At 67.3% G+C, this 57671-nt stretch carries 51 protein-coding genes and 1 pseudogene (2 of these 52 cut by a window edge); 17 read left to right on the top strand and 35 right to left on the bottom strand.

What is annotated here, in order from left to right; genetic code table 11:
* The 3 genes from ppk2 to NQ036_RS01650 all read left to right on the top strand — a co-directional run.
* A protein-coding gene (ppk2, locus tag NQ036_RS01640; protein ID WP_257046498.1) for a polyphosphate kinase 2 crosses the window boundary here: on the top strand, positions 1 to 357 show its 3' portion. Its footprint begins 585 nt before the window's first position; the window shows 357 of its 942 coding nt (coding positions 586-942); its start codon lies off the left edge, out of view; its stop codon occupies positions 355 to 357.
* Positions 358 to 415: 58 nt separating this feature from the next.
* Positions 416 to 1498 carry a YhjD/YihY/BrkB family envelope integrity protein gene (locus NQ036_RS01645; protein WP_257046499.1) on the top strand — a complete coding sequence of 361 codons (1083 nt, stop codon included), beginning with the start codon at positions 416 to 418 and terminating at the stop codon, positions 1496 to 1498.
* Positions 1499 to 1582: 84 nt separating this feature from the next.
* Positions 1583 to 3019 (top strand): glyceraldehyde-3-phosphate dehydrogenase, encoded by a 1437-nt coding sequence (locus NQ036_RS01650; RefSeq protein ID WP_257056875.1) that lies wholly within the window; start codon positions 1583 to 1585, stop codon positions 3017 to 3019.
* A 66-nt stretch (positions 3020 to 3085) separates the two neighbouring features.
* Here the strand turns inward: NQ036_RS01650 and NQ036_RS01655 are convergent, their stop codons facing one another.
* From NQ036_RS01655 to dusB, 7 genes and pseudogenes are all read right to left on the bottom strand, one after another.
* Positions 3086 to 3214: a hypothetical protein gene (locus NQ036_RS01655; protein WP_257056876.1), complete on the bottom strand. Its 129-nt coding sequence runs from the start codon at positions 3212 to 3214 to the stop codon at positions 3086 to 3088.
* Between the two features lie 54 nt (positions 3215 to 3268).
* A pseudogene (locus NQ036_RS01660) lies at positions 3269 to 4074 on the bottom strand (NAD(P)-dependent oxidoreductase); the annotation flags it as partial.
* On the bottom strand, positions 3974 to 5746 hold the full coding sequence (locus NQ036_RS01665; protein WP_257046502.1) for an MDR family MFS transporter: 1773 nt from the start codon (positions 5744 to 5746) through the stop codon (positions 3974 to 3976). The gene NQ036_RS01665 and the pseudogene NQ036_RS01660, both read right to left, overlap by 101 nt.
* Positions 5743 to 6420, bottom strand: a complete 678-nt coding sequence (locus tag NQ036_RS01670) for a TetR/AcrR family transcriptional regulator (RefSeq protein ID WP_257046503.1) — start codon at positions 6418 to 6420, stop codon at positions 5743 to 5745. Before NQ036_RS01670 ends, NQ036_RS01665 begins: the two co-directional genes overlap by 4 nt.
* A gap of 106 nt (positions 6421 to 6526) precedes the next feature.
* Positions 6527 to 8452: a DNA primase gene (dnaG, locus tag NQ036_RS01675; RefSeq protein ID WP_257046504.1), complete on the bottom strand. Its 1926-nt coding sequence runs from the start codon at positions 8450 to 8452 to the stop codon at positions 6527 to 6529.
* Between the two features lie 67 nt (positions 8453 to 8519).
* The gene (locus NQ036_RS01680) at positions 8520 to 9818 is read right to left on the bottom strand and encodes a deoxyguanosinetriphosphate triphosphohydrolase (protein WP_373566572.1); all 1299 of its coding nucleotides are present in this window, start codon (positions 9816 to 9818) and stop codon (positions 8520 to 8522) included.
* A gap of 3 nt (positions 9819 to 9821) precedes the next feature.
* Positions 9822 to 11021, bottom strand: coding sequence for a tRNA dihydrouridine synthase DusB (gene dusB, locus NQ036_RS01685; protein ID WP_373566573.1), 1200 nt, complete (start codon positions 11019 to 11021; stop codon positions 9822 to 9824).
* A 150-nt stretch (positions 11022 to 11171) separates the two neighbouring features.
* On the opposite strand from dusB, the gene NQ036_RS01690 reads away from it, so the two are divergent.
* A complete protein-coding gene (locus NQ036_RS01690) occupies positions 11172 to 12830 on the top strand; it encodes a thiamine pyrophosphate-dependent enzyme (RefSeq protein WP_257046505.1) in 1659 nt (552 codons plus the stop codon).
* 73 nt (positions 12831 to 12903) lie between these two features.
* On the opposite strand, the gene NQ036_RS01695 is transcribed toward NQ036_RS01690, so the two are convergent.
* From NQ036_RS01695 to NQ036_RS01715, 5 genes are all read right to left on the bottom strand, one after another.
* Positions 12904 to 13749, bottom strand: a complete 846-nt coding sequence (locus tag NQ036_RS01695) for an amino acid ABC transporter permease (protein ID WP_257056878.1) — start codon at positions 13747 to 13749, stop codon at positions 12904 to 12906.
* Positions 13731 to 14393, bottom strand: coding sequence for an amino acid ABC transporter permease (locus NQ036_RS01700; protein WP_257046507.1), 663 nt, complete (start codon positions 14391 to 14393; stop codon positions 13731 to 13733). Before NQ036_RS01700 ends, NQ036_RS01695 begins: the two co-directional genes overlap by 19 nt.
* A 97-nt stretch (positions 14394 to 14490) precedes the next feature.
* Positions 14491 to 15384 (bottom strand): glutamate ABC transporter substrate-binding protein, encoded by an 894-nt coding sequence (locus tag NQ036_RS01705; protein WP_257046508.1) that lies wholly within the window; start codon positions 15382 to 15384, stop codon positions 14491 to 14493.
* 46 nt (positions 15385 to 15430) lie between these two features.
* Positions 15431 to 16201, bottom strand: coding sequence for an amino acid ABC transporter ATP-binding protein (locus tag NQ036_RS01710; protein ID WP_257046509.1), 771 nt, complete (start codon positions 16199 to 16201; stop codon positions 15431 to 15433).
* A 131-nt stretch (positions 16202 to 16332) separates the two neighbouring features.
* On the bottom strand, positions 16333 to 17709 hold the full coding sequence (locus NQ036_RS01715; protein WP_257046510.1) for a glycine--tRNA ligase: 1377 nt from the start codon (positions 17707 to 17709) through the stop codon (positions 16333 to 16335).
* Positions 17710 to 18045: 336 nt separating this feature from the next.
* Here NQ036_RS01715 and NQ036_RS01720 point away from each other — a divergent pair, with 336 nt between their 5' ends.
* The gene (locus tag NQ036_RS01720; protein ID WP_257046511.1) at positions 18046 to 19953 is read left to right on the top strand and encodes a DEAD/DEAH box helicase; all 1908 of its coding nucleotides are present in this window, start codon (positions 18046 to 18048) and stop codon (positions 19951 to 19953) included.
* Between the two features lie 23 nt (positions 19954 to 19976).
* Positions 19977 to 20558 carry an LURP-one-related/scramblase family protein gene (locus NQ036_RS01725; protein ID WP_257046512.1) on the top strand — a complete coding sequence of 194 codons (582 nt, stop codon included), beginning with the start codon at positions 19977 to 19979 and terminating at the stop codon, positions 20556 to 20558.
* 3 nt (positions 20559 to 20561) lie between these two features.
* Here the strand turns inward: NQ036_RS01725 and NQ036_RS01730 are convergent, their stop codons facing one another.
* The 4 genes from NQ036_RS01730 to NQ036_RS01745 all read right to left on the bottom strand — a co-directional run bounded on the left by NQ036_RS01730 (position 20562) and on the right by NQ036_RS01745 (position 25123).
* Positions 20562 to 21347 (bottom strand): isoprenyl transferase, encoded by a 786-nt coding sequence (locus NQ036_RS01730; RefSeq protein WP_257046513.1) that lies wholly within the window; start codon positions 21345 to 21347, stop codon positions 20562 to 20564.
* On the bottom strand, positions 21344 to 22144 hold the full coding sequence (gene recO / locus NQ036_RS01735; RefSeq protein WP_257046651.1) for a DNA repair protein RecO: 801 nt from the start codon (positions 22142 to 22144) through the stop codon (positions 21344 to 21346). The genes NQ036_RS01730 and recO overlap by 4 nt, the downstream gene beginning before the upstream one ends.
* An 83-nt stretch (positions 22145 to 22227) precedes the next feature.
* Positions 22228 to 23997 (bottom strand): 2-isopropylmalate synthase, encoded by a 1770-nt coding sequence (leuA, locus tag NQ036_RS01740; RefSeq protein ID WP_257046514.1) that lies wholly within the window; start codon positions 23995 to 23997, stop codon positions 22228 to 22230.
* Between the two features lie 214 nt (positions 23998 to 24211).
* Positions 24212 to 25123, bottom strand: a complete 912-nt coding sequence (locus NQ036_RS01745; protein ID WP_257046515.1) for a hypothetical protein — start codon at positions 25121 to 25123, stop codon at positions 24212 to 24214.
* A gap of 84 nt (positions 25124 to 25207) precedes the next feature.
* On the opposite strand from NQ036_RS01745, the gene NQ036_RS01750 reads away from it, so the two are divergent.
* Positions 25208 to 26017, top strand: a complete 810-nt coding sequence (locus NQ036_RS01750) for a L,D-transpeptidase family protein (protein ID WP_257046516.1) — start codon at positions 25208 to 25210, stop codon at positions 26015 to 26017.
* On the top strand, positions 26014 to 26811 hold the full coding sequence (locus tag NQ036_RS01755; protein ID WP_257056879.1) for a dihydrofolate reductase family protein: 798 nt from the start codon (positions 26014 to 26016) through the stop codon (positions 26809 to 26811). Before NQ036_RS01750 ends, NQ036_RS01755 begins: the two co-directional genes overlap by 4 nt.
* Here NQ036_RS01755 and NQ036_RS01760 read toward each other — a convergent pair.
* Complete coding sequence (locus tag NQ036_RS01760) at positions 26808 to 28001, bottom strand: alpha/beta hydrolase (RefSeq protein ID WP_257046518.1); 1194 nt, start codon at positions 27999 to 28001, stop codon at positions 26808 to 26810. The genes NQ036_RS01755 and NQ036_RS01760 overlap by 4 nt on opposite strands.
* A gap of 144 nt (positions 28002 to 28145) precedes the next feature.
* Here NQ036_RS01760 and msrB point away from each other — a divergent pair, with 144 nt between their 5' ends.
* Both msrB and NQ036_RS01770 read left to right on the top strand, forming a co-directional pair.
* Positions 28146 to 28601, top strand: coding sequence for a peptide-methionine (R)-S-oxide reductase MsrB (msrB, locus tag NQ036_RS01765; protein ID WP_257046519.1), 456 nt, complete (start codon positions 28146 to 28148; stop codon positions 28599 to 28601).
* Positions 28598 to 29173 (top strand): GNAT family N-acetyltransferase, encoded by a 576-nt coding sequence (locus NQ036_RS01770; protein ID WP_257046520.1) that lies wholly within the window; start codon positions 28598 to 28600, stop codon positions 29171 to 29173. The genes msrB and NQ036_RS01770 overlap by 4 nt, the downstream gene beginning before the upstream one ends.
* A 100-nt stretch (positions 29174 to 29273) precedes the next feature.
* On the opposite strand, the gene hemQ is transcribed toward NQ036_RS01770, so the two are convergent.
* The 4 genes from hemQ to NQ036_RS01790 all read right to left on the bottom strand — a co-directional run bounded on the left by hemQ (position 29274) and on the right by NQ036_RS01790 (position 33090).
* Entirely contained in the window at positions 29274 to 29984 is a 711-nt protein-coding gene (gene hemQ / locus NQ036_RS01775) for a hydrogen peroxide-dependent heme synthase (RefSeq protein WP_257046521.1), read from the bottom strand.
* Between the two features lie 52 nt (positions 29985 to 30036).
* On the bottom strand, positions 30037 to 31464 hold the full coding sequence (hemG, locus tag NQ036_RS01780) for a protoporphyrinogen oxidase (RefSeq protein WP_257046522.1): 1428 nt from the start codon (positions 31462 to 31464) through the stop codon (positions 30037 to 30039).
* Positions 31461 to 32516, bottom strand: coding sequence for a uroporphyrinogen decarboxylase (gene hemE / locus NQ036_RS01785; RefSeq protein ID WP_257046523.1), 1056 nt, complete (start codon positions 32514 to 32516; stop codon positions 31461 to 31463). Before hemE ends, hemG begins: the two co-directional genes overlap by 4 nt.
* 79 nt (positions 32517 to 32595) lie before the next feature.
* Positions 32596 to 33090 (bottom strand): flavin reductase family protein, encoded by a 495-nt coding sequence (locus tag NQ036_RS01790; RefSeq protein WP_257056880.1) that lies wholly within the window; start codon positions 33088 to 33090, stop codon positions 32596 to 32598.
* 155 nt (positions 33091 to 33245) lie between these two features.
* Here NQ036_RS01790 and NQ036_RS01795 point away from each other — a divergent pair, with 155 nt between their 5' ends.
* Both NQ036_RS01795 and NQ036_RS01800 read left to right on the top strand, forming a co-directional pair.
* Positions 33246 to 33839 carry a DUF3000 domain-containing protein gene (locus tag NQ036_RS01795; RefSeq protein WP_257046525.1) on the top strand — a complete coding sequence of 198 codons (594 nt, stop codon included), beginning with the start codon at positions 33246 to 33248 and terminating at the stop codon, positions 33837 to 33839.
* The gene (locus tag NQ036_RS01800; protein ID WP_257046526.1) at positions 33836 to 35035 is read left to right on the top strand and encodes an HRDC domain-containing protein; all 1200 of its coding nucleotides are present in this window, start codon (positions 33836 to 33838) and stop codon (positions 35033 to 35035) included. Before NQ036_RS01795 ends, NQ036_RS01800 begins: the two co-directional genes overlap by 4 nt.
* 13 nt (positions 35036 to 35048) lie before the next feature.
* Here the strand turns inward: NQ036_RS01800 and dxs are convergent, their stop codons facing one another.
* From dxs to NQ036_RS01835, 7 genes are all read right to left on the bottom strand, one after another.
* On the bottom strand, positions 35049 to 36947 hold the full coding sequence (gene dxs / locus NQ036_RS01805; RefSeq protein WP_257046652.1) for a 1-deoxy-D-xylulose-5-phosphate synthase: 1899 nt from the start codon (positions 36945 to 36947) through the stop codon (positions 35049 to 35051).
* 94 nt (positions 36948 to 37041) lie between these two features.
* Complete coding sequence (locus NQ036_RS01810; RefSeq protein WP_257046527.1) at positions 37042 to 37959, bottom strand: HAMP domain-containing sensor histidine kinase; 918 nt, start codon at positions 37957 to 37959, stop codon at positions 37042 to 37044.
* On the bottom strand, positions 37952 to 38683 hold the full coding sequence (locus NQ036_RS01815) for a response regulator transcription factor (protein WP_257046528.1): 732 nt from the start codon (positions 38681 to 38683) through the stop codon (positions 37952 to 37954). Before NQ036_RS01815 ends, NQ036_RS01810 begins: the two co-directional genes overlap by 8 nt.
* Before the next feature lie 5 nt (positions 38684 to 38688).
* Positions 38689 to 39189, bottom strand: a complete 501-nt coding sequence (locus NQ036_RS01820) for a DUF3060 domain-containing protein (RefSeq protein WP_257046529.1) — start codon at positions 39187 to 39189, stop codon at positions 38689 to 38691.
* Positions 39190 to 39402: 213 nt separating this feature from the next.
* Positions 39403 to 42084, bottom strand: a complete 2682-nt coding sequence (acnA, locus tag NQ036_RS01825; RefSeq protein WP_257046530.1) for an aconitate hydratase AcnA — start codon at positions 42082 to 42084, stop codon at positions 39403 to 39405.
* Between the two features lie 215 nt (positions 42085 to 42299).
* Entirely contained in the window at positions 42300 to 43661 is a 1362-nt protein-coding gene (locus tag NQ036_RS01830; RefSeq protein WP_257056881.1) for a class I SAM-dependent RNA methyltransferase, read from the bottom strand.
* The gene (locus NQ036_RS01835; RefSeq protein WP_257046532.1) at positions 43658 to 45694 is read right to left on the bottom strand and encodes an APC family permease; all 2037 of its coding nucleotides are present in this window, start codon (positions 45692 to 45694) and stop codon (positions 43658 to 43660) included. Before NQ036_RS01835 ends, NQ036_RS01830 begins: the two co-directional genes overlap by 4 nt.
* A gap of 40 nt (positions 45695 to 45734) precedes the next feature.
* Between NQ036_RS01835 and NQ036_RS01840 the strand changes: the two genes are divergently transcribed.
* A complete protein-coding gene (locus NQ036_RS01840) occupies positions 45735 to 46403 on the top strand; it encodes a TrkA family potassium uptake protein (protein ID WP_257046533.1) in 669 nt (222 codons plus the stop codon).
* A 40-nt stretch (positions 46404 to 46443) separates the two neighbouring features.
* Entirely contained in the window at positions 46444 to 47121 is a 678-nt protein-coding gene (locus NQ036_RS01845) for a TrkA family potassium uptake protein (protein ID WP_257046534.1), read from the top strand.
* Positions 47122 to 47376: 255 nt separating this feature from the next.
* Here the strand turns inward: NQ036_RS01845 and NQ036_RS01850 are convergent, their stop codons facing one another.
* Both NQ036_RS01850 and dut read right to left on the bottom strand, forming a co-directional pair.
* Complete coding sequence (locus NQ036_RS01850; RefSeq protein ID WP_257046535.1) at positions 47377 to 48162, bottom strand: DUF3710 domain-containing protein; 786 nt, start codon at positions 48160 to 48162, stop codon at positions 47377 to 47379.
* A gap of 43 nt (positions 48163 to 48205) precedes the next feature.
* Entirely contained in the window at positions 48206 to 48643 is a 438-nt protein-coding gene (dut, locus tag NQ036_RS01855; RefSeq protein ID WP_257046653.1) for a dUTP diphosphatase, read from the bottom strand.
* Positions 48644 to 48733: 90 nt separating this feature from the next.
* On the opposite strand from dut, the gene NQ036_RS01860 reads away from it, so the two are divergent.
* Positions 48734 to 49207 carry a DUF3093 domain-containing protein gene (locus NQ036_RS01860; RefSeq protein WP_257046536.1) on the top strand — a complete coding sequence of 158 codons (474 nt, stop codon included), beginning with the start codon at positions 48734 to 48736 and terminating at the stop codon, positions 49205 to 49207.
* A 97-nt stretch (positions 49208 to 49304) separates the two neighbouring features.
* Here the strand turns inward: NQ036_RS01860 and NQ036_RS01865 are convergent, their stop codons facing one another.
* On the bottom strand, positions 49305 to 49604 hold the full coding sequence (locus NQ036_RS01865; RefSeq protein WP_257046537.1) for a DUF4193 domain-containing protein: 300 nt from the start codon (positions 49602 to 49604) through the stop codon (positions 49305 to 49307).
* 238 nt (positions 49605 to 49842) lie between these two features.
* Here NQ036_RS01865 and NQ036_RS01870 point away from each other — a divergent pair, with 238 nt between their 5' ends.
* On the top strand, positions 49843 to 50061 hold the full coding sequence (locus NQ036_RS01870) for a hypothetical protein (protein WP_257046538.1): 219 nt from the start codon (positions 49843 to 49845) through the stop codon (positions 50059 to 50061).
* A 72-nt stretch (positions 50062 to 50133) separates the two neighbouring features.
* Here NQ036_RS01870 and NQ036_RS01875 read toward each other — a convergent pair whose 3' ends face one another.
* Positions 50134 to 51204 carry a ferrochelatase gene (locus NQ036_RS01875; RefSeq protein WP_257046539.1) on the bottom strand — a complete coding sequence of 357 codons (1071 nt, stop codon included), beginning with the start codon at positions 51202 to 51204 and terminating at the stop codon, positions 50134 to 50136.
* A gap of 165 nt (positions 51205 to 51369) precedes the next feature.
* Between NQ036_RS01875 and sepH the strand changes: the two genes are divergently transcribed.
* A complete protein-coding gene (gene sepH / locus NQ036_RS01880) occupies positions 51370 to 52413 on the top strand; it encodes a septation protein SepH (RefSeq protein ID WP_257046540.1) in 1044 nt (347 codons plus the stop codon).
* Here sepH and cydD read toward each other — a convergent pair.
* The 3 genes in view from cydD to NQ036_RS01895 are tightly spaced (at most 11 nt apart) and all read right to left on the bottom strand, a layout consistent with a single transcriptional unit that may run on beyond the window.
* Positions 52410 to 55832: a thiol reductant ABC exporter subunit CydD gene (cydD, locus tag NQ036_RS01885; protein ID WP_257046541.1), complete on the bottom strand. Its 3423-nt coding sequence runs from the start codon at positions 55830 to 55832 to the stop codon at positions 52410 to 52412. The two genes, sepH and cydD, sit on opposite strands and share 4 nt — an antisense overlap.
* Before the next feature lie 4 nt (positions 55833 to 55836).
* Positions 55837 to 56934 (bottom strand): cytochrome d ubiquinol oxidase subunit II, encoded by a 1098-nt coding sequence (cydB, locus tag NQ036_RS01890; protein WP_257046542.1) that lies wholly within the window; start codon positions 56932 to 56934, stop codon positions 55837 to 55839.
* Between the two features lie 11 nt (positions 56935 to 56945).
* Positions 56946 to 57671, bottom strand: partial view of a cytochrome ubiquinol oxidase subunit I gene (locus tag NQ036_RS01895; protein ID WP_257046543.1) — the 3' end only. Its footprint extends 849 nt past the window's final position; only the last 726 of its 1575 coding nucleotides appear in the window; the start codon falls outside the window, past its right edge — the gene reads right to left on this strand; the stop codon is at positions 56946 to 56948.

Genomic DNA, 57671 nt, shown 5'->3' on the forward strand with positions numbered 1-57671 from the left:
GAGGAACAGCTGCGCCGGTTCGGCGACAGACTGACCGATCCGGTCAAGCAGTGGAAGCTCTCACCGACCGATCTGGCCAGCCTGGACAAGTGGGATGCGTACACCGCCGCCAAGGAGGCGATGTTCCAGGGCACCGATACCGACTATGCGCCGTGGACTGTGGTCAAGTCGAATGACAAGAAGAGGGCCAGGCTCGAGGCGATGCGCCATGTGCTCGGCCTCTACGACTACCCGGACAAGGACCCGGAGGTGGCTCTGACCCCCGATCCCCTGTTGGTCGGCGCCCCCGATCGGATCTACGATTCCGGCGAGTCCCCCACCGCGCGGGCGAAGAAGCACAAACAGCACCGCGGCTGAGAGCGCACCGGCCACATCGGCTCCGGTCCCGCCGGCGCCCGAGAGGAGACCAGACCACATGGATACCCGCATCAGCAGCCTGCTGGCCGAGGAGTCCGATCTGCAGCGCAGATCCCGGCAAATCACGCACAGACCTGGCATCGTCCACATCCGCGACACCATGAGCAGGTACTCGGCCCGGCTGGGCAATCAGTTCGCCGCCGCGATCACCTACTTCCTGATCCTGGCGGTACTGCCGATGCTCATGTTCGCCTTCGCCGCCCTGGGGTTCGTCCTCGATGTGGCCCGCCCCGAGTTCATTCCCGTTGTCGAGGACTGGATCGGCAGGCTGGTGCCGGGCCAGGATAAGCTGGTCGACCTGTTGCACTCCTACCTGTCCAATTGGGCCGGGGTGGGCATCCTGGGCATCGTCTCGGCGCTGTACACGAGTCAGGGTTTCATCGGCAATGTCAAGGACGCCGTGCGCGCCCAGCTGACTCCGAACATGGATGACATTCCGAAGGAGTCGTTCGTCCGCCGTTTCCTGACCAACACCCTGACCCTGGTGGGCATCCTCATCGGGGCGGCCCTGACAGTCGCCGCCACCGTTCTCGGCACCGGGCTGGCGACGTGGATCATCGACCGGGCCGCGCTGCCCGGCTGGTTCTACGGCGTGGTGACCCCGGCTGGGCTGCTCATCTCACTGGCCGCCGCCTGGACCCTGTTCTTGTTCATCTTCACCCTGTTGCCGGCCCGGCCGGTGCCCATGCGCACCCGGATGATCGGCTCGGCCCTGGGAGCCGTCGCGCTGACCGTGCTGATCAACCTGGCCACCGTACTGATCGGGGCGTTCTCCTCTTCGCCCACTGCGGCCCTGTTCGGCCCGGTGATCGCGATCATGGCCGTTCTGAACGTGTTCGCCCGGATCATGCTGGTGATCGCGGCGTGGATGGGCACCGGAATCGACGGGCCCACAATCGTCGCCGAGGTTCCCGCCACCGCCCCCGCCATCGCTCCGACGCAGGGGACGCCCGGTCGGCTGCGGCGCTCGACCGAGGCAGTCGCCGCTCTCAGCCTGGGCAGCGGAATGCTGGCGCTCGCCTTCACCGGCCTGTATCGGATCCGCAAAAGCAGTCAAAGTCACATCCCCGGCAGGCGCTGAGCGGAGCACCTGGGGCCGAAACCCGCTTCCACTCCACGTAGAATGGGCCCGACGCATCCTCAACCCAACGAAAGGGACTGACCCGTGAGTGATCTCGCCACAGCGAAGATGCAGGAGTGGACCGCCAAACAGGACGCAGCGGAGCAGCTGCTGCCGATCGTGGGCCGCCTGCACCGGAACAACGAGGTTCTGCTGACCGTGTACGGTCGGAGCCTGCTGAACAAGTCGGTCAACGGCATCATCAAGGCACACCGATACGCCCGACACTTCGATACAACCGATCTGGACCTGGGCGAGACGCTGGCCATCGCCGAAGTACTCGAGACCTTGGACCTGGGCGCGGCCCGGATCGACCTGGGCCGTCTGGCAGCGGGCTTCCGCACCACCGGCGGTGAACTCGCCGACTACCTGCGCTCCGAGCTCGCCCCCGTCGTCGGCGCTCACACCGCCGCCGGTGCCCCCCGCGATGTCGTGCTCTACGGCTTCGGTCGGATCGGCCGACTGCTGGCCCGCATCCTGATCGACCGGGCGGGCAATTCCGGTATGCGCCTGCGCGCCGTTGTGGTCCGCCGCAACAGCGATGACGACATCATCAAGCGCGCCTCCCTGCTGCGCCGCGATTCGATCCACGGCAAGTTCGACGGCAACATCGTCGTCGACGAGGAAGCCGAGACGATCCTGGCCAACGGCGTGCTGATCCAGGTCATCTACTCCAACGATCCATCGACGGTCGACTACACCGCCTACGGCATCGAGGACGCCCTCGTCATCGACAACACCGGTAAGTGGCGCGACGAGGCCGGCCTGTCCAAGCACCTGCAGTGCCCGGGCGCTGCGAAGGTGCTGCTGACGGCACCTGGCAAGGGCGCGCTGAAGAACATCGTCTTCGGCGTCAACAACGATTCGATCACCGATACCGACACGATCCTGTCCGCGGCCTCCTGCACCACGAACGCCATCACCCCGGTGCTCAAGGTCGTCAACGACGAATTCGGCGTGGTCAACGGGCACATGGAGACCGTCCACTCATACACCAACGACCAGAACCTGGTCGACAACTTCCACAAGAAGGAGCGCCGCGGCCGCGCAGCCGGGCTCAATATGGTGCTCACGGAGACCGGTGCCGCCACCGCGGTTGCCAAGGCGCTGCCGGAACTGGCCGGCAAGCTCACCGGCAATTCGATCCGCGTCCCCACCCCGGACGTGTCAATGGCCGTGCTGAACCTCAACCTGGCCAAGGAGACCACCGCAGATGACCTCAACGACTTCCTGCGCCAGGTCTCACTGAACTCGCGGCTGCGCAACCAGGTCGACTACATCGCCTCCCCGGAGGTTGTGTCCACCGACTTCGTCGGGTCCCGGCGGGCGGGTGTCGTCGACGGCCTGGCCACGATCGTCGAGGGCAACCGCGCGGTTCTCTACGTGTGGTATGACAACGAGTTCGGCTACTCCTGCCAGGTTGTGCGCATCGCCGCGCAGATGACCGGGGCAGCGGCCCCGGCCTTCCCTGCACTGGGCTGAGCTAAGAGATGCGCAGGGGGCGCGGAGCCGTTGTCGGCTACGCCCCCCCTGCGCATGTCCCGGGGATCACGCCCGGGCGTAGCCGCGGGCCACATCGACGGGGTTGAGCAATTCCCCACCGGTCTGGAAGCGCTCCCAGTTCTCGATGAACTGGTCGTTCACGCGCTCCTCGGAATCACGCAGGTCACCGCTCATGTGCGGTGTGATAACGACCCCGGGCGCGTCCCACAGCGGGTGGTCGGCCGGCAGCGGCTCCGGATCGGTGACATCGAGGATGGCCCCGGCAATGGTTCCCGCCTCAAGCGCACCGACGAGGTCATCGGTGACCACGGACGCCCCCTGCCCAGATTGACCAGTACCGCGTGTGGCGCACAGGCCTCCAGCACCCGGGAGTCGATGAGTCCACGGGTCGCCCCGGTCAGTGGGGCAATGTCGATGATCCAGTCGTATGCACCGACGTGCTCGGCCAATCGGGCGGAATCGACGATGGTCTCGAATTCCGCATCGCCCGCCCTGGCGTGGGTGCCGGCGCCGGAACAGGAGACCCCCACCGCGCGCAGCGCCCTGGCGATCGCGCGCCCGATCGAGCCCACTCCCACGATCAGCGCCGACGTTCCCGCGAGCATTCCGGTGGGTCGGTAGGCCCACTCGTGGGCGGCCTGCTGTCGGGCGAACCGTGCATGCTCCTTGACATGGGCGAACAGGTGGGACAGCACCCATTCGGCCATCGGCTCGTCGAACACTCCCCTGGCATTCGTCACGGCCGCCCCCAGCGCTGCGATCCGGGGATCGCCCAGGTGATCGACTCCGGCTGAGCCGGTGTGAATCCAGCGCAGCCCACCGGCCGTGTCCACGAGCTCGGGGAGCTCGCGGGCGGCCCGTGGGCTGCGGATGAAGAGCACCTCGGTGCCGGGCAGCAGCGCGGCCAGATTGTCCGCGTGCGCCCAGCGCACCTCAGTGCTTAGGCCCGCTAGGCGCGGTGACCTCTGCAGCTGGGGATCCTGCACGATGGTCAGGACCGTCTCCGGGGTTGGCTTCTGTGGCGTCTGCGTCATGCAGTGCCTCCTCGATTGCGTCGGCTGTGGCGGGCCCGTCGCCCACCACCGCCATCGTATTCGTATCGAGGATCTCCCGGTGGGCTTCGGGCGTATCCTGGACGATCTTCGTCGCCAGCGCCTTCTCCTTGACCCACAGCAGGATGATCGCACCGATGAAGGCTGTCGGGCTGACCCACATGAACACCGGGACCAGCGCATCGGCGTAGGCGTGGGTGATCATATCGTGGACAGGATTGGCCAGGGTCTTGACGAAGTCAGGGGTCAACGAGTTCGCCCCGCCACCGGACATGGCCTTGGCGGCCTCGGGTCCCAACTGTTTGAGCCCGTCGCTGAGGTTGTTCGTCAGCCGGTTGGTGAACAGCGAGCCGATCACCGACATCCCCAGGGTCGCGCCGATCTGACGGAAGAAGTTGTTCGAGGCGGTCGCGGTACCGACCATGCTCACCGGGAACGAGTTCTGCACGATCAGCACCAGGGTCTGCATGCCCAGGCCAAGGCCCAGACCCATCACACACAGATAGCCGATCATCACCCAGGCGTTCTGGTCGGCGGTGACGGTGCCCAACAGGACCAGGGCGACGCCCACCAGGGCCAGGCCGATAACGGGGTAGAACTTGTAACGGCCGGTCTTGGACACGAGGAAGCCCACGATGATCGACACCGGCAGCATCACACCGTTCATCGGCACCATCATCAGGCCGGCGGGCGTCGGGGCGATGCCGTGGACCATCTGCAGGAAGGTCGGCAGATAGGACAGGGCGCCGAACATGCCGATACCCACGAAGATGCCGGAGATGGTGCACAGCACGAAGTTCCGGTCCGTGAACAGGCTCATCGGGATGATCGGGTTGTCCACCGCGTTCTCCACGAACACGAAGACGACTGCGCTGGCGACTGCCACGCCCAGCAGGGTGACGATGACCGGGTCAGTCCATTCGTACTGGTGGCCGCCCCAGGCCGTGGCCAGGATCAGCGCCGAAGTGAACTCGGCGATGAGCACCATACCGGCGATGTCGAGCTTGCGGTCTTTGCGCCCGTGGTTCAGGTGCGGAACCTTGAGGAAGATGATCGCCGAGATCAGCGCCAGAATGCCCAACGGGATCATCAACGCGAAGTTCCACCGCCAGCCGGGGCCCTCGGTGATCCAGCCGCCGATCAGGGGGCCGGCGACGGAGGACACCGCGAAGTTCGCGCCCATGATGCCCATGTACTTACCACGCTGTCGGGCAGGCACGACAGCGGCGATGATCGACTGCGAGAGGATCATCAGGCCACCGCCACCGATCCCCTGGAGCACACGGCCCAGGATCAACAGTGCCATGTTGTGGGCGAAGAAGGCCACGATCGACCCGGCCAGGAACACCACAATGGCCGCGATGAAGATGTACTTCCGGTTGAACATATCGGAGAGCTTGCCGTAGATCGGCATCATGATCGTCGAGGCCAGCATGAAGGCCGTGGAGACCCACAGCATCTGATCCACGCCGTTGAGTTCGCCCACGATGGTCGGCAGCGCGGTGCCCAACATGGTCTGGTTGAGCGAGAACATGAGCATCGCGATCATCAGGCCCACGAACAGCAGGATGATGCCGGACTGGCTCATCTCACCGTCGCCCGGGTGCGAGTGCCGCGCCTGCGCCCTCCGGGCAGTTGACTCTGGGGTACTCATTTCATCCTTTCGATGACGGTTTTGAACATGGCCACGGATTCTTCGAAGGCCGAGTCCATCTCCTCTTGATTCAGTTCACGGTCGAGTTCGACCTTCGCGGATCTGAAAGCGTGTTGCAGGGGCACGGTGCACAGCAGGGTGAGCATCCGGGCCAGACGGTCCGCCCGTGCCTCGTCGGCCGGTTCGATCCCGCGGGTCTTGATCCTGTCGCGTACGCCGGCCACGATGTCCTCGTCGAAGCGGCGCACGGCCTCCATGTTCAGCAGGACCAGCTGCGGGTACTGCACCAGCAGTGCACGGACCCGCGGGCGGGTCGCCGAGGCGGGTCCGACGAATTCGAAGGCGTGGCGCACCACGTGGGCGATGTCCTCGGCCAGGTCGTCCCGGCGCGGTTGGAAGTCGCGGATGAAGGCACGCAGCTCACTGCCGTCGGATTCGTGATCCCCCTGGTCGAGGATCGCGGCCTCCTTCGACGGAAAGTAGTTGAAGAAGGTCCGCTTGGAGACCTCGGCGCGCTCGGCGATCTGTGCGATCGTCACCGCGTCGAGGCCGGCATCGCCGACCAGGTCGACGGCCGCGGCGTGGATGGCGTGGCGACGTTCGCGGGTCTTGCGCTCACGCAGTGATTCGCCACAGTCCTCCGGCTCGGAAGGATAACGGGGTTCTGTAGTCACCAGATCATTATGCACGGTATGCAAGTTTGCAGCAAGCGCAAATCTGCAGACCGTGCAAGTTTTAAAGGCAGATCACATATACACCCTGGTCACATGGCCGGTCGGATCACATCTGCTGCCGCAGCCGGGAGCGCTGCACCTCGAGCACTGTGAGCTGTTCGAGCAGTTTCGCACTGGTGGCGGCATCGGCCGGGTCGGTGCGCTGCAGCCGCGAGTGCAGCAAACCGGAGATCCGCACCATGTCGTTGTCGAACAGCCGGGCGACGATCCCCCTGGCGTAGCGTTCGACCCCGTCCTCCCCCTGCGCCGGCAGCGGGGATACCGCGAGTTCGCCCACCAGGGGCCGCAGGTCCTCTCCGGCCGATTGCATCACGGCCTCCGGCCAGGCCGGCCCCACCGCGATCGCCCGGGAGATCCCACCGCAGGACACCATCGCCCGGTGCACCGCCCGCAGCCGCGGATCGCGGAAGGTGTCGGGGCTCAAGGCGTCGAACAGTCGGGCGTTGACGAACTCCGGGCGTTGCAGGGCCACTTGCAGGGCCCCGCGCTCGACCCGGAGAGCGGTGGCATCGGCCGGGGACAGTTCCTCGGCATAGGCCGCGATCGTCTGGGACACCGAACCGGGCGAAGACCCGGGGGCAGCTGCCGGGGTCGGCTCGACCGGGCGGTGCCGTTCCGGTTCCGAACGGCCGGGTGAGCCGTGCCTGCGGGACCGCGCGGCCCGCACCGCCCTGGCGACCTCCGCGGTGTCCACGCCGAGATATCCGGCGACGAAGCGCTCATAGCCCGGGCGCAGCGCAGCATCGCGCAGACCCGCCACCATCGGCGCAGCAGCCCGGATCGCACCCACCCTGCCCTCGACCGTGCCGATGTCGAAGGTGTCCACCACCGAGGTGATGGCGAACTCGACCAGGGGCCTGCGACCGTCGACCAGCTCCCGCACGGCGGCATCGCCCTGGGCCATCCGCAGCTCGCACGGATCCATCCCACCGGGGGTGATGGCGACAAAGGTCTGCGAGACGAACTTCTGGTCCTCCTTGAATGCCTTGAGAGCGGCATTGCGCCCGGCCTCATCACCGTCGAAGGTGAAGATCACCTCGCCGTGGGCGCTAGCGTCATCGCCCATCAGCCGCCGGACGATCTTCACGTGCTCCTCGCCGAAGGCGGTACCGCAGGTCGCCACAGCCTGGGTCACACCGGCCAACTGGGCCGCCATCACATCGGTGTAGCCCTCGACGATGACCACGCGCTTGGTCTTGGCGATCGACTTCTTGGCCAGGTCGAGCCCGTAGAGGACCTGGTTCTTGTGATAGAGGGGGGTCTCCGGGGTGTTGAGGTATTTCGGACCCTGATCGTCGGGCAGGATCCGCCGGGCGCCGAAACCGATGACCCGGCCGGAGACATCGCGGATCGGCCAGGTCAGACGACCGCGGAACCGATCGTAGACCCCCCGCTTGCCCTGGACCACCAGACCGGCCTTGAGCATATCGTCGGTGGTGAAACCGCGCCCGGATAGGTGCCGGGTCAGATTGTCCCAGCCGGGCAGGGCGAAGCCCACCCCGTAGGTCTGGCAGGCGGTCAGGTCGAAACCGCGCTCGCTGAGATAGGCCCGGCCGGGTTCGGCCTGGGGTGCCCCCAGGTTCTCCCGGAAGAAGTCCGCGGCGACCTGGTGCATGTCGATCAGGCGCTGCCTGCTCCCCTGTTCGCGCCGGTCGGGACCCTTGCCATCCTCATAGGTCAGCTGCAGTCCGGCCTTCTCGGCCAGCCGTTCGACCGACTCGGTGAAGCTCAGGCCCTCGACCTTCTGCAGGAAGGTGAACACATCACCGGACTCCCCGCACCCAAAGCAGTGGTACAGGCCCATACTGGGGCGCACGTGGAAGCTCGGGGTGCGCTCATCGTGGAACGGGCACAGCCCCTTGAGCGAGTCGACACCCCCGCTGCGCAGGCTCACATGGTCACCGACCACCTCGTCGATGCGCGTGCGGGCGCGGACCTCGTCGATGTCCTCGCGCCGGATCAATCCCGGCATGTGCACTCCTTCCGCGCTCGCGCGCCCCGTTCCATTCCCCGCAGACCCCACCGCGCCCCGGCGCGGCTCACAACAGGCTGCCGGTGTCGTTCTGCATCGTGTGGTAGTGCGCCCAGGCCGAATGATCGGTCAGGGTCGCCACCTGGTCGACGACCACCCGCAGCCGCCCGGCGTCGTCCGCGGCGTCCCGATGGTCGAGGAAGAACATCCTGTCCATCGCCTCCGGGCGCTCCGCGAAGTACTCGCACAGCTGCCCGATGACCCGTGCCTGGATCCGCTGCAGCCGCAGGCGGTCCTGGGCGACCATGACGGTCACGGTGGCCAGCCCCTTGAGCACCGCGATCTCGATCCTGGTGTCGTCTGGAACGATCAGCCGGCCGTCGTAGCGGCCCAGCGGCTCCCAGCCGTAGACCGCGTGGGTCGCGGCCTCCGCGGCACCGGCGAACCGTCCGATCAGCTGGCTGGTCATATGCTTGAGCGCTGCCTGGGCGCGGCGGGAGCCGTCGAACTCGCCGTGGGGCCAATACGGTTGCGCGCGCAGCCGTTCGAGCGCCGCCAGCAGTGGGGCGTCCTCGATCTGGGGCAGATACCACTGCCTGGTGATGTCGAGCAGACCGGCCAGGGCATGATCGTTGCGGTAGGCGTCCAGGTCGAGGAAGCCCGAGTTGATCGCGTCCTCGACGTCGTGCACCGAATAGGAGATGTCGTCGGCCAGATCCATCAACTGGGCCTCGATGCACCTGCGCCCATCGTCGCGCCCCGCGCGGACGAAGTCGAAGACCTCCCGATCGTCGGCGTAGACGCCGAACTTCCTGATCGTCGCACTGGCGGTATCCGGCGTGGGCGCCGCGGAGCGCGGCCAGGGATATTTGATGCACGCGTCGAGGGTGGCGCGCGTCAGGTTGAGGCCGGCGGGCCGGCCGCCGGAGCCGAGCACCTTGGGTTCGAGCCGGGAGAGAACGCGCAGCGTCTGCGCATTGCCCTCGAATCCGCCGATGTCGCGGGCGATCTCGTCGAGCACCGCTTCGCCGTTGTGGCCGAAGGGCGGGTGTCCCAGGTCGTGGGCCAGGCAGGCGGCGTCGACGACATCGGGATCGCTGCCCAGGTAGCGGGCGAGTTCGCGGCCCACCTGTGCCACCTCGAGTGAATGGGTCAGGCGGGTGCGCACGAAGTCGTCACTGCCCGGCGAGACCACCTGGGTCTTCGCGCCCAGCCGACGCAGGCCCGAGGAGTGCAGGACGCGCGCCCGGTCCCGTTGGAACGCGGAGCGGCGCGGACTCTTCTGCGGTTCGTGGACCCAGCGCGCCCGGTCGTCAAGGCTGTAGCCCGCCACGCCCTGGGGCAGGGCGCCCGGCATCGCGGTCATCCCTCAGCCCCCCGAAACGTCGAGTTCGGCCTCGGCCAGGTCGGCCCGGTGCTCCTCGTGCAGGGTCCGGGAGTCCAGCCATCCTTCGGGCAGGTGCGGCTTCTTCGCCCGCGAGGTCCGCCCGCGCGAACCCTCGGCGTCGGCACCCGGATAGGGGGCATCGAGGTCGAGGCGCTGCAACAGGCCGCGCAGCTCGTCCAGCGAGGACACCTTGGCCAGCTGCGAGCGCAGCTCCCCACCGACCGGGTAGCCCTTGAAGTACCAGGCGATGTGCTTGCGCAGATCGCGCACTCCCATGAATTCGTCCTGGTAGTGCTCCATCAGGTAGACGCCGTGCCGGTAGACGGTCTCGGCGACCATCCGCAGATCGGGGCGGATCCGCTGTTCGGAACCGCGCAGGGCATAGGCCAGATCGCCGAACAGCCAGGGTCGGCCCATGCAGCCGCGGCCCACCACGACGCCATCGCAACCGGTTTCGGCCATCATCGCCCGGGCGTCCTCGGCGGCGAAGATATCGCCATTGCCCAGGACCGGCACCCGGTCGCCGATGAGGTCCTTGAGGCGTGCGATCGCCTCCCAGTCGGCGTGGCCGGAGTACAGGTCGGCGGTGGTCCGCCCGTGCAGGGTGATGGCCGCGACCCCGGCCTCGGCGGCGATCGGGCCGGCCTCCAGGTAGGTCAGATGGTCCGCGTCGATTCCCTTGCGCATCTTGACGGTCACCGGTACATCGCGGCGGGAGGCCTCGCGCACGGCCGTGGTGACGATATCGGTGAACAGGTCGAGCTTCCACGGCAGGGCGGACCCGCCGCCCTTGCGGGTGACCTTGGGGACCGGGCAGCCGAAGTTCAGGTCGATGTGGTCGGCCCTGTCCTCCTCGACGACCAGCCGCACCGCCTGGCCGATGGTCTTCGCATCGACTCCGTAGAGCTGAATCGAGCGCGGGGTTTCGAAGGGCTCGTGGTGGATCATCCGCATCGTCTTGGGATTGCGTTCGACCAGGGCGCGGGTCGTGACCATTTCGGTGACGTAGAGGCCGGCTCCGTACTCCCGACACAGCCTGCGGAAAGCGGTATTGGTGATGCCGGCCATTGGTGCCAGGACGACGGGAGAGCTCAGCTCGATGTTCCCGATGCGCAAGGCCGGTTGCCGTCCGGGCGCGGCGGCCCCGGAGGATGCTTCGATGGTCTGATACGAGGTGGTCACACCCCCATTATCCACCGCGCGTCAAATGCCCGTCTTAGTATGCGGATGAATCGCCGTACCAGCATTCGGACGGCGCCGTGAGCGGTCGGCGAGACGAACGTAGATTGATCGAAATCCTCCGCCGCATATCCCTTTTAGCAAGGAGTCCCTATGACAAGCGCACCCTCTGCGCTGACCACGTCCGACCGGATCTCGGCCGGCCACATGATGATCAAGGCCCTCGAGGCCCACGGAGTCGAGCGCGTCTTTGTCGTCCCCGGCGAAAGCTACCTCGACATGCTCGATGGGCTCTACGACTCCTCGATCGAAGCGGTTGTGTGCCGGCACGAGGGAGGAGCGGCCTATATGGCGGAGGCCGTCGGCAAGCTCACAGACACCCCCGGGGTGGCGATGGTCACCAGGGGCCCCGGGGCCGCGAACGCTCATGTGGGCCTGCACACCGCCTGGCAGGATTCGACCGCCATGGTGCTCTTCGTCGGGCTCATCCCCTTCGAACACCGGGAGAAGGAGGCCTTCCAGGAATTCGATCCGAAGGCCTGGTTCGAGACCGGCGCCAAGCGCGTGATGGTCCTGGACCATCCGGAGCGCGCCAGCGAGATCGTTGCCGAGGCTATGTTCGCAGCGCAGTCGGGACGGCCGGGACCGGTGGTCGTCGGCGTCCCCGAGGACATTCTGCGGATGGGCAACGACGGAGTCATCCACCCCACCATCCCGGTGGCCGAGGGCGGAATGACCGTGGATGACTGGAAGGCACTCAATGCCTCCCTGTCCAGGGCCGAGCGGCCCCTGTTCGTCTTCGGCGGCAACGATTGGGATACGGACACCGCACAGGACTTCACCGCCTGGCTCGAAACCCACAATCTGCCGGCGGCCGCCGAATGGCGCTGTGAGGGCACGGTCCCCTTCGACTCCCCCAGCTATGTCGGTCCGCTGGGCTACGGCCGGCCCAAGCAGACCAGGCGGCTCTTGGACGACTCGGACCTGTTGGTCTTCGTCGGCACGGTTCCCGGTGACGTCGTGACCGACGGGTTCCGCAACCGGCAGGCCTGGGACAAGGAGAACTTCATCGTCACCATCGACCCGGCGCTGCGCGGTCGGTCGGGCCCGGTGACCAAGCAGATCGTCGCCAAGCCGGCCTCCTTCGTCCGCGATCTGGTCAGGATGGACCTGCCGGTCCAGAACTCCTGGCGGGAATGGACCTCGGGGCTGCGCGCCGAACAGCAGGTCTTCGCCTCCCTGCCCGATGCCTCGACCGCGGGGCCGGCGACCATGGACGCCCTGATGGCGCACCTGGTGCCGCGCCTGGACGCCGATGCGATGGTCACCTTCGGTGCCGGCGAGCACACCAACTGGGCACACCGGTATTTCCCGACCCGCGGCTACGCCTCGATGATCTCGGCGCGCAATGGCTCCATGGGGTATTCGATCCCCTCGGCCGTGGCCGCCTCCCTGCTGTATCCCGAGCGCCAGGTGATCTCGATCGCCGGCGATGGGGAGTTCCTGATGAACGGGCAGGAACTGGCAACGGCTTCCCAGTACGGTGCCCACCCGCTGGTCGTGCTCATGGACAACCAGGAGTACGGCACGATCCGCACCCACCAGGAACGCGAGTATCCGCACCGGGTCTCCGGGACTCAGCTGCACAATCCTGACTTCGCCAAGCTGGCCGAGGCCTACGGCGCCGTCGGGATCCGCATCGAGCACAATGCCGACCTGCCCGCCGCACTCGACACCGCCTTTGCGACGATCGCCGAAGGACGCACCGCGCTCATCCACCTCGTCGTAGCCCAGCGGCAGAAGGCCTACTGAGCGCCGGTGGGACAGCGCGGCCCCGGTACGCCTGAACTTCAGGCGTACCGGGGCCGCGTCGTTCGCGCCGTGCTCAGCGCACCGCTGTGCCCTTGGCGCTTTCGGTCTTGGCCGCCGTCTTGCGCTGCAGACGGCGTTCAAGCCAACTGGCCAGGCCCGCGATGAGCATGTTGAGAATGATGAACAGGACCGCGCCGACGATGAAGGTCGGCAGCAGGTTCTGATAGTTCCGCCCGATCTGGTTGACCTGGTAGAGCAGGTCCTGATAGGTCACGATATAGCCCAACGCCGAGTCCTTGAGCAGGACGACCACCTGGGCGACGATCGTGGGCATCATCGCGCGGAAGGCCTGCGGCATGAGCACCAGGCGCATTGTCTGGGAATCGCGCAGGCCGATCGACATGGCCGCCTCCCGCTGCCCGCGTGGGACCGCGACGATTCCGGCCCGGATGATCTCCGCGAGCACCATGCCGTTGTACAGCGCCAGACCGCCGACGACGGCGACGAACGGAGTGGTGGAGAACATCAGGTACAGCGCGAAGATGAGCAGCAACACCGGCACGCCGCGGAAGAACTCCAGCAACGCGGTCGCGGGCACCCGGATCCAGGCCCGGCCGGATAGCCGCAGCAGGGCGAAGACCACGCCGATGACCAGGGCCAGCAGAGTCGCGATGACCGCCGCCTTGATCGTCGACCACAGACCCTTGAGCAGTGCCGCCTGGATCACCGAATAGGTGAAGGGGCTCCACTTGGCGCCGGTCAACTGGCCCGCCGCACCGAACCGGTAGACGATATAGGCGATGATCCCCAGGATGGCCAGTGCGGACACGATCGACAGGATGACGTTGTTGCGCCGGCCCTTGGGCCCGGGCGCGTCGAACAGCACGGTGGTGGGGGCGCTCATCGTACGATCACCCACTTCCTTTCCAGATACGTGAACAGTCTGCCCAGGATGAGCGAGAGCAGCAGATAGGAGACGGCGGTGGCCAGCAGGATCACGATGGTCAGATCGCCGCGCAGCTCGATCGCCCCGCGCATCGCGGAGATGAGTTCGCGGTTGTTGAACCCCGAGGCGATCGAGGTGTTCTTCAACATCGCGATAAGCACACTGCCCAGCGGCGGGATAACGGTGCGAAACGCCTGGGGCAGGACCACGAAGCGCAGCGTCTGGCCGAATTTCAACCCGATCGACCGCGCGGCCTCGGCCTGGCCCACCGGCACCGTGGAGATCCCCGAGCGCAGGGTTTCGGCCACGAAGCACGAGGTGTAGGCGATCAGCGCCACCGTCGCCATGAAGAAGGAATTGATCCCCGCGTCCTTGCTGGCGCGGATCTCCAGGAACGGCAACCCGAAGACGCAGAAGAACATGACCAGGGTCAACGGCGTATTGCGGACGACGTTGACATAGGCTGCGGAGGCCGCGCGCAGGACCGGGGTCGGAGAGACCCGCATGGCGGCGAGTACCGTACCGCCGAGCAGAGCGCCGACGGCGGTGATAAGGAAGAACTTGACGGTTCCCCACACACCCGAGGCGAAGAGGTCGAATAGTGCTGCAGTGTTCACGTCTGACCTTCGGTGTCGATTACGGAAAGGGGCCGTCCCCGGCCGGCCGGAGAGCATGCTCGGCCGGCCGGGGACGGTTCAGGTTGGGCAGTGGGCCTCAGTACCGGTCCACCTTGGGCATCTCCACTCCGTCGGTGGAGCCCAGGGTCGCCTCGAATGCCTGCTTCCAGACCCCGTCGTCCTCGGACTTCTCGATCGCATCGTTGACGGCACCGCGCAGTGCACTGTCGCCCTTTGGCAGGCCCACCCCGTAGGGCTCCTCGGAGAAGGGCTTGCCCACGACCTTGAACTTGCCGTCGGACTGCGCCGCATAGCCGCGCAGGATCGCGTCGTCGGTCGTCACCGCGTCCACCGATCCACTCTCCAGATCCGTCACACACTTGGAGTACGTGTCGTAGGTGACCAGCTGCGCCTTGGGGTAGTCGGATTTGATTCGCTGAGCCGGGGTCGAGCCGTCGACCGAGCAGACCTTCTTGCCGTCGAGGGATTCGGGCCCGGCGATGTCGGAATCGGCCTGGACCAGCAAATCCTGGCCCGCGACGTAGTAGGGACCCGCGAAGTCGACGACCTTCTTGCGCTCGTCGTTGATCGTATAGGTCGCGATCACCAGATCGACCTTCTTGTTCTGCAGGAAGGGTTCGCGATTCGCCGAAACGGTCTCGACCCAGTCGATCTGATCGGGTCCGAAGCCCAGGGACGCGCCGATCATCTTGCCCATCTCGATGTCGAAACCGGCCGGCACGTCCGACCCGGGAGTGACATTGCCCAGGCCGGGCTGGTCCTTCTTCACCCCGATCTTCAGTTTGCCCGCCTTCTTCGCAGCTTCCCAGGTCTTCGATCCGTCCAGCTTGACGTCGTCGGCGACTGTATAGGTGGGGGCGGCCGCGGAGCCGGATGCGCCGCCGGCATCGGGGGTGCCGGACTGGCCGCAGGCGCTCAAACCCAGCAGGGCGATGGCGGTTCCGGCGATGATTGTACTCAGGCGTTTCATCTGTTTCTCCTTCATTGGAATCGGTTGCGGGACGGGGTCGGGCCGATCAGTGGCCGAGGATCTGGGCCAAGAACGTCTGCGCACGCTCCGAGCGAGGATTGGTGAAGAACTCCTCGGGCGTGCCCACCTCCACGATCTGCCCATCGGCCATGAACACCACCCGATCCGCGGCCTTGCGCGCGAACCCCATCTCATGGGTCACCACCACCATCGTCATCCCCTCCTTGGCCAGGCCCACCATCACATCGAGAACCTCGTTGATCATCTCCGGATCCAAAGCCGAGGTCGGCTCATCGAAGAGCATCACCTTCGGCTTCATCGCCAAAGACCGCGCAATCGCCACACGCTGCTGCTGCCCACCGGAGAGCTGCGCGGGATACTTCTGCGCCTGATGATCCACCCCCACCCTGGCCAACAACTCCATCGCCTCGGCCTCGGCCTGCGCCTTCGACAGCCGGCGCACCCGGATCGGACCCAGGGTCACGTTCTCCAGAATCGTCATATGCGCGAACAGATTGAACGACTGGAAGACCATGCCGACCTCCGAGCGCAGATTCGCCAACGCCGCGCCCTCGGCCGGCAGAGGCGCACCATCAACGGAAATCGTGCCCGACTCGATCGTCTCGAGCCGGTTGATCGTCCGGCACAGGGTGGACTTGCCCGACCCCGAGGGCCCGATCACCACCACCACCTCGCCGACATGGATGTCGAGGTTGATGTCGGTCAGGGCATGGAAATCGCCGTAGTACTTCTCAACGTGGTCGATGCTCACAAGGACGGGGCGGGAATCCTGATCACTGGTGGGGGTGTGGTCCATGACACTGATACTAAACCACGTGTGACGGATTTTACAGTTGGAGTACAGGTCGCGTGCAGGCCGGGCACAGACACAGCGGGCCCCGGTATCCCGCTATGGGATACCGGGGCCCGCTGCAGCGTGGCGCCCGCTCAGCAGCCCAGGCCGGCTGCCAGATATGCCTCGACACGGTCCAGGGGAACGCGCTCCTGACTCATATCATCGCGCTTGCGAATCGTCACAGCCGCATCGTCGAGCGAATCGAAGTCGAAGGTGATGCAGTACGGGGTGCCGATCTCATCTTGCCGGCGGTACCGGCGGCCAATCGCGCCCGCGTCGTCGAAGTCGACGTTCCAGCGCCGGCGCAGGCGCGCGGCCAGCTCCTTGGCCTGCGGGGAGAGCCTCTCATTACGCGACAGCGGCAACACCGCGGCCTTGACGGGAGCCAGGCGCGGATCGAGTTTGAGCAGCACACGCTTGTCGACGCCGCCCTTGGTGTTCGGCGCCTCGTCCTCCGTGTAGGCGTCGACGAGGAAGGCCATCATCGAACGGGTCAGGCCGAAGGAGGGCTCGATCACGTACGGGGTGTAGCGCTCATTGGCCTGCTGGTCGAAGTACTGCAGCTTGGCACCGGAGGCCTGGGAGTGATTGTTCAGATCGAAGTCGGTCCGGTTGGCCACACCCATCAGCTCACCCCAGGAGTTGCCCTGGAATCCGAAATCGTATTCGATGTCGATGGTGCCAGCCGAATAATGGGCGCGGTCCTCCTTCGGAACGTCGAAACGGCGCATGTGCTCCGGGTCGATGCCCAGATCCACGAACCACGCCCAGCAGGCCTCGACCCATTCCTTGAAGTACTGCTCGGCCTCATCGGGCTTGGTGAAGAACTCGATCTCCATCTGCTCGAATTCGCGGGTGCGGAAGATGAAGTTACCCGGGGTGATCTCATTGCGGAACGCCTTGCCGATCTGGCCGATGCCGAACGGGGGCTTCTTCCGGGCCGAGGTGACCACGTTGTTGAAGTTCACGAAGATGCCCTGGGCGGTCTCCGGACGCAGGTAGGCCAGGCCGGACCCGTCGTCGACGGCGCCCAGGAAGGTCTTCATCAGGCCGGAGAACTGCTGAGGTTCGGTCCAGGCGCCGGGCTGGCCGGTCTCCGGATCATTGATGTCGGCCAGACCGTTGACCGGCGGATGACCGTGCTTGGCCTCATAGGCCTCGAGCAGGTGGTCGGCGCGGTAGCGCTTGTGGGTGTGCAGGGATTCGACCAGCGGATCGACGAAGGTCTCGACGTGCCCGGAGGCCTGCCACACCTCCTTGGGCAGAATGACCGAGGAGTCCAGGCCGACCATATCGGCGCGCCCGCGCACGAAGGTCTGCCACCAGTTCGCCTTGATGTTCTCCTTGAGCTCGACGCCCAATGGGCCGTAGTCCCACGCGGACCGGGAACCGCCGTAGATCTCCCCCGCCTGGAAGACGAAGCCACGCCGCTTCGCCAGGGTGATGACGGAATCCAACTTCGATGCCACGAATTTCTCCTCATGTCACGCTGCGGCCTGGCTGGCCGCACGCAGGTTCTCCCCAAGCCTACCGAAGAACCCACTGTGAGTTAGAACGCCCCCGAACGGGGCCCATCGGCGCAGGGCCCCGTGTAGACTTATCGGAGCACCCAAACCTATCCCGGGAACCCCGTCGTTTCGAAGCCGTCGCCCCTTGCGCGACCGGATCATCCGGCTGTTCCGATATAAAGGCCCCTTGTGCGTTGATGAGTGCACGCCGGCCTGTAGGTGATTTAAGGTCGGTCGCCAATCCAGTTCACTGCGACCAAGTGTGTGATGCGTTCAACGCCTGACGAAGGGTTCTTCATGAACACCACGGAAACAGCCGCGCCCGAAATCCCGGACACCGCGGAAACCACCACCCCCGAGGCCGGCACCCGGTTCGCCGATTTCGACCTGGCCGCGCCCATTCAGCGCGCGGTCGAGGACCTCGGGTACGAAACCCCCTCCGCGATCCAGGAGGAGACGATTCCGCTGCTGCTCGACGGCCGCGACGTCATCGGCCTGGCACAGACCGGCACCGGCAAGACCGCCGCGTTCGCTCTGCCCCTGCTGTCCGACTTGGCCAAGCAGGGTCCCTCGCCCGAGGGTCCGCGCGGCCTGATCCTGGCCCCCACCCGTGAGCTCGCACTCCAGGTGGCTGAGGCCCTGACCAGCTTCGCGAACCATCTGGCCGATTTCTCGGTCCTGCCGATCTACGGTGGTCAGTCCTACGGCCCGCAGCTGGCGGGCCTCAAGCGCGGCGCCCAGGTCGTCGTCGGCACACCCGGCCGTGTCATCGACCACCTGAAGAAGGGATCCCTGCGTTTGGGCGCCCTGCGCCACCTGGTGCTCGACGAGGCCGATGAGATGCTCAAGATGGGCTTCCAGGAGGACATCGAGGAGATCTTCGACCAGAAGCCCGAGGACACCCAGGTCGCGCTGTTCTCCGCCACGATGCCCCGCTCGATCCACCGGATCGCAGGGCAGTACCTCAACGATCCCGCCGAGGTCAGGGTCAAGTCGAAGACGACGACCGGGGCGAACATCCGCCAGCGCTACCTGACGGTGATGCACAGCCACAAGCTCGACGCCCTGACCCGGATCCTCGAGGTCGAGGAATACGACGGCATCATCATGTTCGTGCGCACCAAGCAGGAGACCGAGGAGCTGGCTGAGAAACTGCGCGCCAGGGGCTTCCGAGCCTCGGCCATCAACGGCGACATCCCCCAGCAGGCCCGTGAGCGCACCGTCGAGCAACTGCGCGACGGCAAGATCGACATCCTCGTCGCAACCGACGTCGCAGCCCGTGGCCTCGACGTGGAGCGAATCTCGCTGGTCGTGAACTACGACGTGCCCCACGACACCGAATCCTATGTTCACCGGATCGGCCGGACCGGCCGCGCCGGGCGCTCCGGCGAGGCGATCCTGTTCGTCACCCCGCGTGAGGATCGGATGTTGCGCCAGATCGAGAAGGCCACCAGGCAGAAGGTCGAACCGTTGGTCCTGCCGACGGTCGAAGAACTGACCAACACCCGCGTCGAGAAGTTCAAGACCCGGATCAACGACGCCCTGACCACTCAGGATCTCACCGAGGTGCGCCCCGTGATCGAGGCCTTCGAGCGCGAACACGATGTGGACGCTCGGGAGATCGCCGCTGCACTGGCCGTGCTGGTGCTCGACGGGGAGAAGCTCACCGCCGAACCTCTGCCGGAACCGCGCGGACGCAAGGACCGTGACCGCGGCGGCGAGCGGGGCGGCCGTGACCGCGGGCCGCGGCCCGGCATGCGGACCTACCGGATCGCGGTGGGCCGCAACGACCGGGTCTCCCCCGGGGCGATCGTCGGCGCGATCGCCAATGAGGGAGGACTGGGCTCCGGCCAGATCGGCCACATCGACATCCGCTCGAACCACACACTGGTCGATCTGCCCGAGGACCTGGGCCAGAACGTGTTCGACCGGCTGGAGAACACCCGCATCCAGAACCGCCGGATCGACCTGCGGGTGGACGCGGGCCGCCCGGGCCGCCCGTTCAAGAAGCGCACGGGCGATCGCGGACCCGGTGAGGGCCGCTCGTTCAAGAGCGACCGGGGCGAGCGGGACTTCCGCCGCGACGACCGTGGCGGTTACGACCGTGGCTCACGCGGCTACGACCGCGGTGGTCGCGGCAACCGGGACTTCCAGGGCGGCAAGCGCGATGGCGGCGGTTTTAAGAAGAACGGCCGCAAGTACTGAGTCCGGTCTGACACAATGAGGCCATGACCTCACCAGACGGCCCACCCGCACGACCCCTGCTGCAGCAGAACACACTTGTGATGCAGCAGGTCACGGGGTTCATGAGCAATGATTTCGGCATTGTGAATCCCCAGGGCGTGCAGGTGGGCCGTGTGCACACCATCGGGTCCGGTGCCAAGCGCTTCTTCATGGGCTCCCGCGAATTCCAGCTGTTCGACGCCGACGGTGGCTATCTGTTGGGCATCAAGGATCTCGTCACCTTCGGCCGCGACCGCTGGGAACTGCGCGACACCGCAGGCGCTCCCCTGGCCGATATCGTGCGTCGGTTCACCTTCTTCATGAAGAAGATCGATGTGCAGGTCGTAGACGGCCCCCTACTGCAGGTGCAGGCCGCCGATATCTTCGACTTCGGCTTCGGTATCACTGCGGATGGGGTGGAGATCGCCCGGACCTCTCGACAATGGGCGGGCGTGGGCAATACCCTGCTGGGCCGCGACCGCTATGTGTTGAACTTCCGGCCCGATGTCCGCCCGCGCGACCGGGTGGCCATCATCGGCGCGATGATCGCCCTTGACCTGATGAGGCAGAAGGACCAGTCGAGCTGAGTCTCAGGCTTTCCCCGGCCTGTCCACTGCGGCGCCGAACCGGCGGTCGCGCCTGGCGTACTCCTCGATCGCCGCCCACAGCGTGCGCCGGTCGACATCGGGCCAGAGCACGTCCTGGAAGACCATTTCAGCATAGGCCGACTGCCACAGCAGGAAGTTCGATGTGCGCTGTTCCCCCGAGGACCGCAGGAACAGGTCCACATCCGGGACCTCGGGGGCATACAGGCGGGCGGCCACGGAGCGGTCGGTGATCTTGCCCGGTTTCAGCCTGCCAGCGGCGACGTCGGCGGCGATCGCGTTGACGGCGTCGACGATCTCCGAACGTCCTCCGTAGTTCACGCAGAATTGCAGAGTCAGGCCGGTATTGTGCTTGGTCGTCTCCTGTGCATATTCCAGTTCCCTGATCACCGAGGACCACAGTCGGCCCCGCCGGCCGGCCCAGACGATGCGCACACCCAGTTCGTTGAGCTCGTCCCGGCGCCGGTGGATGACATCGCGGTTGAAGCCCATGAGGAAACGGACCTCTTCGGGTGAGCGCTTCCAGTTCTCCGTGGAGAAGGCATAGGCGGACAGGTAGTCGACGCCGATCTCGATGGCGCCGTGGATGACGTCGAGCAGGCTCGCCTCGCCGGCCCTGTGGCCCTCGGTTCTGGGCAGCCCCCGGTCATTGGCCCAGCGGCCGTTGCCGTCCATCACAACGGCCACATGACGCGGCACGAACTTCGCGGGGATGCGCGGGGGCCGGGCTCCGGAGGGATGGGGTGGTGGGGCCGGATAGGATTTCTTCACCCGGCCAGTGTATCCGTCCGACTCGCAGCCAGGTCGAGGATGTCCCGGCCCACCCTGCTGCGCCCCTGTTCCAGCAACCCCAGGGAGCGCACATGGCGTTCCAGATGCCACTGCACATGCGCCGAGACGACACGGGATCCCTGCACGGCTGTGCCCATATCGGAGCCGTCCGCAGTGGCCCAGTCACCTGCCAGCAGCGCGCCGAGGTGGACCAGCACATCGGAACCCGGCAGCAGCACTCCGTGCTGCGCGCCGGCCCGGCAGTCCGGACACAGGGCACCGCCGGCCGCCGGGGAGAAAGCGCGGTGGGGCCCTGGCGCCCCGCAGACGGCACAGTCGATGAGGCTGGGGGCCCAACCGGCGATCGCCACGGCCCGCAACAGGTAGGCGTCCAGGGACAGCCGGGGGGCGTGTTCACCCTTGCACAGGGAGCGCACCGCCGATACCGCCAACAGGTACTGGTTGCGGGGACGCGGTTCCGTCTCCGTGAGTCGCAGTGCCGTCTCCGCGAGCACACAGGCCGCCTGGTAGGTGTCGTAATCGGCCACGATGGCACGGCCGAAGGGCTCGATCAGCTCGACCTGGGTGACGGTATCGAGGTTGCGGCCGATATGGCACTGTAGGTCCACGAGCATAAAGGGCTCGAGGCGCGAACCGAACCGGCTCTTCGTCTTGCGCACGCCCTTGGCCACGGCCCGTACGAGGCCGTGGTCGCGGGTCAGCACGCTGACGATGCGGTCGGCCTCCCCCAGTTTCTGTGTGGTCAGGACGAGGCCGGTATCCCTGTAGTACTTCATCATGGGACATTATCCTCCCCCGCACTGACATGGGGCTGCACACCGTGGTGTGCAGCCCCATGTCAGTGCGGGTCCGGGAGGCTTCAGGCCCCTTCGCGTTCCGCGCGGTTGACCGCGGAGATGATGGCCTTCAGCGAGGCCTTCGTGGTGTTCTCGTGGATCCCGGCGCCCCACAGCACCCGGTCGCCCACGGCCAGTTCGATATAGGCCGCGCCCTGGGTGTCGGCGCCGGTACCCACCGCGTGTTCGGTGTAGTCCTGCAGGCGGATGTCCAGGTCGAAGTTGTCGTTGAGGATGTTGACCATCGCGCTGATCGGACCGGTGCCACGGCCCTCGAAGGTGCGTTCCTGCCCGTCGACGAGCATGTCGACCTGCAGGATCTCCCGATTCCTACCCGATTCGGTGTCGTCCTCGTGCGTCGATTCGGTGCGCAGCGCCAGCGCCCTGAACCTGCCCCAGCGGTTGTCCTGCTCGTCCGCGGGCAGGTATTCGTCGCTGAACAGCTTCCACAGGGCCGGGGCTGTGACCTCGCCGCCGGATTCCGTATGGCCCTGGACCACCTTGGAGAATTCCACCTGCATGCGCCGTGGCATGTCCAGGCCGAACTCGCTGTGCATCAGATAGGTCACGCCACCCTTGCCGGACTGCGAATTGACACGGATGATCGCCTCGTAGCTGCGCCCCAAGTCCTTCGGGTCCACCGGCAGATAGGGCATATCCCATTCCATCTCGGCGATCGGGATACCGGCTGCGGCCGCACGCGCCTCACGGTCGGCGAATGCTTTGTTGATCGCGTCCTGGTGCGAACCGGAGAACGAGGTGAAGACCAGATCACCGCCGTAGGGGTGGCGTTCATGGACCCCGATCTGGTTGCAGTATTCGACGGTGTGGATGACCTCGTTGATATCGCTGAAGTCCAGTTCCGGGTCGACTCCCTGCGTGTACAGGTTCATCGCGACCGTCACCAGGTCCAGATTGCCCGTGCGCTCACCGTTGCCGAACAGGCAGCCTTCGACGCGATCGGCGCCTGCCATCATGCCCAGCTCCGCAGCGGCGACCCCTGTCCCGCGGTCATTGTGCGGGTGCAGCGAGACCGCCACATCGTCGCGGTAGGGCATATTGCGGCAGAACCACTCGACATGGTCGGCATAGGTGTTCGGGGTGCCGCGCTCAACGGTGGCCGGCAGGTTGACGACGGTCTCGCGACCGGCGGTCGGCTGCCACATGTCCAGCACATTGCCCACGACGTCGAGCGCGAACTCCGGTTCCGTATCGACCCAGATCTCCGGGGAGTACTGGTAGCCGAAGTTCGCATCCGACAGCAGGGATTCCGCGTGCTTCATCACGGCCTGGGTTCCGCGCAGTGCGATGTCGCGGGTCTGATCGTAACCGTCCCCGTCGAAGCCGAAGACCACCTTGCGGAACACGGGTGCGGTGGCGTTGTACATGTGGACGGTGGGGTTCTTGGCGCCCACCAGGGATTCCACCGTGCGCTCGATCAGGTCTTCGCGGGCTTGGGTCAGCACCGAGATGCGGACATCGTCGGGGATCGCGTCCTCTTCGATGATCTGGCGGACGAAGTCGAAATCGGGCTGGCTGGCGGCGGGGAATCCGACCTCGATCTCCTTGAATCCCAGCTTGACCAGCAGATCGAACATCTTGCGCTTGCGTTCGGTCGTCATGGGATCGATGAGCGCCTGATTACCGTCGCGCAGGTCGGTCGACAGCCAGCGTGGGGCCTTGTTCAGTCGCTTGTCCGGCCAGGTGCGATCGTGCATGTCCAGCTGAATCCGGTCGAAGTACGACTTGTACTTCTTGAAGGGCATGGGGCTGGGCTTCTGTAAATCGACCACGGGATGACTCCTTAGAAATCCTTGGAAAATGTCTGGCGACCCCATTGGGGGCCGGAAGCGACCGGCAGCGCAGACTCCGCGGTGAGGATCCGGCCTCTTTCAGGCCTCACCGCGGCAACTAAGGAGGAGCATGCCCCGAAATGTCATACTCCAACCGTAGACCCGCCCGACACCGATCGACAATCCGTGTCACATTGTGGGAAAACGTCCGGCCTCAGCGCTTCCAGCCGATCCCGGCCTGGGCCACCGAGAATCCCCTGCCCGATTCGGTGGCGTAGCAGGAGACACCCGTCTGCGAGGAGGTGCACTTCATCCCGGATTTCGTGATCGAGTCGTCATAGCCGAGTTCGGATCCGCCCGAGGGCATGGAGGTGTCGTGGCAGTTGAATCCGACCTCGGCGTCGGTGGCGACGAGCACTTTGCCGTAGTTGGCGGCCTGGCACTGTTCGGGCGCTTCATCCGGGGTGAACTGCACGGTGTTGATCAGACAGCGGGCGTAGGAATCCCCGATCTCGCAGGTGATGTTCCCGCTGGGAGAGTGGAAACTCGTCAGGTCCGCCGGCTTGTCGACGTCCTGCCCCTCGTCCGGCGCACCGAGGCCGCCCTCATCGGACTGCCCCGCGTTCTCGTCGTCACCGGCTGCCGGGGCCTGCGCGCTGGGGGCGGTGCCCGCGGAATCCGAACCGCGGGCAGAGCCCAGGGAGTCGACTGCGATGAAACCGACGACGCCGAGCACCACCACAGCGGCCAGGGCGATCAGGGCGATTGCGAAACCGGGCAGCCGCCTCTTCTGCGGTCCACCGGAGCCACCGGTCGGCGTACCACCACCCGGCGGCACCGGGCCGCCGGGCCCCGCCGGCTGAGCCGGTGCGGGATACTGCGGGCCGGGCCACTGTCCCTCGGGCTGCTGTGGGGGCCGTTGGGGTACCTCGTAGCGGGCTGCGGGCACAGCATCCGCCCACCCGGGACGGCCCTGCGATCCCACTGCGGGCTCCGCCGGATCCGTCCGGGGCAGCGCCTGTGTCGGTTCCCCGGCCGCGGCCGGGGAATTGAAGTTCAGGTACCCCGACTGCTGTCCCGAGTCCTGGGGCTGCGATGGACGGGGGGAATTGGGCGCTTGACTCATATGGGTCATTCTACCGAGTCCTCCGGCTCGCCCGATGATACCGTCAGTGCCCCGGCCCGACCCGGTCCATGACAAAATGGGGTCATGAGGTTCAAGCACGTGCACACATTCTCCGGAGTAGCACTGGCCGCGTGCGTCCTCGCGGGCGCCACCGCCGTGTCGGGTCCGGCCGCCGCAGCCGATCTCGCCGCACCCACCGTCCGCTCCCCCGACGACCTGCCGGCGCCCCAGGTGCGCAGGGCGACTCCCCTTCCGAAGGCATCCCCCAGCGCCGAGGAGCGCTCACAAGCGGGCTCGGCCACTCCGGCGCTGCCAGGAGTCGGCCCGCAGCATATGGCGGACCTACCGGCGGACACCACCCAGGTCCTGATCGCCTCGACCCCCAAAACGGGCGACGACGACGCCCGGATCGCCTTCTACACCCTGGACGACGGCCGTTGGAGGGAAGAACGGTCATTCAAGGGGCACAATGCGGTCAAGGGCTGGACAGACACGAGCAAGAAGCGGGAGGGTGACCTGCGGACTCCAGCTGGGGTGTTCGCGTTGACCGATGCCGGCGGCTACCTGCCCGACCCCGGGACGAAGATGCCCTATACCCGGGACCGCAGCCTGAAGAACGGGGCGGCCGGCGCCTACGGACCGCGCTATGCCAATGTCTTCGACTATGTGCTGGCCATCAACTACAACCGCAAGACCGGAGTCTCGCCGAACGAAAAGACCCGACCCCAGGGGTGGGACAAGGGCGGCGGCATCTGGTTGCACCTGGACCACGACGACGGCACCCACGGCTGTGTGACACTCAAACGGGCCGATCTCAAGTGGGTCCTGCGCCAGCTCGATCCGCAGGCTTCACCCCAGATCATCATGGGCGCCGCCCCGGACATCGCGAAATGAGCGCCGCCGCTCCTCTGCATATGTTGTTCGACGCCACCGGGCACCTCCCCGCCGGCGCCATCCCGCCGGCCGTCGGCGAACCACTGCTCAGCGGGCTCTACGACTCCGGCGCCTTCGGCGAACACACGCCGGGCCTCCGGGTGCAGGCGAATATGGTCGCGACCGTCGACGGACGCATCTCCGGCGCCGACGGCCTTTCCGGCACCATTTCCACGCCGGCGGATAAGCGGGTCTTCTCCGTACTCCGGGCCCTGGCCTCGGCAGTGGTGGTGGGCGCCGGCACAGTGCGCGCCGAACGCTATACCCGACTCAGCGCCAAGCCCGCCTTCGCAGCGGCCAGGGCGGGCCGCGGGCAGGAACCGTGCCCCACTCTGGTCATCGTCTCCGACTCCGGGCGCGTCGACATCGACCGGCTCGATTCGGCCGGGACCTCCCCCGTCATCGTGCACACGGGACCCACCGCGACTACGGGGATCCTGCGGGACCTGCGCGCGGCCTTCGGGGACGACCACGTCATCTCCCACACCTGCCCCGTGGAACCGGCACAGGTCCTGGCTGATCTGCGCGAGCGCGGTCTGACCCGCGTCCTGACCGAGGGAGGGCCGGGCCTGCTGGGCCAGTGGGTGGCCCAGCGCGCTGTCGACGAACTGTGCCTGACAGTCTCCCCTCTGCTGCTCGGGGCTCCCGCCCAGAGCATCCTGGGCGATACCCGACTGCCCCGAGCGGTACCCACGGTGCCGCGGTCCCTCATCGGCGACGCCGCAGGTCTGATCTGCCGCTTCGGACTGGACTAGAGGACCCGGGTCTCCAAGAAGTTCGCGACATCGTCGTTCCAGCGCTCGGGATCGACGTTGTACTCCTTGGTGTGCCTGGCTCCTGCGTAGGAGGGCATGGTGACCAGGTCGGACCGCACCCGGGCCAGCGCGTGCGAGGGCCCCGACGGCACGAACTCGTCGTCATCGGAATGGATCAGCAGGACCTCTTTGTCCAGTTCCCTGGCCCGCTTGACCCAGTCCAGGCGGTCCAGGTTCACCGGGGTGTCCAGGCCGGTGATCCGACGCGCCCAGGGGCGGGTGATCATCGCCAGGGTCAAGCGGGCGATGGGCGTGGGCAGGAAGTTCTCCTTCGCCTGGTGGTCGAGCACGTCGTACCAGTCGACGACCGGACCGTCCAGAATCAGCGCCGCGATGTCCTCGCGGTGGGCACCACGGGCGGCGGCCTGGAACACGATGGCCCCGCCCATCGACCAGCCGATCAGCACAACGCGCTTGGCCCCGTTGTCCAGGGCATAGGCGATCGCGGCATCGACGTCGCGCCACTCGGTGTCGCCGAGTCCGTAGCGCTGTCCCGTGCCCGTGCGCAGCTCCGCGTCATTGCGATACGACATCGCCAGGGCGGGGATGCCCAGCTGATCGAGCACGGGTGCCGCGCGCAGCCCCTCGGCTCTGGTGCCACCGCGCCCGTGGACGAGGATCGCCCAGGTGTCGCGCGGTTCCCCGGCGTTGGTGGGCAGGTACCAGGTCGGCAGGACACCCGCATCGCTTTCGATCTGCACTTCGGCGTAGGGCAGGTCGAGCACATCGGGGTGGGAGTACACGGTGCCGCTCATCCGGCCCCACCTGGCGCTGCGCAGGTCGCCCGAGTCGATGCCGAGCACGCGCCGCGAAACGGTCCGGGAGACGGGATCGTATTCCTCGATCGCGCCGATCCTGGCATGGCCGTGGCCGGCGTCGAAGAACAGCCCGTACACACCGGGCGCCAGGGTCTCCTCTGTCGCCGAGAGCTGCACCCGCATATCGTCACCCAGACCGGAGACGTGGAGGATCTCCACTTTCTCCGGCGCCAGTTCGGGGATGACGATCCGGCGGGCGAAATAGGCCGCCAGGCCCGATGAGGCAATGGACACCACCGCAGCGGCCCCTGCACCCAGCCCGAGGGCCAACAGCCCGGTCCGCACGATCCCGGTCTTCACGCTCGTTGCCATAACCCGCTTCCCTCTCCTCGTGCCTCTATCGTATCCATCGGAACCGGGCCCCGACAGCAGGCGCGACCGGTACGCTGGGGAATTGCGCCACCGCATGTGGTGTTGGACTCAGCGGCACACCGATTTCGAATAGGAAGTGGACTCATGGACAAGCAGGCCGGCACACCGGCGGACACCCGCAGCGAGGTGCAGTGGCAGCAGATACTCGCTCCGGACGAATACGCGGTGCTGCGCCAGGGAGCGACCGAACGGCCGTACACCGGCCAGTACACCGAGGTCTTCACCCGTGGCACCTACCGGTGCAGGGCCTGTGATGCCGCACTGTTCTCATCCGATACGAAGTTCCCCGCCCACTGCGGCTGGCCCGCGTTCTTCGCGCCCCTGGCCCGCGAGACGGTCGTCTACATCCGCGATGAGTCCATGGGCATGGAACGCGTCGAGGTGCGCTGTGCGAACTGCGGGTCACACCTGGGACACGTCTTCCATGGCGAGGGCTACGGCACGCCGACCGATGACCGTTACTGCATCAACTCGATCAGCCTGGTGCTCGACGAGGCGACCGGCCCGGCCGCCGCCACACCACCGGAGGACGAAGAATGACGACTGAGCCCGCAACCGAATCCGCCGCCGGCGTCGCGGCCTCCGCCCAACACCTGATCACCCGGGCCTTCCCCGAGCTCACCGGCACCGAGCTCTACGGGCTGCTGCAGCTGCGCAGCCAGGTCTTCGTCGTCGAACAGGACTGCGTCTTCCTGGACCTGGACGGCGTGGATATGCTGCCTGACACCATCCACGCGTTCATCCCGGCACCCGCCTTCGGCCTACCCGAGGTCCGGCCGATGGTCGATTCGCACGGCGCGCCGGCCGGCCTGTGCGCGATGCCGGCCGCCTATGCCCGCGTCCTGCCGGCGGGTTTCATCGACGGTCCGGCCGGCGAACCCGCCTCGCGCAGTATCGGACGGGTCGTGACCGATCCGGGCATCCGCGGCAAGCGCCTGGGCTCGACGCTGATGCGCTCCCTGGTGGCCCGGTTCGGACCCGAGACCGTGCTGACACTCAACGGGCAGTCCCATCTGCGGGGGTTCTACGAAACCTTCGGTTTCACGGTCTCCGGTGACGAGTTCATCGAGGACGGCATCCCGCATCTGCCGATGCGCAGGCCCCGCGGCTGAACCGGCTCCTCCACGCCGAACAGCGCCGCCGCACCCCTTATCGGGGTGCGGCGGCGCTGTTGTTGCTGGGCCGAAACCGCCGGAGTCTGCTGCGGGCGGCTCAGCGCCAACCGGTGACGATGTCCTCGAGCGGCTTGAGGGGACCGGTGAAGAACGGGATCTCCTCGCGGACGTGGCGGCGGGCCTCGGTGGCCCGCAGATCGCGCATCAGATCGACGATGCGGTCCAGGCTCTCGGCCTCGAAGGCCAGCAGCCATTCGTAGTCGCCCAGGCCGAAGCTGGCGATGGTGTTGGCCTTGATGTCCTTGTAGCCGGCTGCCGCGATTCCGTGGTCGCGCAGCATGGTGCTGCGTTCGGCGGGATCCAGCAGGTACCAGTCGTAGGAGCGTACGAACGGGTAGACGCACAGGTACGGATTGGGTTCCGGGTCCGTCAGGAAGGCCGGGACGTGGGACTTGTTGAACTCCGCGGGCCGGTGCATGCCGACGACCGACCACACGGGTTCGAGCACGGCGCCCAGATCGGACTTGCGGAGAATGGAGTTGGCCTCCTGGAGCAGTTCGACACTGGGGGCGTGCCACCAGATCATGAGGTCGGCGTCTGCCCTGGTGACGGACACATCATAGGTGCCGCGGACCACCAGTCCGCGCTCGGCCAGCGCGTCGAGTCCGTTCCTGACTTCGGCGACCAGGGCTGCGCGGTCGGCGTCGCCGATCTCCCCGACAGCCTGGAAGACGGTGTAGGCGACATAGCGGATGTCGGTGTTGGCCTGCTCGATCTGTTCGGGCGTCGGGGCCTTGAAATCGGCCATGGGGTGTTCCTTTCCTCGTCGGATTGCAATGAAGTCGATGTGGAGCGGGGCCTCAGGCGCTCAGCCGGGCGGCCTCGGTGGTGGCGCGCTTGATGCAGGCCGGGATGCCGACCCCGTCGAAGGCCGAGCCGACCAGTCCCAGGCCGGGGATGCCGGCCAGGTCAGCGTCGAGTTCCGCTATGCGTTCCAGATGTCCGGGCAGATACTGTGGCAGGGCCTGGTTCCAGCGTTGGACGCCGGCGTGGACCAGTTCGTCGTGGCGCCCAGTGATCCGCGACCAGTCGGCCACTGCGCGGTCGATCAGTTCCGCATCGGACAGCTCGGACCAGGCCGAGGCCGGATCGCCGTAGCGCCCGATGCTCATCCGCACCACCGCCAGCCCCTCGGGCAGGGAATCGCGCAGCCACGGCCACTTGTTCGAGGCGAAGGTCGAGGCCTTGATGAAGGCCGGTTCCGCCGGCGGCACCAGGAAGCCCGAACCCGTCAGTTCCCCGTCCAGGCACAGCACCGTGTTCACCAGTGCCGAATTCGCATAGGGGATGGCGCCGAGCCTGCCCGCGATGCGTTCGGCCGCCGGTTCGTCCATGGCCCGCAGCAGCCCGGCCGCCGCATAGGCCGGCACCGCCAGGACCAGGTTGGCTGCGCTCATGGGGTGCCCGCCTGCCGTCGTCACGGACCAGCCGTTCTCACTCCGGGCGATCTGTTCGACCTCAGTGGCGGTCAGCAGTTCGACTCCGGCGCCGCGCAGCCGGGTCGCCAGGGCGTCCACGAGTCCGTTGATACCACCCGGCAGGCTCATGAAGGTCGGTGGGGCGTCGGCGGTCTGGGTGCCGGGAACGTTTGCGCCGCGGGTCGCGGTGCGCCGGGCCAGGGTCTGCCTGACCGTCTCAAGGACTCCGGCGCCGGTATTGGCAGCCGGCAGCAGGGCGGGCACGGTGGCGGCCATGGACAGGTCGCGGCAGCGGCCGGAGTACACGCCGCCGAGCAACGGATCGATGAGTTTATCGACGACCGCATCGCCCAGGCGGGCGGCGAGGAACTCTCCGACGGCCACGTCGCCTGCCACCGGATCGGTGAGCTGTTCGTGGGCCACGCGCTCGATTTCGGGCTCGCTGAGGATCCCGTGCAGCGACTGCGGATCGCCCGGCACCCCCATCAGAGTGCCGGCCGGCATCTCATGCAGACGCCCTCCGACGAACAGCTGTGAGTGCTGGGACCGGTCCGGATAGACCGGTTCCAGATCCAGCTCCGCGGCCAGGGCGCGGGTTTCCGGGCGGACGTAGAGGCTGGCCTCGGCGCCCACATCGGCGCCGAGTCCGGCGTAGCCGCCCAGCTCATCGCGCTTGAGGCAGCCGCCCAGTCGAACACGCCGTTCGATGACGCGGATGCGGGCGGACGGCTGGGCCGTGTGCAGGCGCCAGGCGGTGACGAGTCCGGAGATCCCCGCGCCGACGATGATGAAATCGGCGGGCGCGCTCATGCGGCCTCCCCCGCCCTGCGGGCTGCGATGAGTTCCGCGCTGACCCGATGGACCTCGTCGACGATGAGGCCCGGCACTGCCGGATCGGTGTTCGGCAGGACGCCGTGGCCCAGATTGAACACGTGGCCGCCGTGGTCCAGGCCGGCCTTGACGATATCGGCGATGCGCGGGCGCAGCACTTCCCAGGGAGCGAACAGCAGAGCGGGGTCGAGGTTGCCCTGCAGCGCCTGGCCCGGCTGCACACGCGCAGATGCGTCGGCCAGCCGGACCCGGAAGTCCACGCCCATGACATCGGAGCCCGCCCGCGACATCGGTTCGAGCAGTTCGCCGGTCTGCACGCCGAAGTGGAAGCCGGGGACGTCGTAGGGCCGCAGGGCCTCGAAAACCGCGGTGGAGTGCTCGAGCACGGAGCCGATGTAGTCGTCGGGTCCCAGGTAGCCCGCCCAGGAGTCGAACAGCTGGAAGGCGGAGGCCCCCGCGGCCAGCTGCACCCCGATGAAAGTCGCGGAATAGCCGGCCAGGCGTTCCAGGATGTCGTGGAACAGGGCCGGATCGCCCAGCATCATCGCCTTGGTCTTCTCGTGGTTCTTGCTCGGCCCGCCCTCGATCAGGTAGCTGGCGACCGTGAACGGCGCACCGGCGAAACCGATCAGCGGGGTCTCGCCCAGTTCTGCTGTGATCCGGGTGACGGACTCGGTGATGTCCGCGAAGTGTTCGGCGCTCAGCTCCGGCAGCCGGTCCAGATCGGCCCGCGAGCGCACGGGGTGGTCGATGACGGGCCCGACGCCCGGTTTGATCTCGACGCCCACCCCCGCGGCCTGCAGGGGCACGACGATATCGGAGAAGAAGATGGCCGCGTCCACGCCGTGCCGACGGACCGGCTGGAGGGTGATCTCGGTGACGAGGTCCGGGGTCCGGCAGGCCTCGAGCATTGCATTGCCGCGGCGCAGCTCGCGGTATTCGGGCAGGGACCGGCCGGCCTGGCGCATGAACCAGACCGGGGTGAAGTCGACGTCCTGGGAACGTGCGGCGCGCACAAGAGTGGAAACCATATGCCCTATCGTCTCAAATCCGGTTGCCCGCCGCGGACGGTATCGCGGTGTGACCTTGAAGATCTCATCCGGCGGATGGTCAGCCGATCACGTGTTCGGCGTCCAGGGTGTAGAAACCACGGTCCATATAGACCAATGGGTCCCCTGCCGCGTCGACGACGACGTCCTCGACACGGGCGACGATGCACGTCGAGTCCCCGATCGCGACCTTCTCGAACGGCGTACAGCGCAGTGCGGCGTGCACCCCGGACAGGACCGGCTCGCCCGTCGGCAGGGTGCTCCAGCCCTGCTCCGTGGTGAACCGCGGAGCGCCCGGCTTGGCGAAGGACTGGGCGATGGGCAGTTGGTCTGCTCCCAGCAGGTTGACCACGAAGCTGTCCGCGGCCAGGATCTTCGAGGCCGAGCCCCGGCTGGTGCTCAGGGAGAACAGCAGAGCAGGCGGATTGACGGAAACGCTGGCGACCGAGGACACCGTCAGTCCGGCGGGTCCGTCCGGGCCCGCCGCAGAGATCACCGCGACCCCCGCCGGGTGGTGTCCGAATGCGTGCTTGAATGCCGCGGGCTCAACTGCCATGGTTCTTCCTTCCGTAGATCTTCGAAGACAACACGTCTCGACATCAACATATTCCCACCCCGCCGCCCCGGCGGGCGTGTGAGTCATATGACGCCACACCGTGCGGTCGGCGAGCCGGACGCACGGGGTCCGCGGCCAGGTCTTACAGTTGCAGAGTGGACCAACCCATGCAGCTGAGAAGAATCCCGGAGCCGTTCGAGCGCGCTCATCGGGCTCTGGCACAGGCCGGCAGCGCCGGCCCGGTGACCCTCGAGGAGGTTTCCGCACCCGGCGGGCTGGCCCCCTGGGCGGCAGCGCTGAGTGCCCGCGTATCCGGCGGGGCCGTTCCGGCTGTCATCGGCACGGGCCGGATGGCCCTGCTCTACGATGCCTCGGCCCCCCGTGAGTGGGGCGGCGAATTCCGGATCGTGACCTACATCCGGTCCGAACTCGAGCCCGAGATGGCAGAGGAGGTCCTGTTGGGCCCAGTCGCCTGGTCCTGGCTGACCGAGGCGTTGAACCGACACCACGCCACCGTCGAGCGCGTGGGCGGGCAGACCACCCGGGTGCTCGCCGAGAGCTTCGGCATCCTGGCCGAAAGACCCGACACCCGCGATCTCGAACTGCGCGCGTCCTGGACTCCCATCCTCGCCGCCCCGGAGGACGTCGCGGACCACATCGACGCCTGGCTCGACCTGCTCTGCACGGTCGCAGGCCTTCCACCACTACCCGAGGGCGTCAGCGCCTTCCCAGGGAGCAACCGCCCATGAGCAACCCCCAGTCCGACGATTCGCTTGAGGCCCTGCCGCTGCTGGCCGAACCCGAGGCCGGCGTACCCGAGGTCGTCGACACGCCCGCTGCACTCGCCACCGCCGTCGCGGCTCTGCGGTCCGGGTCCGGCCCCGTGGGCCTCGATGCGGAGCGCGCCTCGGGGATCCGCTACGGCCAGCGCGCCTTCCTGATCCAGCTCAAACGCGCTGGCGCGGGCATCGTGCTCGTCGACCCAGAGGCCCTGCCGGATCTGCGCGAGGTCTCCCGTGCCCTGGATGGGGTCGAATGGATCCTGCACGCCGCCACCCAGGATCTGCCGTGCCTGGCCGAGCGCGGAATGCACCCCGATGCGCTCTTCGACACCGAACTGGCCGCCCAGCTGCTGAACTTCGAGCGGATCGGGTTGGCCAGCGTGGTCGGTGGCCTGCTGGGCGTGCGCCTGGCCAAGGAGCATTCGGCCGTGGACTGGTCCCACCGGCCCCTGCCGCACGACTGGCTGGCCTATGCAGCTCTCGATGTTGAGCTACTGCCCCAGCTCGAGGAGCTGCTGTGGCAGCGGCTGCGCGCTGCGGGCAAGGACGGCTTCGCCGTCCAGGAGTTCGCCCATCTCAAGACCTTCGAACCGAAGGTCTACGCCGAGCCCTGGCGCCGGGTGCACGGTCTGGGTGCGCTGAAGTCGCGCAGACAACTGGGCCGGGTGCGCGCGATGTGGGCGCTGCGCGACGATTTGGCCGAGGACCGCGATGTGGCACCGGGGCGGGTGGTGCCCGATAAGAAGCTCGTGGCCATCGCCGCAGGCCATGTCCGTTCCCCCTCCGACATCCTGCACCTACCGGGCAAGGGCCCGACTCCCGCGGATGCCAGGGAGTTCTACTCCGTGCTCAAGGCCGCCGATAAACTGCCCGAGTCCTCCATGCCGGGTCGCAAGGCCGATGCCAAGGCCGGGCCCCGGGTCGACAAGGACCTGGTCAAGGCCCGGCTCGAGGCGCTGCGGGCCTCTCTGGGGCACGTCGCGGCGGAGCTCGACATGCCCAGGGAAATCGTCCTGGCGCCCAAGATCCTCAAGGAGCTGGCAGGCCTGCCGAGCATCGGCGATGGGGCCTTCATCGCCGATTTCCTGGCCGCGCATGCCGCCAGGCCCTGGCAGATCGAGTACGCAGCGGACCCGCTGGCGAGGGCATTGGCGAACCTCTAGTCGGCACCGGGCTTCAGTCGGTGCCGGCCAGGTGGCCGGTGATCCGGCGCACCATGGTCTCGACGTCGAGGCCGGCCAGCTCGAGGATCTCCTCACGGGTGCCGTGCGGGAGGAATTCGTGCGGCACCCCGAGTTCGAGCACCCCCGTGCGGTGCTCCTCATCGCGCAGGTCCTGGCGCACCTGTGTGCCGATGCCGCCTAGTTTGACCCCATCCTCGATCACCACGACCAAACGGTGTGCGGCCCCATCTGCCACGACCGGGGCCGGGACGGGCAGAACCCAGCGGGGGTCGACCACACTGGCCCCGATTCCGGCTTCCGCCAGCCGGGCGTGCACGGCCAGCGCCCGGTCGGCCAGGGCGCCGACGGACACGATGTAGACATCGGCGGCCAGGCCGGCGGGGACCTCGGCCAGGGTGTCGACGCCACAGGCGTCGCGGTGCAGCGCGACGATCTCCCGACCGACAGTGCCCTTGGCGAAGCGCACGATGGACGGCCCGTCCTCGATGGTCACCGCCTCGTTCAGTTCCTCCCGCAGGCGTTCGGCGTCGCGCGGGGCGGCCAGGCGCAGGCCTGGCACGATCCGGGCCAGCGCCATGTCCCACACGCCGTGGTGGCTGGCCCCGTCCGGGCCGGTGATCCCCGCCCGGTCGAGCACGATGGTCACTGCCTGCCGGTGCAGGGCCACGTCCATCAGCAGCTGGTCGAAGGCGCGGTTGAGGAACGTCGCGTAGACGGCCACGACCGGGTGCAGGCCGCCGTAGGCAAGGCCTGCGGCAGAGGCCACCGCGTGCTGTTCGGCGATGCCGACGTCGAATACCCGCTCGGGGAACTCGGTGGCGAAGGGGCGCAGCCCGACCGGGTCCAGCATCGCCGCGGTGATCGCCACGATATCCTCGCGGCGCCGGGCGATCTCGAGGATCTCCTGGCCGAACACCTGGGTGTAGGAGGTGCCGGTGCTGGGCTGGGCCCGGCCGGTTACCGGGTCGATCACGCCCACCGAGTGGAACTGATCGGCCTCATCGGCCACGGCCGGGCCGTAGCCGTGGCCCTTCTCGGTCAGTGCGTGCACGATGACGGGCCCCTGGGTGTAGCCCTTGGCCCGCTCCAGCGCCTTCTCCAGGGCGAACTGGTCGTGGCCGTCGATCGGCCCCATGTACTTGATGCCCAGGTCCGCGAACATCCCGGCCTCGGGGGCGGAGAACATGTCCTTGAGTCCGCGCTTCATCCCGTGCATCGCGGTATAGGCGGCGCGTCCGGGGATTCCCGAATGGTGCAGCGCCTCCTTACCCCAGTCCAGTAGCTGTTCATAGGCGTTCGAGGTGCGCAGCGCGTCGAGGTGTTCGGCGAAGCCACCGACGGTGGGCGAATAGGAGCGACCGTTGTCGTTGACGACGATGATCAGACGCCGGGCGGGTACCGATTTATCCGCTGCGATCGTGTTCAGCGCTTCCCAGGCCATACCCCCTGTCAATGCCCCGTCACCGATCACCACGACGACGTAGCGCTCGGACTCCCCGCGCAATTGGTGGGCCTTCGCGATCCCGTCGGCCCAGGACAGCGCGGCCGAGGCGTGCGAGTGCTCGAGCACATCGTGGTCGCTTTCGGCACGGCTGGGGTAGCCGGAGAGCCCGCCGAATTGTCGCAGGGTCTCGAAGCGCTCAGCCCGGCCGGTCAGCAGCTTGTGGACGTAGGCCTGGTGGCCCACGTCGAACAGCAGGGTGTCCCGCGGTGAGTCGAAGGTGCGGTGCAGGGCCAGGGTGAGTTCCACGACCCCGAGGTTGGGGCCCAGGTGCCCGCCGGTGCGTGCGACGGTGTCGACCAGCACGTCGCGGATCTCCTTGGCCAGTACCTCGCATTCGGCCGGGTCCAGGCGTTTGAGGTCCTGTGGAGAGGCGATATCGGAAAGAATGGGCGGCCTCCTTGCACGGTCACGACCCGCCGAATACGAGCCGCGTCCATCCTATCCTCGTCCTGCCAGGGCCGGTTATGAGCCGACGCTCAGCTCAGTGCCCGGTGGGCAATGGCAGGGCCAGGCGGACGCTGGTGCCCTCCCCCAGCCGTGAGCGCAGGGAGACGGTGCCGCCGTGGCGCGCGACGATCACCCGCACCAGGGCCAGGCCGACCCCGGAGCCGGGGCGATCGAGCGCATTCGAAGCCCTGCCCAGCTCTTCGAAGACCGTCGCGACCTCGGCGGCGGGGATGCCCCGGCCGGTGTCCGCAACCTCGATGACCACCCAGCCGTCGGCCTCGCTGCCGCGCACCTCGACCCTCTGCCCCACATCCGTGTACTTCACGGCATTGCTCACGAGGTTGCCGATCGCCAGGCGCAGCAGGTCCGGGTCGCCAGGACACAGCGGCAGGGGCCAGGGCGCCGATGGCAGCTGGATCGAGATCCGGGCGCGGGGGCCGGTGCCCGTCTCCTCGGCGAGGTCCTCGACTGCTTCGCGGATCAACAGGCCCGGATCGACCGGTTCGACCGCCAGGGGTGTCTCCTCGAGTTCGGCCAGCGCGCGCAGATCCCCGACCAGGCGCGCCATCCGGTCGGCCTGGCCGCGCACCCCGGCCCACGCCGGATCGCGTTCGGCCCGTTCGGCCGCCAGGGAGCGCACCACCGTCACGGGGTTCTTCAGCTCGTGGTCGAGCCGGGAGAGGAACCTGCGGCGCGCCTGGGCCGCGGCCTCGCGCTCGGCCGCGCGCGCCCGGTCGAGCCGCGTCGCCGCACGCCTCCCCGCGATCGCCAGGGCGGTGTATGCGCAGAGCACAAGCACCCCGGCTCCTCCGATCACGGCGCCCAGTGGGGCCGAGGCCGACAGCCAGGTCGACGGCGCCAGCAGCCATACGAGAATCCCGCTGGTAAGCAGTGCGCAGACCAGGAGCAGGGCCGTCCAGTCACCGATCCGCAGGCCTCGGCGCTCAGCCACGGCGCACCGCTGCGATCAGCCGGTAGCCACCCGGCACCGTGCGGATCAGAGTGGGGTCGGAGGCGTCCTCGTGCAGCACGCGGCGCAGTTCGGCGATCCGGTGGTCGACGGCGCGCGAGGCGACGACGGATTCGAATCCCCAGACCCGCTCGAGCAGGGTTTCCCGACTGTGGGTCTCGTCCGGGTGCATCATGAAGAAGTCGAGCAGAGCGAAGGCCCGCGGTGTCAAGGAGACCTCCGCGGGCCCCAGGAAGACCCGCCGGCCTTCCCGTTCGAGCCTGACCTCCCCCGTGGAGCGGGGGCCGGCCACCAGCACATCGGCCACGGGCCCCGGTGCAGGCCGGCTGCGCCGCACCAGCGCCCGGATGCGCGAGGCCAACTCCTGGGGTTCGAAGGGCTTGTTCAGATAGTCGTCTGCGCCTTCGTCGAGTGCCGCGGAGCGTTCAGCGGCCTGGCCCACCCGGGTCAGCAGGAGGACCGGAGTCCAGATCCCGGCCGCGCGCATCCGCCGCAGCAGTTCGCGGCCGTCGAGGCCGGGCATCATGACGTCGGAAACGACCACGGCGGGCCCGGAGCCCTGGCCCGCGGCCAGCTGGGCCAGGGCCTCGAGTCCATCCGCAGCGCAGAAAACGGCGAACCCGGCGCGCTGCAGGAAGGATCCGACGCTGTCCCTGATCGCCGGATCGTCGTCGACCAGGAGGATCCTGGTGCCCCCGGTGTCCACCGGCCTCAGCCTTGCAGGGGCGTGGTCGAGACCGTGTTGTCGACTCCGTCGCCGCTGGTCTGCGGAGCGGGACCCGCATAGGCCACGGTGTTATCCGAGCCGGACATGTTCACCGACTCGACTGCGGACGTGGCCACAGAGTTCCCGGCACCGGTGATGATCAGCGCACCGATCCCGTGCGGGGCCAGGACGACGGCGTCGGCGGCCGAGACGGTGACGTTCGCGCAGTGTTCGATCAGTTCGACCACCGCGTCGGTCTCGCCGATGTCAATGCTGCCACCGGCACAACCCGTGCGGGAGGTGACCGCGGCTCCGAAAGTGCTCGCGGCGGGGAGTTCGCCCGTCGTGGTCCCAGCTGCCGGAGCTGACGCCGCCGTGTCGTCGCCGCCCGGTGGGGCGGAGTCGGCCGACTGGGAGCCGCGCTGGTCGACGGTCATGCAGGCGCTCAGGGAGAGTGCGACGGCGGACAGAGCGGCGGACAGGATCAGGGGCTTGCGGGCTTTCATGGGAGGCTCCTCGGTAGTCGGGAGTGATCGGGGTCCGATCGGCTCATGAACCACGTTATGGGGAATGGTTCGCCGGTTGATCGCAAGCGTGTCGCAGCCCTGTCTCAGATCTGCGATACGCCTGCGGCATGATCACAGTATGCCGGAAACGGCGCGGGGCCGGAGGGACATGATGTCCCTCCGGCCCCGCGCCGTAGCGATGCTACCGAACGATCACTTCACGAGCGAACGCAGCACGTACTGCAGGATGCCGCCGTTACGGTAGTAGTCGGCCTCCCCGGGGGTGTCGATGCGCACGACCGCGTCGAACTCCGTGGTGGAACCGTCGGCCGCGGTTGCGGTGACCTTGACGGTCTTCGGGGTGGTCCCGTTGTTCAGCTCCGTCAGACCGGCGATATCGAAGGTCTCCGTGCCGTCCAGGCCCAGGGTCTCGGCGGATTCGCCTGCCGGGAACTGCAGCGGGACGACGCCCATGCCGATGAGGTTCGAGCGGTGGATCCGCTCGAAGCTCTGGGCAATGACGGCGCCCACACCGAGCAACTTGGTGCCCTTGGCGGCCCAGTCACGCGAGGAGCCGGTGCCGTATTCCTTGCCACCGAGGACAACCAGCGGAATGCCGGCGGCCTGGTAGTTCTGCGAGGCGTCGAAGACCGTGGTCTGCGGGCCGCCTTCGAGGGTGAAGTCGCGGGTGAAGCCGCCCTGCACACCGTCCAGCAGCTGATTGGCCAGGCGGATGTTGGCGAAGGTGCCGCGGATCATGACCTCGTGGTTACCGCGTCGCGAGCCGTAGGAGTTGAAGTCCTTGCGCTCGACGCCGTGCTCGACCAGGTACTTGCCGGCCGGGGTGTCGGCCTTGAAGGAACCTGCGGGCGAGATGTGGTCGGTGGTCACCGAGTCGCCCAGCTTCAGCAGCACGCGGGCGCCGCTGATGTCGGAGACGGGCTCCGGTTCCGCGGGCATGCCGTCGAAGTAGGTGGGCTTGCGCACATAGGTGGAGTTCTCGTCCCACTCGAAGGTCTTGCCCTCGGGCGTGGGCAGGGACTGCCAGCGCTCGTCACCGTCGAAGATCGTGCCGTATTCCTTGTCGAACATGGCGGTGTCGATCGAGGAGTCGATGACCTCCTGGACTTCCTCCGGCGAGGGCCAGATGTCCTTGAGATAGACGTCCTTGCCCTCGGAATCCTGTCCCAGGGGCTGGTTATCGAAGTCGAAGTCCATCGTGCCGGCCAGCGCATAGGCGATGACCAGCGGCGGGGAGGCCAGGTAGTTCATCTTGACGTCGGGGCTGATGCGGCCCTCGAAGTTGCGGTTGCCCGAAAGCACTGCGGTCACGGAGAGGTCGTTGTCCTGGATGGACTGCGAGATCTCGTTCTCCAGCGGGCCGGAGTTGCCGATGCAGGTCGCGCAGCCGTAGCCGACCACGTAGAAGTTCAGCGCTTCGAGGTCCGGAATCAGGCCGGCCTTGTCGTAGTATTCGCTGACGACGCGCGATCCGGGTGCGATCGAGGTCTTGACCCACGGCTTGGTCTTCAGGCCCAGCTTATTGGCCTTACGTGCCAAGAGGCCTGCGGCCATCATCACCGAGGGGTTCGAGGTGTTGGTGCACGAGGTGATCGAGGCGATCGCCACGGCGCCGTTCTTCAGTGCGAAGTTGCGTCCATCGCCCATCGCGACGTCTGCTTCCTTCGCCTCCTCGCCCGGCTTGGCGTAGTTGTGGATGTCCTTTTCGAACTGTGCCTTGGCGTCGGTCAGCTCGATCCGGTCCTGAGGGCGCTTGGGCCCGGAGATCGAGGGGACGACGGTGCCCAGGTCCAGTTCCAGGTACTCCGAGTAGTCGACCTCGACAGACGGATCGTGCCACAGGCCCTGTTCCTTGGTGTACTTCTCCACCAGGGCGACCTGCTCGTCGGAGCGGCCGGTCAGGCGCAGGTAGTCCAGGGTGACGTCGTCGATCGGGAAGATCGCAGCGGTCGAACCGAACTCGGGGCTCATATTGCCGATCGTCGCACGGTTGGCCAGCGGGACCTCGCCCACGCCCTGGCCGTAGAACTCCACGAACTTGCCGACCACGCCGTGCTGGCGCAGCATGTCCGTGATGGTCAGCACGACGTCGGTGGCGGTCACGCCCGAGGGGATCGAACCGGTCAGCTTGAAGCCGACCACGCGCGGGATCAGCATCGACACGGGCTGGCCCAGCATGGCGGCCTCGGCTTCGATGCCGCCGACGCCCCAGCCGAGCACGCCCAGGCCGTTGACCATCGTGGTGTGCGAGTCGGTGCCGACCAGGGTGTCGGGGTAGGCGCGCATGACACCGTCGGTCTCACGGGCCATGACCACGCGGGCCAGGTGCTCGATGTTGACCTGGTGAACGATGCCCATGCCCGGGGGAACGACCTTGAAGTCGTCGAAGGCGGTCTGGCCCCAGCGCAGGAACTGGTAGCGTTCCCCGTTGCGCTGGTATTCGATGTCCATATTGCGCTTGATCGAGTCCTCGGAACCGAAGGAGTCGATCTGCACCGAGTGGTCGATGACCAGTTCGGCCGGTGCCAGCGGGTTGATCTTGGTCGGATCGCCGCCCATGTCCTTCACGGCTTCGCGCATCGTAGCCAGGTCGACGATGCAGGGCACGCCGGTGAAGTCCTGCATGACGACGCGGGCGGGCGTGAACTGGATTTCGACGCTGGGTTCCGCGCTGGGATCCCAGTCGGCCAGGGCCTTGATGTGGTCTGCCGTGATATTCGCACCATCTTCGGTGCGCAGCAGGTTCTCCAGGAGTACCTTGAGGCTGTACGGAAGCTTCTGCGAGCCGTCCACCGCATCGAGGCGGTAGATCTCATAGCTGTTGCTTCCGACCTCAAGAGTGCTCTTGGCTTTGAAGCTATCGACGTTGCTCATCGTCACTCTCCTGATCGGTTATCCAAGATCCTATTTAGGTCACAATCCGCTGGCCTAAACTATCTTGACATCAAGATAAATTCTAGCCCATTCGGGCCCGGCCCGCCACTGCGGATCACAGAATGAACGGCGCGGATTCTAGGGGATTGCGAGGGTTTCGGCTCTACCATCCCGCATCGGCGTGGTGAGCCTCAAGCTGGCGCGCCCTGAGGGAATTAGCGAACAAATTCACTGAAAAATTCCACATGCGCCGTCAGTGGGAACAGATCGTGCCCCTCAACGGTCTCCAGCCGCCAGCCGCGCTCCAGCAGGTTCTTCGCATCGCGGGCGAAGGTGCCGGGATCGCAGGAGACGTAGAGCAGCCGTCCGGCTCCGGTTCCGGAGATCAGGTCGACCACTTTCTGGCCCAAGCCGGCCCGCGGCGGGTCGACGATCACGGTGTCGGCACCGGGCAACTCGGTCAGCCGCTCGATCCGGGCGGTGCCGAATTCGGCGCCGGTGCTGCCCGCGCCCAGCAGTCGCTGCGCATTCGCCCTGGCGTCCTCGACGGCACGCGCCGAGCCCTCCAGCCCGATCACCGGCACACCGAGTTCATGCGCCGCACGCAGGGAGAACAGGCCTGCACCGCAGTACAGGTCGAGCACGCTGTCGGTACCGTCGATGCGTGAGAGCACCCGGTCCGAGAGCACCTCGGCGGCATCCCGGTGGACCTGCCAGAAACGCTGGGCGCTAACCCGGAAATCACTGGCGGCAACCCGCTGGAGCAGTGTCGTCTCCCCCAGGGTGATAGCACCCTGGGCGGTATCCGAACCCGGCTTCGGGCGCCGGGCCCGAACCTGTTTGCCACCGCGCTGGCGCCGTCCCGCGCCCGCCACCCTGCCGTGGGAGGAAGCTACTAACAGGCTGAAGCCCGAGGCCTCGGCGATCGAGCGCAGCGCCGCGGTTGCCTGTGCAGAGGGCCGACCGGTCGCCACGATCGTCCCGCACCCGGTGCCGGCTGCCAGCTCGATCCGGGACACACCGGGGAAGACGCCGTGTTGGACCCCCAGGGCGTCCAGTTCCCCGACCGCCAAGGGCAGCCGGTCGACGTCGACGACGTCGTGCGTGCCCGCGCGGTACATCCCGGGGCGCCCGTCGGGGCGCACCGCCAGTTGGACACGTGTCCGCCAGGCCTGTCCGGCGTCCTGTCCCCCGGTGGCCTCCAGGGGTGCGGGAGCCACGCTCAGCTCGGTTTCGATCCCGCCGATGCGGGCAAGCTGATCCCGGGCCGCCTGGGCCTTGAGGTCTCGGGAGGTCGCCAAGTCGACGTGGGCGAATTCGACGCCTCCCACGCCCTCGGCACCCCAGGCCACCCGGCGATCGGGTACCCGTGCTGCAGCGGCGTCGAGCGCCTCGACGGTTGCGGCCCTGGCGAAACGCGGCTTGACCTCGGTGATCCTGGCCCGCACGGTCTCGCCGGGCAGGGTGCCAGTGACGAACACCGTGCCGTACTCCCCCGTCGCCACCGACTCCCCGCCGGCGGCGGGTCGCAGGACCTGTAATTCGAGTTCGTCTCCGAGCTGCGGGCGCTCGTTCATATCTGGTCTCCCCATGTGGTCTCCGACTGATCGCGCGCAGGGCGCAAGGGTTCAATATACGCGTCCGGACCCGCGGTGAACGACTGCAGACGCCACGGCACGGTCGCCACCACCACATTGGGCACGATGAGCAGGCGTGATTTCAATCTCAACACGGTCTGATTGTGCAGCAGGTGCTCCCACCACCGGCCCAGGATGAACTGTGGGATGAACACGATCACCAGATCCTCCGGATTGTCACGGCGGATCCGCGCGATGTGGCCCAGCACCGGGCGCACCAGGGCCCGGTAGGGCGAGGCCAGGATGGTCAATGGGACCGGCAGCTCCATCTCGTCCCACCGGCGCTGCAGTTGAGCCGCCGCGTCCTCGTCTACGGCCACCGTGATCGCTCCGATGAACGTCGGCCGGGTGGCGCGGGCGAAGGACAGCGCGCGCAGCGTCGGCTTGTGGATCTCCGTGACCACGACCACCGCGTGGGTGTTCGGCGGCAGGCGCTGAGCGGGATCGTCGGGCGCCGCCGCCAACTCCGAATCGACCCGCTGGTAGTGCCTGCGCACAGCGCCCATGATGAGCGAGAGCACCACCATCGCCACAAGCGCCAGCCAGGCGCCGTGGGTGAACTTGGTGACCACCACGATGAGCAGCACCGCGCCGACCACGACCAGGGAGAATCCTGCCACCAGGCGCGCGGCCAGCATCCGGGTGCGCGCCGGCGAGGACACCATCCGGCGCACCCTGACCGTCCAGTGGCGCACCATGCCCAGCTGCCCGATCGCGAAGGAGAAGAACACTCCGACCAGGTACATCTGCACCAACCGGGTCGGCTCCGCCCCTGTGGCCACGACCAGCACCACGGCGGCGCCGGCCAGCAACAGGATGCCATTGGACAGGGTCATTCGGTCCCCGCGCTGGGCGAGCTGGCGCGGCAGGAAGCCGTCACGCGCCAGCCGAGAGGCCAGACCGGGAAAGCCCTCGACCGAGGTGTTGGCCGCCGCCAGCAGTACCAGTGCTGCGATGATGATCACGCAATAGCCCAGCGCCGGCGCGAAGTCGAAGACGCCCAGTGCCAGCTGCCCCAGCACGGGGTCCTGGGCGTAGTCGCCCACCGGCGTGCCATCGGCGCGTAGCAGCGCCTGTTCCGGCCGCTCGACGTATTTGACACCGGTCACCCCGGCCAGCCACGTCAGTCCCACCAACAGCACGATCGAGAGCACCCCGGTCAACAACAGGGTGTTGCCGGCGTTGCGCCCGCGCGGCTTGCGGAAACTGGGGACCGCCGTTGCGACGGTCTCCACCCCCGCCAGCGCCACCGACCCCGAGGCGAAGGACCGCAGGAAGAGCACCAGCAGGCCGATCCCCGTCAGTTGGGCGCCGGGGTCAGCGGGATCGGCGATGTGCAGCTGCGAGCTGGCGGTGCTCGGGGGGTCCCCGGAGAGAACCCGGATCGCACCGACGATCAGGGTCAACCCAACCGCCGCGATGAACAGATAGGTGGGGGCGGCCAGAAGTTTCCGGCGGGAGCGCCAGCCGCGCAGGCCCAGCAGTGTCACCAGCGCGATACCGGCCACCGCGATCCACACGGTATGCGGCGCCAGCACGGGCCAGGCCGCGGCCAGATAGGCCGCGAAGACCGCCATCGAAACCGCCAGGGTGAGCGTGTAGTCGACCAGCAGGGCCGAGGCGACGAACAGGGAGGGGCCGCGCCCCAGATTCTTCGCGGCCACCTCGTAGTCCCCACCGCCATCGGGATAGGCACGCAGGTTCTGCCGATAGCACAGCACCAATAGGACGATGACCACACCGACGCCCACGCCCACCCACGGCCCCAGGTGCAGTCCGGCCATGCCAGCCACCGCCAGACCCAGCAGGATCTCATCGGGGGCATAGGCCACGGATGAGAGCATGTCGGAGGCGAAGACCGGCATGGCGATGCGCTTGGGCAGGGCCTGGACACGGTAACTGTCGCTGCGAAACGGCCGCCCAACGAGTAGTCTTTTGACGGCATCAGAAATACTGCTTGCCACGACAGCCATCGTAGAGCACTCCCGGGGTTTCCGGGCCTGGAGGGACCTCGTGCACTTCGTCATCATGGGATGCGGGCGGGTCGGGGCGCTGCTGGCGCGCACCCTGGACAAGAACGGCCATACGGTGGCCGTGGTGGACCGTGACCCCGATGCCTTCACGCGCTTGGGCAAGGACTTCTCCGGCTCAACCGTCACAGGGATCGGTTTCGACCGCGACGCCCTCTCGCGTGCGCGCACCGGCGATGCATACGCCTTCGCGGCCGTCTCCAGCGGGGACAACTCGAATATCCTGGCCGCCCGGGTGGCCAGGGAGACATTCGGAGTGGCCAATGTGGCGGCCCGGATCTACGATCCGCACCGCGCCCAGGTGTTCGAGCGCCTGGGCATCCCCACCGTCGCCACCGTTCGGTGGACGGCCGATCAGATGATGCGCCGCCTCATCCCCTCCGACTCGGTCAGCGAGTACCGCGACCCCTCGGGGCGCATCGTGATCGCCCAGGTGCATCTGCACCCGGCCTGGGTCGCCCGACCATTCAAGGAGATCGAAACCGCCGTGCGGGCACGGGTGGCTTTCGTCACACGCCTCGGCGATGGAATGCTGCCGGGACCCGACGATCTGGTCCAGCAGGGCGATCAGGTGCATCTGAGCTGTGAACGCTCCGGGCTGCCGGAGATCACCCGGGTACTGGACCGCCCACCGCGAGACGACGAGGAGTGACGGTGCGCCGTGAGCGCTCCGCCGAAACAAGGGGAAGACGATGCGCGTTGTGATTGCCGGCGCCGGCTCGGTCGGTCGGTCGGTGGCCAGAGAGCTGCTGGAAAAACACCACGAGGTCCAGCTGATCGACCGGAACAAGGATGCCATCCGCCGCGACCGGGTGCCAGGTGCCACCTGGCTGCGCTCGGACGCCTGTGAACTGACCGGGCTGTCCGAAGCCCGGCTCGACACCGCCGATGTGGTGGTCGCCGCAACCGGCGACGATAAGACGAATCTGGTTCTCAGCCTGCTGGCGAAGACGGAATTCGCGGTGCCGCGCACCGTGGCCCGGGTGAACAATCCCCGCAATGAATGGCTGTTCGACGACAACTGGGGCGTCGATGTGGCGGTATCCACTCCACGGCTGATGACAGCATTGGTCGAGGAGGCCGTCGAGGTGGGCGGACTGGTGCGGTTGATGAACCTGGACCGGGGCCGGACCGGGCTGATGGAATTCACCGTCGCCACCACCGACCCGGTGGCGGGGCAGCGGATCGGGCAGCTGCGCTGGCCCGGGGACACCGCACTCGTGGCTATCGTGCGCAGTTCCAAGGCCATCGTCCCTGGACCCGACGTTCAGCTGGTCACCGGTGATGAGTTGTTCTTCGTCTGCCCACCCGACGATGAGGCCCCTCTGCTGGGGCTGCTGACCGGTTCAGCAGACGATATACGGGATTGAACACGATGAGACCGCCGGCGCCCACATCGGCGAAACGACCGGTGATGACCACCCGCCGCCCGGGGAACAGCCCCGGCACCTCACGTTGGCCGAGGAACCGCACGGCCACGGTTCCCGTCCCGTCGTCGACGTCGAGATCCAGGCGCGGGCGCGAGCCGGGCACCGACCGGGTGACGGCGACGATATCGCCGATCACCGTGGCCCGCTGTCTGTCCCGCAGCCCGGCGATCGAAGTGTCGCCAGACCGCCCAGGGGTCATCTGACCTCGGCGATCTCGGGACCGCGGGCGAACGGATTGGGGTCCTCATCGGCGTCCTGTACCTCACCCTCACCGTCGTCGACCCTGGGGGCCGACAGGAGCAGCACCTCGCGCGGGGGCATCGCCTGGTCGCCACGCTCGACGATGGTGCCGCGGAAGATCTTGAGGAACAGCTCGGCCGCCTCGTCATCGGTCGCCGCAGCGTCGGTGAGCACTGCGCGCAGGAACCAGCGGGGCCCGTCGACTCCCAGGAACCGGGCCGGATGCAGATGCGCCCGTCCGGAGCGGTCGGCCACAGGCACACCCGCGACGATCTCGTAGCCGTGCTCGCCGAACGCCTCCCTGGCCTTACCGCCCGAGGCCGTGATGCCCTCGATCAGTGAAGCCCTGACCTCGCCCCACAGCCCTTCGGTCTTGGGCGCGGCAAAGGCCTGCAGTTGCATCTTGCCCTCACCGTAGACAACCGAAGCCGCCATGATCGTCTGCTCGTCCTCGGCGGTCTCCAGCTGGAACTGCAGTCCGTCGACCACCGGGATCCGTAGGGCGCCCAAATCGATCCGATTGCCGTCCAGGGCATCCTCTGCGGCGTCCCACGGCCCGTTCTCGGACCGGTCGCGCGGAGCCTGCTTGGCGAACTCCTCGTCCTCCGCAGGGGTCTCCTGCTCTGCCGGGACCGGCTCGGACGACCCCGCGGTGTCATCCGCCTCCTGTGCCCCCGCCGCCGCGTTCGACGGCTCCTGCGATTCCTCGTGCTTCTTCCGGAACCGATCGAAGAGTCCCACTGCGTCCTTCTTTCCTCGCCTGCGGACCGGTGCGGTCCGCTTTTCAGTCTCCCATATCGAATCCGCCGGTGGAACCGAAACCGCCGGTACCGCGCTGGGAATCGTCCAGGCAGTCGACCGGGGTGAAGTCGACGCGGACGACGGGCTGGACCACCAGCTGGGCGATGCGATCGCCGCGGGTGATGCTCACGGCCTCCACCGGGTCCAGATTGATCAGCGGCACCTTGATCTCGCCGCGATAACCGGAGTCGATCGTGCCGGGGGAATTGACGACCGTCACGCCCCGCTTCGACGACAGTCCCGAGCGCGGGTGGACGAAACCGGCCAGCCCGGCGGGCAACGCGATCGCGATGCCCGTTCCCACCGTGCGCCGCTCAAACGGCTGCAGGGTGAAGTCCTCCGTCGAATATAGGTCGGCGCCCGCATCGCCGACGTGTTCGTATGCGGGGCAGGGCAGACCCTTGTCGATCTGCTTGAGCATGACGTTCGTAACGTGTTCCACGGCTGGCCACTCTACCGCCGCCGCTGCCTGTGCCCAAGCCCGGAAGGACCGATGTGGGAGAATCGACGTATGTCAAACGTTCCCACGTCCGCCTCCGGCGTCCTGTATCGTGACCGTGCCTTCCCACCTGTGACCTGGTGGATCGTCGCGGCGCTGATTTCCGGCATGACCTCACTCATCGTCCTGCCGGTCTGGCCCCTGGGCGGGCTCCTGGTGCCCATCGTCATCTGCATCCTGGTCTTCTTCGGACTGGCCCGGCTCTCGCCGACGGTGATCGTCACCCCGGATGCGCTGTACGCGGGCCCCGCCCATATCGACCGCAGGTTGGTGGGCACGGCCACCGCCCTGGACCGGGAGAAGACCAGGTGGGAGTGTGGCCCCGGTCTGGACGCGCGCGCATTCATCTTCATCCGCCCTTGGATCCGCACCGCGGTTCGCGTGGAACTGGATGATCCGGCGGACCCGACGCCGTACTGGATCGTCTCCAGTCGTGATCCGGAGGCCTTGGCCGCCGCAATCAACTCCGGATCGCCGACCGCCTGAGAGCATCGGGGACATGGACAAGGAGCCCGGATCCCCCTGCGGGGATCCGGGCTCCTTTACACATCCATGGAACGGACCATATCGTTCCGGTATCGGCTCAGCCGGCGCAGTCGGTGCACACGAGCACACCGCCATCGTCACTGGCCAGCTGCGAACGATGCCGCACCAGGAAGCACTCCATGCAGGTGAATTCGTCGTTCTGCTTCGGCAGAACACGCACCGAGAGTTCCTCGTTGGACAGGTCGGCACCCGGCAGCTCGTAGCTGTCGGCTACCGCGGTCTCGTCCTCATCGACCTGGCTGGCCTGCTTCTGATTGCGCTGCGCCTTCAGCTCCTCTAGCGAATCACTGTTGACGTCCTCGTCCTGCTTCCGAGGCTGATCGTAATCTGTTGCCATAAGAGACCACACTCCGCGAGTTCATTTGGTGTACATACAAGGGATATCGTTTCGACGTCTCAAGCATTGTCTACCGTTCGAACACTTTGCGCAAAAATTTATGCCCATCCGATATATGACGTTGCTCACAGAGTATTCGCAAGCGCGGTTTCTAGACTGGAGGACATCGCCGAACCGGCGATTTCCGCCCTGCCTCCGGATACCCCGGCCGGGGTATCCGACCCTGAAAGGAGTGACGATGAGCCAATTCGAAACCGAACTCGACAACAGGGTAACCGATCTACGCCAGATGCTCGCGGACGCCCGCGCCGCCGACGACGATTTCAAGGCCGAGGCCCTGCTCGAAGAACTCGGGTCCCTCGTCGGCCTGGCCGATGACAACGATGTCGACACCTCGCAGATGCGCCACGTGCTGGCCGTCGAAACGGGTGCGATCCCCATTGTCGAAGAGGCCTGATCGACAAAATGCGAGGGGGCCGGTCCCGCACTCAAGGTGCGGGACCGGCCCCCTCGCTTTCCGATGCCCTCTTCAGGCTGCGCGCCAGGGCTCGCCGTCACCGCCGTCCAATGGACCCTGTGGAGTCACGGCAGGCCTTTCCGGGCTCTTCCCCGAGGCCTGGGCCGCGCGCTCCTCCAGCAGGTCGACCAGGCCCGCAACGAACCCGGGAGAGGTCGAGACCGTGGCAGCACGGTGGTAGTCCAGGCCCAACTCCGCAGCGGTCTGGGCGGCCTCCGTGTCGAGGTCGTATTTGACCTCCATATGGTCGGACACGAAGCCGATCGGCACCGCTACGACGCCGGTGACGCCCTGTGCGGAGAGCTCGCGCAGCCGATCGTTGATATCGGGTTCCAGCCACGGGCTGCCGGGGGCGCCGGAACGCGAACAGAAGACCAGCTCGGTCGGCAGCGTCAATTCGTCGGACAGCTGTTCGGCCACGTAGTCGATGAGCTCCTCGTGCTGATGCAGATAGCCGTGCGACCGGGTCTCCGATTCGGCCTCCATCGGGTCGGGGATCGAGTGCGTGACGTAGAGCAGGCGGTGGTGCTGCGGGTCGAGTCCGCCCACCTGCCGGTCCAGAGCGGCCAACCCCGAGCGCACGATGTCGACCTCGGTGTCGGCGAAACCGGGATGGTTGAAGTATTGGCGAATCGCGTCGATCTCGACCTCGATGCCCTCGGAGGCCAGTTCCTCGCGGGTCTTGGCGAAGTAGTCGTAGTACTGCCAGACGCTCGAATAGGAGGAGTATGCACTGGTCAGAATCGCCAGGTAGCGCTTCGCGCCGGTGGCCCGCGAGTGTTCGCGCAGCGCATCGGGCAGATACGGCTCCCAATTCCGGTTGCCCCACAATAGCGGAGTGGAGATGGAGCGGGAGTCCAGTTCGGCCCGCAGCGCAGCCAACAGGGCCCGATTCTGGTCGTTGATCGGCGACTTACCGCCGAATCCGTAGTAATGCGCTCCCACGACCTCCAGCCGCGCATCGGGAATTCCCCGACCACGGGTCACGTTCTTGAGGAACGGGAGGACGTCGTCGGGCTTCTCGGGCCCTCCGAAGGACACCAGTACAACGGCGTCGTAGGGACTCAGTAAGGATTCGGTCATACCCCTACTGTACCCAGCGCACCCGGTCACCGCGCTCGACGACCAGGTGTGGAACGCGGCGTCCCGAAACGTGATCGATCGGGCCGATCGGCGACTCGCCCGGCGAATGCCGCGCGGATCCGCCGGACACATGACACTCTTGGAGATGGAAGGAAAGGTACCCATATGACCGATTTGACACTGCACGCCATCGCGTCAAGCGGTCGTGCCATCATCCTGACCGACGACGCGGGCGGCGAATACCGGCTCGAACTCACCGATGAACTCTACGCGCTGATCGGACGGGCCAGGGCCCAGTTGGCCGGGGCCAAGGCCGGTGAACCGGTCCGGCCGCGCAACATCCAGGCGCTCGTGCGTTCGGGTATGAGCGCCGAAGACGTGGTGGAGGCCACCGGAGCCGATCTCGAGTACGTCCGCCGTTATGAGCATCCGGTCCTGGCCGAGCGCGCACATATCGCCCATTTGGCCGGCCAGGTGCCGATCTATCCCGACACCGGCTCCGATGGCGGACCCAAGCCCTTGGCCGAGCTGGCCGCCGAACGCCTCGCCCTGCGCGAGGTCCCATCCGACTCCCTCCGGTGGGACGCCTGGAAGAACTCCGGGGGCAGCTGGCACATACAGCTGTCCTTCACCGCAGCAGAGACTGCGCTGAGTGCAGCGTGGAAGTACGAACGGGGAACCGTCACCCCCCTCGATGAGGAGGCCGGCTGGCTCTCGGACTCCGGGCCGACCGATTCCGGGCCGATTCCGACCCTCGGTTCGTTCCAAGCCGACCGACCCGGCGCCGAGGCCCCCGTCGAGCAGCGCGGACAGCAACGCCTGCGGCCGGAGTACACCGCGATCCCAACGGAGCCGATCCTGACCAGGGAGACCCTGGACAATCAGGCCGAGACCGGTCGGATCCTCGAGAGCTTGCGCAAGCGCCGCGCCAAGGCGGCCGCACAGCCGACGGAGGCGCAGGGGCGATTGCGCTCCGTGCCCGATGAGCCGACCGGCCCCGATGCACCCGACGGGGCGCACACCGCGCTCTCCCGCCCCGACGACGCAGCCGACGACGGGGTTCTGCCCCTGCCGGCCGACGACGGGCGGAAGGACGATTCCACCACCGGCGCCTCCGCCGATGAGCCGGGGACGGGTGAGGTGCGGCGCAAGGGCCGTTCCTCGATCCCCAGCTGGGATGACATCATGTTCGGACCGAAGAAGGACTAAGCGCGGGCGGGCAGCCGCACCACCAGGTCCTCGGCTGCGATCTCGGTCGGGTCGTGCGTGACGTCGATGACAGTGCGCTCGGCCAGGCTCTCACGCAGGTCCTTCAGTACCGTTGCAGAGGTCGCCGCATCCAGGTGTGCAGTGGGTTCGTCGAGCACGACGACCGGAGCTCCGGTGAGCAGGGTGCGCGCCACCGCCAGACGCTGTCGCTGACCGCCGGAGAGGGCCGAGCCCGCAGACCCGATGCGCCCGTCCAACCCGATCTGGTCCACCAGATCCGTCAGGCCGACTCCGGCCAGCACTTCCCGCAGCCGGTCGTCATCGGGGGCCTGTTCCACCGGACGGGCCAACAACAGGTTCGCGCGCAGGCTGGAATCGAAGACGTGCGCTTCCTGCGGGCACCATGCGATGGTCCCCGAGAGTTCCCGGGCATCCAATCGCAGGGCGTCGAGGCCGTCGATCCGGTAGCGTCCGGCCGTGGGGTCGAGAAATCTCAGGATGACCGAGAGGGCCGTCGTCTTACCCGAGCCGGACGGACCGGTCAGGGCAGTCCACCGACCGGGACGGGCCTGCAGGTTCAGGTGTTCGAACACCTCGGTCGCGCCCCACGACGTGCTGATATCGTCCAGCTCCAAGTGCCGGCCGAGGCTCTCCGGACGGCTTTCTGGTGGATCCTCCTCCACCGGCCGGCCGTCCAATTCCTCCAGACCGGCCAGACCGGCCGCCAGAGCCGGCCACTGCTGAATGGCGCTCAGGGCCTCGAGCGCACAGTCGATGAGCGACAAGGGCAGCAGCACGGTCACGGCGAACAGTGCCGGGCTCAGGGCGCCCGCTGCCACATCCGGTCCCAGACCGGCGATCATGGCAACGCTCGTCGCCACGCCCGCCGCTGTCACCAGCCCCTCCCCGAGTCCGGTCGCGCGAACCGCCCTGACCTCTGCCGCGCGGGCTCTGTGATCCTCCGCGAGGACGCGCTCGACTGCCCGCTCGGCCACACCACCGGCCCGCAGGTCCGCGCGGGCTGCGAGCAGGGAGGTAACCCGCTGGAGCACTGCCGACCGGATGCGCAGACGCGCTCGACTGGCACGGCGGTCCGCCCACAGGGTGATCGCGGGGGCGAACACGAGCATGCACACCAGCCCGAGGCAGGCGATCAGGCCGGCGTGCGGGCTGATGAGCAGCAGGGCGACGACGGCGGCCACTGCGACGACCAGTGCGACCAGCGGCGGCAGGACCACCCGCGGTGCCAAGTCGCGGACATCGTCCACATCGCCGACCAACCGCCGCAGCGCGATGTCCCCGCGTAACAGCGACCTGTCGGCGGTGCCCCTGCCGGCGAAGCCGTGCCAGATGCGCACGCGCAAGGCTCCGAGCCCGGCCAGGACCGCATCGTGCAGGTTGAGCTGTTTGGCATAGGTGAATGCCGAACGTGACAGGCCGAAGAAACGGACGCCGACGATCGCAACCATCAGATACATGATGGGCGGACGATCCGCCGCGTAGACGATCAGCCAGGCCGAGACACCGGTCAGGGCGGAGCCCGCGGCGATGGCGCAGACACCGCACAGGGCGGCCAACCAGAACCGGCCGCTGCCCACGTTCGCGACCCGCGCCAGGCGGGCGAGCAAACGCTCGAGCGGCACCTCGGGCACGGCGGACTCGGCCGTGGTCGGCTCCCCGGCAGATTCCCGGTGCGTCCCAGGGGCTGTCTCCACAGCCGGCAGAGGAACCCGAACGGCGACGCTCGGAGCCACAGTGGCCACTTCGCCGGAGACGGTTCCCGCTGAGCCACTCCACCCCATATGCCCAGTGGGATCGGCGGGGTGCAGCTCGACGCGCTGCCCGCACGCCAGAAGCTTACGATCATGGCTGGCCACGATGACGGGGATGGTCAGCGCGATCTCCTCGACGCTCCTCCTGACCCGCCCGGCGCTGTTCGCGTCGAGGTGTGCCGTCGGTTCGTCGAGCAACAACAGGTCCGCGCCCAGCTCGACCTGGGCGAAGGCGCGGGCCAGCGCCAGACGGCGCAGCTCTCCCGGGCTCAGGGCAGCGCAGGCACGGCCGGGTTCGACGTCGAGCCCGGCCCGTTCCAGCGCACGTTGGCTCAGCCACTCGATTCGTTCGGCCGGCACCTCCCCGGCCCACTCCGGGGCACAGTACAGAGCCAGTTCCCCACCCACCGTGTCCGCATAGGTACGGGGGGTCTGAACCGCCTGGGCGATCCGCCGCGGCACCCCGGTGATCCGACCTGAGATCTCGACCCCGTCCTGAGCGCGAACACCGCCGCCGAGCACACCCAACAGGGTGGTCTTGCCGCTGCCCGACTCCCCCGCCAGAACCGTCAGCCCCGGTCCGGGGACCGACAGGTCCACCGGGGCGCACACGGGCCGGGGCCGGCCGGGATAGGTCACCGTGAGCGACCGGATTTCCAATGCCGTATCCGCGCCGGCGGCCGGTGCGCCACACGGCTCGACCACCGGCTGGTCCGTCAGTTCCCGGGTCCGGTGGTAGGCTGCCAGTCCGTTCTCCGAGGCGTGGAAGGCCGCGCCCAGCTGGCGCAGCGGGAGGAAGCACTCGGGTGCCAGGATGAGCGCCAGCAGGCCGTCCGCGAGCTCCATCTCACCGGCGACCAGTCGGACTCCGATGAAGACGGCTACAAGGGCCACGGAGATCGTCGCGATCAGTTCGAGGGCCAGGGCCGACAGGAAGGCGACCCGCAGCGTCTGCATCGTGGTCGCCCGGTAGTCCTCGGAGACCCTGCGCAGTGCCCGCTCCTGCGCATTGGCCCGGCCCAGCCCGATGAGTACCGGCAGGCCCCGCGCCAGTTCGACCAGGTGGGTCGAGAGCTGATCGAGCGCATGGGTCGCATCCGAGACGCGATCAGCCGTGTATTTTCCGATGAGGACCATGAACACGGGCACCAGTGGCAGGGTCACCAGGAGGACCGCCGCCGAGACCCAGTCGGCCAGCAGGATGCGCACACCGATGAGCAGTGGAATGGCCAGAGACCCCGTCAGCGCGGGTAGCACGGAGGTGAAGTAGTCGTCCAAGTCGTCGAGGGACCGGGTGGCGGTCACCGCCAGCGCCCCGTCGGACAGTCGTTGGTCGTCCCCCGTCCCGGCGGTCGCCCGCCGCAGCAGACCCGCGCGCAGCTCCGCTTTCGCAGCCACCGCTGCGCGGGCTCCGACGACGCGGGTCAGCCAGAGCGCCACACCGCGGATCAGCGCGCCGACAGCACCCAACCAGACCGGTTCGGGGTCGACGGATCCGGCGGCCAGACCGATCACCGAGCGTGCAATCGCCTCCGCCACCAACACGAGGCCCACGGCCTTGAGAACGGACAACAACCCGAGCAGGTAGAGCGCCCTGGCCCCGCCGGCGGTGGAGCGGGCGGGGGCCAGGGGCGAGGCGGAGCTCATTGGCTCAGTGCTTTCCGTCGGTGTCCGCGGCCAACAGTCGGAGCGCACCAGCAGCCGGCTGCGCCGTAGCGCCCGCGCCCCTGATCGCCACGGGGACCAGATGGGCCTCCGGAATGTGCGCTGCGGTCAGCCGGGTGGTCCAATGGCTGTAGGACCAGCTCTGGTAGATCAACACGATCGGGACGAACACCGCGGCCACAACCAACATCACCGCCAGGGTGTACGGCGAGGAGGACGCCGAGCCGGCAGTCAGGTCGAACCGGGGGTCGACTGTCGATGGGAGTACGACGGGGAACACCGCGGTGAAGATCGCGGCGACCCCGGCTGCGAGGAACAGTCCCTGGCAGACGAACGCCGACAGTTCCCGGCCCAGACGCACCGCCCACCAAGCGGCGGCCAGGCCCAACGCGGCCACGACCAGCAGGATCCAGCTCAGCGGAGTGCCGGACTTGACCTGCACTATGACCGCCCATGCGACCAGTGGCACCGCGCACACGGGACCCCAGGTCCCGGCCAGCGCACGGGCGCGCAGACGCAGCGGTCCGTCGGTCTTCAACGCGATCCACACGAGTCCGTGCAGCAGCGAGAAGCCCACGACGCCCAGGCCACCGACCACCGCGTAGACATTGAGCCAGGAGAAGGGTCCACCGGTATCGTCCCCGTTGGCGTTCAGGGGCAGTCCGGTGGTGGTCACGGCCAGCATCGCGCCGACACAGAAGGCCGCGACCGTGGAGCCCGCGGCCAGGCACCAGGTCCATCCGGTGCGCCATGCCTCGCTGTGGCCCTTGCCCCGGTATTCGATTGCGACGGCGCGCACGATCAGGCCCAACAGGGCCAGGGTCAGCGGCAGGTAGAGCGCGGAGAACAGACTGGCGTACCACAGGGGGAAGGCCGCGAAGGTCGCGCCACCCGCAGTCAGCAACCACACCTGGTTGCCATCCCAGACCGGGCCGATGCTGTTGAGCAGCACACGGCGTTCGCGCTCATCGCGGGCGAAGCCCTTGAGCAACATGCCCACGCCCAGGTCGAACCCCTCGAGGAAGAGGTAGCCGAACCACAGGACTGCGATCAGGGCGAACCAGATTGTCGGAAGGAATTCCATCTCCAGCTCCCTCAGTAGGCGAACGACAGGACGTCGTCATTCTTGGATTCGACGGTGGGTTTGACGTTGACGGTGTCGAGTTCCGGCATCGCCGAGGCCACCCCGCCGCGGATGTATTTGATGAGCAATCGCAGTTCGAAGACCATCAGCACCCCGTAGAGCAGGGTCAGGCTGATGAGCGAGAACAACATCTCACCGGCAGAGACCGAGGGACTCGAGGCGGCTGCGGTGAACAGCATGACGGAATCCGCCCCCGCCGGGTTGTCCGGGTTCGGTGCGACGACGAAGGGTTGGCGGCCCATTTCGGTGAACACCCAGCCGGCGGAGTTGGCGATGAAGGGCGCGGCGATCCCCCAGAGTGCCAGGCGGTGCCAGAACCAGCCGTCGGGCACCGTGCCCTTGCGGGTGGCCCACAGGGCGTAGGCCGCACCGAGGAAGGCCAGGCCTCCGAAGCCGATCATCAGGCGGAAGCCCCAATAGGTGACAATCATCAGCGGCTGGTAGTTCACCTGCTGGCCGGAGTGATCTCCGTACTTGGCGTCCTGGGGCAGGGTGGTCCCGTACTTGTCCTGGTATTCGGGGATCAGCGAGTTCACGCCGGGCACATCCGAGGTGAAATTGCTATGGGCCAGGAAGGACAGCAGGCCCGGGATCTCGATGAGCGGGGTGACGTCCTCGCACTTGTTCGAGTTGAGGTCCCCGACGGTGAGCACGGAGAAGGTCGTGCCATCATGACA

The sequence above is a fragment of the Brevibacterium sp. 91QC2O2 genome (assembly GCF_024580695.1).
Taxonomy (GTDB): Bacteria; Actinomycetota; Actinomycetes; order Actinomycetales; family Brevibacteriaceae; genus Brevibacterium; species Brevibacterium moorei.

Bases quoted from the DNA above. Each gene is read 5' to 3' on its own strand.
- NQ036_RS01645 (WP_257046499.1), top strand. From the start codon at position 416: ATGGATACCCGCATCAGCAGCCTGCTGGCCGAGGAGTCCGATCTGCAG.
- NQ036_RS01655 (WP_257056876.1), bottom strand. From the start codon at position 3,214: ATGAGCGGTGACCTGCGTGATTCCGAGGAGCGCGTGAACGACCAGTTC.
- NQ036_RS01665 (WP_257046502.1), bottom strand. From the start codon at position 5,746: ATGAGTACCCCAGAGTCAACTGCCCGGAGGGCGCAGGCGCGGCACTCG.
- dnaG (WP_257046504.1), bottom strand. From the start codon at position 8,452: ATGCCGGGATTGATCCGGCGCGAGGACATCGACGAGGTCCGCGCCCGC.
- NQ036_RS01680 (WP_373566572.1), bottom strand. From the start codon at position 9,818: ATGACCGCGATGCCGGGCGCCCTGCCCCAGGGCGTGGCGGGCTACAGC.
- NQ036_RS01690 (WP_257046505.1), top strand. From the start codon at position 11,172: ATGACAAGCGCACCCTCTGCGCTGACCACGTCCGACCGGATCTCGGCC.
- NQ036_RS01705 (WP_257046508.1), bottom strand. From the start codon at position 15,384: ATGAAACGCCTGAGTACAATCATCGCCGGAACCGCCATCGCCCTGCTG.
- NQ036_RS01710 (WP_257046509.1), bottom strand. From the start codon at position 16,201: ATGGACCACACCCCCACCAGTGATCAGGATTCCCGCCCCGTCCTTGTG.
- NQ036_RS01720 (WP_257046511.1), top strand. From the start codon at position 18,046: ATGAACACCACGGAAACAGCCGCGCCCGAAATCCCGGACACCGCGGAA.
- NQ036_RS01725 (WP_257046512.1), top strand. From the start codon at position 19,977: ATGACCTCACCAGACGGCCCACCCGCACGACCCCTGCTGCAGCAGAAC.
- recO (WP_257046651.1), bottom strand. From the start codon at position 22,144: ATGAAGTACTACAGGGATACCGGCCTCGTCCTGACCACACAGAAACTG.
- NQ036_RS01745 (WP_257046515.1), bottom strand. From the start codon at position 25,123: ATGAGTCAAGCGCCCAATTCCCCCCGTCCATCGCAGCCCCAGGACTCG.
- NQ036_RS01750 (WP_257046516.1), top strand. From the start codon at position 25,208: ATGAGGTTCAAGCACGTGCACACATTCTCCGGAGTAGCACTGGCCGCG.
- NQ036_RS01755 (WP_257056879.1), top strand. From the start codon at position 26,014: ATGAGCGCCGCCGCTCCTCTGCATATGTTGTTCGACGCCACCGGGCAC.
- NQ036_RS01760 (WP_257046518.1), bottom strand. From the start codon at position 28,001: ATGGCAACGAGCGTGAAGACCGGGATCGTGCGGACCGGGCTGTTGGCC.
- msrB (WP_257046519.1), top strand. From the start codon at position 28,146: ATGGACAAGCAGGCCGGCACACCGGCGGACACCCGCAGCGAGGTGCAG.
- NQ036_RS01770 (WP_257046520.1), top strand. From the start codon at position 28,598: ATGACGACTGAGCCCGCAACCGAATCCGCCGCCGGCGTCGCGGCCTCC.
- hemQ (WP_257046521.1), bottom strand. From the start codon at position 29,984: ATGGCCGATTTCAAGGCCCCGACGCCCGAACAGATCGAGCAGGCCAAC.
- hemG (WP_257046522.1), bottom strand. From the start codon at position 31,464: ATGAGCGCGCCCGCCGATTTCATCATCGTCGGCGCGGGGATCTCCGGA.
- hemE (WP_257046523.1), bottom strand. From the start codon at position 32,516: ATGGTTTCCACTCTTGTGCGCGCCGCACGTTCCCAGGACGTCGACTTC.
- NQ036_RS01790 (WP_257056880.1), bottom strand. From the start codon at position 33,090: ATGGCAGTTGAGCCCGCGGCATTCAAGCACGCATTCGGACACCACCCG.
- NQ036_RS01800 (WP_257046526.1), top strand. From the start codon at position 33,836: ATGAGCAACCCCCAGTCCGACGATTCGCTTGAGGCCCTGCCGCTGCTG.
- NQ036_RS01820 (WP_257046529.1), bottom strand. From the start codon at position 39,189: ATGAAAGCCCGCAAGCCCCTGATCCTGTCCGCCGCTCTGTCCGCCGTC.
- acnA (WP_257046530.1), bottom strand. From the start codon at position 42,084: ATGAGCAACGTCGATAGCTTCAAAGCCAAGAGCACTCTTGAGGTCGGA.
- NQ036_RS01830 (WP_257056881.1), bottom strand. From the start codon at position 43,661: ATGAACGAGCGCCCGCAGCTCGGAGACGAACTCGAATTACAGGTCCTG.
- NQ036_RS01835 (WP_257046532.1), bottom strand. From the start codon at position 45,694: ATGGCTGTCGTGGCAAGCAGTATTTCTGATGCCGTCAAAAGACTACTC.
- NQ036_RS01845 (WP_257046534.1), top strand. From the start codon at position 46,444: ATGCGCGTTGTGATTGCCGGCGCCGGCTCGGTCGGTCGGTCGGTGGCC.
- dut (WP_257046653.1), bottom strand. From the start codon at position 48,643: ATGCTCAAGCAGATCGACAAGGGTCTGCCCTGCCCCGCATACGAACAC.
- NQ036_RS01860 (WP_257046536.1), top strand. From the start codon at position 48,734: ATGTCAAACGTTCCCACGTCCGCCTCCGGCGTCCTGTATCGTGACCGT.
- NQ036_RS01865 (WP_257046537.1), bottom strand. From the start codon at position 49,604: ATGGCAACAGATTACGATCAGCCTCGGAAGCAGGACGAGGACGTCAAC.
- NQ036_RS01870 (WP_257046538.1), top strand. From the start codon at position 49,843: ATGAGCCAATTCGAAACCGAACTCGACAACAGGGTAACCGATCTACGC.
- NQ036_RS01875 (WP_257046539.1), bottom strand. From the start codon at position 51,204: ATGACCGAATCCTTACTGAGTCCCTACGACGCCGTTGTACTGGTGTCC.
- sepH (WP_257046540.1), top strand. From the start codon at position 51,370: ATGACCGATTTGACACTGCACGCCATCGCGTCAAGCGGTCGTGCCATC.
- cydD (WP_257046541.1), bottom strand. From the start codon at position 55,832: ATGAGCTCCGCCTCGCCCCTGGCCCCCGCCCGCTCCACCGCCGGCGGG.
- cydB (WP_257046542.1), bottom strand. From the start codon at position 56,934: ATGGAATTCCTTCCGACAATCTGGTTCGCCCTGATCGCAGTCCTGTGG.